At 35.0% G+C, this 57671-nt stretch carries 54 protein-coding genes and 2 pseudogenes (1 of these 56 running past the window's edge); 19 read left to right on the top strand and 37 right to left on the bottom strand.

Translation table 11 applies throughout. The features are described 5' to 3' along the window. The 4 genes from C564_RS0124930 to C564_RS35385 form a co-directional block, all read left to right on the top strand. A protein-coding gene (locus C564_RS0124930) for a TIGR01777 family oxidoreductase (RefSeq protein ID WP_196811505.1) crosses the window boundary here: on the top strand, window positions 1–207 show its 3' end. The gene continues 732 nt to the left of window position 1, outside the view; only the last 207 of its 939 coding nucleotides appear in the window; its start codon lies off the left edge, out of view; the stop codon is at window positions 205–207. Between the two features lie 76 nt (window positions 208–283). Continuing rightward, window positions 284–1414 (top strand): amidohydrolase, encoded by a 1131-nt coding sequence (locus tag C564_RS0124925; RefSeq protein WP_003194894.1) that lies wholly within the window; start codon window positions 284–286, stop codon window positions 1412–1414. Window positions 1415–1655: 241 nt separating this feature from the next. Next, complete coding sequence (locus C564_RS0124920; RefSeq protein ID WP_018767244.1) at window positions 1656–2213, top strand: GNAT family N-acetyltransferase; 558 nt, start codon at window positions 1656–1658, stop codon at window positions 2211–2213. A 178-nt stretch (window positions 2214–2391) separates the two neighbouring features. After that, window positions 2392–2511 carry a YfhE family protein gene (locus C564_RS35385; RefSeq protein WP_003194890.1) on the top strand — a complete coding sequence of 40 codons (120 nt, stop codon included), beginning with the start codon at window positions 2392–2394 and terminating at the stop codon, window positions 2509–2511. Window positions 2512–3099: 588 nt separating this feature from the next. Here C564_RS35385 and C564_RS0124910 read toward each other — a convergent pair. The 8 genes and pseudogenes from C564_RS0124910 to nagE form a co-directional block, all read right to left on the bottom strand. Further along, the gene (locus tag C564_RS0124910) at window positions 3100–4266 is read right to left on the bottom strand and encodes a diglucosyl diacylglycerol synthase (RefSeq protein WP_018767243.1); all 1167 of its coding nucleotides are present in this window, start codon (window positions 4264–4266) and stop codon (window positions 3100–3102) included. 411 nt (window positions 4267–4677) lie between these two features. Next, window positions 4678–5409, bottom strand: coding sequence for a pyruvate formate-lyase-activating protein (gene pflA / locus C564_RS0124905; protein WP_003194887.1), 732 nt, complete (start codon window positions 5407–5409; stop codon window positions 4678–4680). Between the two features lie 66 nt (window positions 5410–5475). Further along, entirely contained in the window at window positions 5476–7725 is a 2250-nt protein-coding gene (pflB, locus tag C564_RS0124900; RefSeq protein WP_018767242.1) for a formate C-acetyltransferase, read from the bottom strand. 416 nt (window positions 7726–8141) lie between these two features. Next, on the bottom strand, window positions 8142–8288 hold the full coding sequence (locus tag C564_RS36975) for a hypothetical protein (RefSeq protein ID WP_003194884.1): 147 nt from the start codon (window positions 8286–8288) through the stop codon (window positions 8142–8144). Between the two features lie 134 nt (window positions 8289–8422). Beyond that, window positions 8423–9073 carry a DsbA family oxidoreductase gene (locus tag C564_RS0124890; RefSeq protein WP_003194883.1) on the bottom strand — a complete coding sequence of 217 codons (651 nt, stop codon included), beginning with the start codon at window positions 9071–9073 and terminating at the stop codon, window positions 8423–8425. 107 nt (window positions 9074–9180) lie between these two features. Next, a pseudogene (locus C564_RS36390) lies at window positions 9181–9333 on the bottom strand (sugar ABC transporter ATP-binding protein); the annotation flags it as partial. 43 nt (window positions 9334–9376) lie between these two features. Continuing rightward, complete coding sequence (locus C564_RS0124880; protein WP_018767241.1) at window positions 9377–10588, bottom strand: serine hydrolase domain-containing protein; 1212 nt, start codon at window positions 10586–10588, stop codon at window positions 9377–9379. Between the two features lie 261 nt (window positions 10589–10849). Beyond that, complete coding sequence (nagE, locus tag C564_RS0124875; protein WP_003205798.1) at window positions 10850–12343, bottom strand: N-acetylglucosamine-specific PTS transporter subunit IIBC; 1494 nt, start codon at window positions 12341–12343, stop codon at window positions 10850–10852. Window positions 12344–12842: 499 nt separating this feature from the next. On the opposite strand from nagE, the gene glsA reads away from it, so the two are divergent. Next, the gene (gene glsA, locus C564_RS0124870) at window positions 12843–13772 is read left to right on the top strand and encodes a glutaminase A (RefSeq protein WP_006093333.1); all 930 of its coding nucleotides are present in this window, start codon (window positions 12843–12845) and stop codon (window positions 13770–13772) included. Between the two features lie 177 nt (window positions 13773–13949). After that, complete coding sequence (locus tag C564_RS0124865; protein WP_003194872.1) at window positions 13950–14291, top strand: DUF3969 family protein; 342 nt, start codon at window positions 13950–13952, stop codon at window positions 14289–14291. 21 nt (window positions 14292–14312) lie between these two features. On the opposite strand, the gene C564_RS36970 is transcribed toward C564_RS0124865, so the two are convergent. Together C564_RS36970 and ytaF are read right to left on the bottom strand one after the other, a co-directional pair. Beyond that, window positions 14313–14471 carry a hypothetical protein gene (locus C564_RS36970; protein WP_000532411.1) on the bottom strand — a complete coding sequence of 53 codons (159 nt, stop codon included), beginning with the start codon at window positions 14469–14471 and terminating at the stop codon, window positions 14313–14315. A gap of 117 nt (window positions 14472–14588) precedes the next feature. Next, window positions 14589–15197 carry a sporulation membrane protein YtaF gene (gene ytaF, locus C564_RS0124855; protein ID WP_018767240.1) on the bottom strand — a complete coding sequence of 203 codons (609 nt, stop codon included), beginning with the start codon at window positions 15195–15197 and terminating at the stop codon, window positions 14589–14591. Between the two features lie 137 nt (window positions 15198–15334). On the opposite strand from ytaF, the gene C564_RS0124850 reads away from it, so the two are divergent. Beyond that, the gene (locus C564_RS0124850; protein ID WP_003194865.1) at window positions 15335–15988 is read left to right on the top strand and encodes a DUF1232 domain-containing protein; all 654 of its coding nucleotides are present in this window, start codon (window positions 15335–15337) and stop codon (window positions 15986–15988) included. Between the two features lie 377 nt (window positions 15989–16365). After that, on the top strand, window positions 16366–16569 hold the full coding sequence (locus C564_RS0124845; RefSeq protein ID WP_018767239.1) for a hypothetical protein: 204 nt from the start codon (window positions 16366–16368) through the stop codon (window positions 16567–16569). A gap of 182 nt (window positions 16570–16751) precedes the next feature. Here C564_RS0124845 and C564_RS0124840 read toward each other — a convergent pair whose 3' ends face one another. Both C564_RS0124840 and C564_RS0124835 read right to left on the bottom strand, forming a co-directional pair. Beyond that, window positions 16752–18173, bottom strand: a complete 1422-nt coding sequence (locus C564_RS0124840; protein ID WP_018767238.1) for an amino acid permease — start codon at window positions 18171–18173, stop codon at window positions 16752–16754. 231 nt (window positions 18174–18404) lie between these two features. Then, entirely contained in the window at window positions 18405–18659 is a 255-nt protein-coding gene (locus tag C564_RS0124835) for a hypothetical protein (RefSeq protein ID WP_003194859.1), read from the bottom strand. A 280-nt stretch (window positions 18660–18939) separates the two neighbouring features. Between C564_RS0124835 and C564_RS0124830 the strand changes: the two genes are divergently transcribed. Beyond that, a complete protein-coding gene (locus C564_RS0124830) occupies window positions 18940–20355 on the top strand; it encodes a sigma-54 interaction domain-containing protein (RefSeq protein WP_018767237.1) in 1416 nt (471 codons plus the stop codon). Between the two features lie 64 nt (window positions 20356–20419). On the opposite strand, the gene truA is transcribed toward C564_RS0124830, so the two are convergent. After that, a complete protein-coding gene (gene truA, locus C564_RS0124825; RefSeq protein ID WP_018767236.1) occupies window positions 20420–21157 on the bottom strand; it encodes a tRNA pseudouridine(38-40) synthase TruA in 738 nt (245 codons plus the stop codon). 233 nt (window positions 21158–21390) lie between these two features. Next, entirely contained in the window at window positions 21391–22242 is an 852-nt protein-coding gene (locus C564_RS0124820) for a DnaD domain-containing protein (protein ID WP_018767235.1), read from the bottom strand. 410 nt (window positions 22243–22652) lie between these two features. Between C564_RS0124820 and C564_RS0124810 the strand changes: the two genes are divergently transcribed. Continuing rightward, window positions 22653–24101, top strand: a complete 1449-nt coding sequence (locus C564_RS0124810; protein ID WP_018767233.1) for a L,D-transpeptidase family protein — start codon at window positions 22653–22655, stop codon at window positions 24099–24101. A gap of 235 nt (window positions 24102–24336) precedes the next feature. Here the strand turns inward: C564_RS0124810 and C564_RS0124805 are convergent, their stop codons facing one another. The 6 genes from C564_RS0124805 to C564_RS0124780 form a co-directional block, all read right to left on the bottom strand. After that, a complete protein-coding gene (locus C564_RS0124805) occupies window positions 24337–25815 on the bottom strand; it encodes a WD40/YVTN/BNR-like repeat-containing protein (protein WP_033794877.1) in 1479 nt (492 codons plus the stop codon). 215 nt (window positions 25816–26030) lie between these two features. Beyond that, window positions 26031–27416 (bottom strand): 23S rRNA (uracil(1939)-C(5))-methyltransferase RlmD, encoded by a 1386-nt coding sequence (gene rlmD / locus C564_RS0124800; RefSeq protein ID WP_003194847.1) that lies wholly within the window; start codon window positions 27414–27416, stop codon window positions 26031–26033. Window positions 27417–27426: 10 nt separating this feature from the next. Next, entirely contained in the window at window positions 27427–28290 is an 864-nt protein-coding gene (locus C564_RS0124795) for a DNA-3-methyladenine glycosylase family protein (protein ID WP_018767231.1), read from the bottom strand. Window positions 28291–28349: 59 nt separating this feature from the next. After that, the gene (gene pdaA, locus C564_RS0124790) at window positions 28350–29132 is read right to left on the bottom strand and encodes a delta-lactam-biosynthetic de-N-acetylase (RefSeq protein ID WP_018767230.1); all 783 of its coding nucleotides are present in this window, start codon (window positions 29130–29132) and stop codon (window positions 28350–28352) included. Between the two features lie 127 nt (window positions 29133–29259). Further along, window positions 29260–30783 carry a class I fumarate hydratase gene (gene fumA, locus C564_RS0124785; RefSeq protein ID WP_018767229.1) on the bottom strand — a complete coding sequence of 508 codons (1524 nt, stop codon included), beginning with the start codon at window positions 30781–30783 and terminating at the stop codon, window positions 29260–29262. A gap of 245 nt (window positions 30784–31028) precedes the next feature. Beyond that, window positions 31029–31211: an SE1561 family protein gene (locus C564_RS0124780; protein WP_002174720.1), complete on the bottom strand. Its 183-nt coding sequence runs from the start codon at window positions 31209–31211 to the stop codon at window positions 31029–31031. A gap of 257 nt (window positions 31212–31468) precedes the next feature. Here C564_RS0124780 and yfkAB point away from each other — a divergent pair, with 257 nt between their 5' ends. Beyond that, window positions 31469–32596: a radical SAM/CxCxxxxC motif protein YfkAB gene (gene yfkAB, locus C564_RS0124775; RefSeq protein ID WP_018767228.1), complete on the top strand. Its 1128-nt coding sequence runs from the start codon at window positions 31469–31471 to the stop codon at window positions 32594–32596. A gap of 38 nt (window positions 32597–32634) precedes the next feature. Here the strand turns inward: yfkAB and C564_RS0124770 are convergent, their stop codons facing one another. Both C564_RS0124770 and cax read right to left on the bottom strand, forming a co-directional pair. Continuing rightward, the gene (locus C564_RS0124770; protein ID WP_026008703.1) at window positions 32635–33432 is read right to left on the bottom strand and encodes a YfkD famly protein; all 798 of its coding nucleotides are present in this window, start codon (window positions 33430–33432) and stop codon (window positions 32635–32637) included. 294 nt (window positions 33433–33726) lie between these two features. Further along, window positions 33727–34782 (bottom strand): calcium/proton exchanger, encoded by a 1056-nt coding sequence (cax, locus tag C564_RS0124765; protein ID WP_026008702.1) that lies wholly within the window; start codon window positions 34780–34782, stop codon window positions 33727–33729. A 187-nt stretch (window positions 34783–34969) separates the two neighbouring features. Between cax and C564_RS0124760 the strand changes: the two genes are divergently transcribed. The 3 genes from C564_RS0124760 to C564_RS0124750 all read left to right on the top strand — a co-directional run bounded on the left by C564_RS0124760 (window position 34970) and on the right by C564_RS0124750 (window position 36255). Then, complete coding sequence (locus C564_RS0124760) at window positions 34970–35386, top strand: pyridoxamine 5'-phosphate oxidase family protein (protein WP_003194829.1); 417 nt, start codon at window positions 34970–34972, stop codon at window positions 35384–35386. Window positions 35387–35538: 152 nt separating this feature from the next. Further along, window positions 35539–35685 (top strand): BH0509 family protein, encoded by a 147-nt coding sequence (locus C564_RS0124755; protein WP_026008701.1) that lies wholly within the window; start codon window positions 35539–35541, stop codon window positions 35683–35685. 141 nt (window positions 35686–35826) lie between these two features. Continuing rightward, on the top strand, window positions 35827–36255 hold the full coding sequence (locus C564_RS0124750) for an EamA family transporter (RefSeq protein WP_003194827.1): 429 nt from the start codon (window positions 35827–35829) through the stop codon (window positions 36253–36255). A 7-nt stretch (window positions 36256–36262) separates the two neighbouring features. On the opposite strand, the gene C564_RS0124745 is transcribed toward C564_RS0124750, so the two are convergent. Continuing rightward, complete coding sequence (locus C564_RS0124745; RefSeq protein WP_003194825.1) at window positions 36263–36859, bottom strand: DedA family protein; 597 nt, start codon at window positions 36857–36859, stop codon at window positions 36263–36265. A 433-nt stretch (window positions 36860–37292) separates the two neighbouring features. Between C564_RS0124745 and C564_RS0124740 the strand changes: the two genes are divergently transcribed. Continuing rightward, window positions 37293–40085: a GTP-binding protein gene (locus C564_RS0124740; RefSeq protein WP_018767226.1), complete on the top strand. Its 2793-nt coding sequence runs from the start codon at window positions 37293–37295 to the stop codon at window positions 40083–40085. Window positions 40086–40145: 60 nt separating this feature from the next. Here C564_RS0124740 and C564_RS0124735 read toward each other — a convergent pair whose 3' ends face one another. After that, a complete protein-coding gene (locus tag C564_RS0124735; RefSeq protein WP_003205781.1) occupies window positions 40146–40568 on the bottom strand; it encodes a hypothetical protein in 423 nt (140 codons plus the stop codon). A 14-nt stretch (window positions 40569–40582) separates the two neighbouring features. After that, on the bottom strand, window positions 40583–41116 hold the full coding sequence (lepB, locus tag C564_RS0124730; RefSeq protein ID WP_003194819.1) for a signal peptidase I: 534 nt from the start codon (window positions 41114–41116) through the stop codon (window positions 40583–40585). 195 nt (window positions 41117–41311) lie between these two features. Here lepB and C564_RS0124725 point away from each other — a divergent pair, with 195 nt between their 5' ends. After that, on the top strand, window positions 41312–41596 hold the full coding sequence (locus C564_RS0124725; protein WP_003205778.1) for a hypothetical protein: 285 nt from the start codon (window positions 41312–41314) through the stop codon (window positions 41594–41596). A 64-nt stretch (window positions 41597–41660) separates the two neighbouring features. Here the strand turns inward: C564_RS0124725 and C564_RS0124720 are convergent, their stop codons facing one another. Together C564_RS0124720 and C564_RS0124715 are read right to left on the bottom strand one after the other, a co-directional pair. Beyond that, window positions 41661–42341: a lysoplasmalogenase gene (locus C564_RS0124720; protein ID WP_018767225.1), complete on the bottom strand. Its 681-nt coding sequence runs from the start codon at window positions 42339–42341 to the stop codon at window positions 41661–41663. Window positions 42342–42484: 143 nt separating this feature from the next. Next, window positions 42485–43435: a DMT family transporter gene (locus C564_RS0124715; protein ID WP_018767224.1), complete on the bottom strand. Its 951-nt coding sequence runs from the start codon at window positions 43433–43435 to the stop codon at window positions 42485–42487. A gap of 269 nt (window positions 43436–43704) precedes the next feature. Between C564_RS0124715 and C564_RS0124710 the strand changes: the two genes are divergently transcribed. Continuing rightward, window positions 43705–45630: a heavy metal translocating P-type ATPase gene (locus tag C564_RS0124710; protein WP_018767223.1), complete on the top strand. Its 1926-nt coding sequence runs from the start codon at window positions 43705–43707 to the stop codon at window positions 45628–45630. Window positions 45631–45811: 181 nt separating this feature from the next. Here the strand turns inward: C564_RS0124710 and C564_RS0124700 are convergent, their stop codons facing one another. The 3 genes from C564_RS0124700 to C564_RS0124690 are packed head-to-tail and all read right to left on the bottom strand — an operon-like array spanning window position 45812 to window position 47721. Further along, window positions 45812–46681 (bottom strand): YihY/virulence factor BrkB family protein, encoded by an 870-nt coding sequence (locus tag C564_RS0124700; RefSeq protein WP_006093367.1) that lies wholly within the window; start codon window positions 46679–46681, stop codon window positions 45812–45814. Between the two features lie 6 nt (window positions 46682–46687). After that, window positions 46688–47203, bottom strand: coding sequence for a DUF4075 domain-containing protein (locus tag C564_RS0124695; protein ID WP_018767221.1), 516 nt, complete (start codon window positions 47201–47203; stop codon window positions 46688–46690). A 53-nt stretch (window positions 47204–47256) separates the two neighbouring features. Further along, window positions 47257–47721 carry a low molecular weight protein-tyrosine-phosphatase gene (locus C564_RS0124690; protein WP_018767220.1) on the bottom strand — a complete coding sequence of 155 codons (465 nt, stop codon included), beginning with the start codon at window positions 47719–47721 and terminating at the stop codon, window positions 47257–47259. 171 nt (window positions 47722–47892) lie between these two features. Here C564_RS0124690 and C564_RS0124685 point away from each other — a divergent pair, with 171 nt between their 5' ends. Next, window positions 47893–48117, top strand: coding sequence for a DUF1128 domain-containing protein (locus tag C564_RS0124685; RefSeq protein WP_003194805.1), 225 nt, complete (start codon window positions 47893–47895; stop codon window positions 48115–48117). 194 nt (window positions 48118–48311) lie between these two features. Further along, window positions 48312–50978 carry a cation-translocating P-type ATPase gene (locus C564_RS0124680; protein ID WP_003194803.1) on the top strand — a complete coding sequence of 889 codons (2667 nt, stop codon included), beginning with the start codon at window positions 48312–48314 and terminating at the stop codon, window positions 50976–50978. 35 nt (window positions 50979–51013) lie between these two features. Here the strand turns inward: C564_RS0124680 and C564_RS0124675 are convergent, their stop codons facing one another. From C564_RS0124675 to C564_RS37755, 7 genes and pseudogenes are all read right to left on the bottom strand, one after another. Continuing rightward, entirely contained in the window at window positions 51014–52096 is a 1083-nt protein-coding gene (locus tag C564_RS0124675) for a toxic anion resistance protein (protein ID WP_003194801.1), read from the bottom strand. Window positions 52097–52114: 18 nt separating this feature from the next. Then, complete coding sequence (locus tag C564_RS0124670; protein ID WP_018767219.1) at window positions 52115–53746, bottom strand: YceG family protein; 1632 nt, start codon at window positions 53744–53746, stop codon at window positions 52115–52117. Window positions 53747–53863: 117 nt separating this feature from the next. Continuing rightward, a complete protein-coding gene (locus C564_RS0124665; RefSeq protein WP_016112938.1) occupies window positions 53864–54652 on the bottom strand; it encodes a TerC family protein in 789 nt (262 codons plus the stop codon). A gap of 72 nt (window positions 54653–54724) precedes the next feature. Next, window positions 54725–55303 carry a TerD family protein gene (locus tag C564_RS0124660; RefSeq protein ID WP_003194796.1) on the bottom strand — a complete coding sequence of 193 codons (579 nt, stop codon included), beginning with the start codon at window positions 55301–55303 and terminating at the stop codon, window positions 54725–54727. Window positions 55304–55560: 257 nt separating this feature from the next. Continuing rightward, window positions 55561–56145 carry a TerD family protein gene (locus tag C564_RS0124655; RefSeq protein ID WP_003194793.1) on the bottom strand — a complete coding sequence of 195 codons (585 nt, stop codon included), beginning with the start codon at window positions 56143–56145 and terminating at the stop codon, window positions 55561–55563. A 23-nt stretch (window positions 56146–56168) separates the two neighbouring features. Then, window positions 56169–56765, bottom strand: coding sequence for a TerD family protein (locus tag C564_RS0124650; protein WP_003194791.1), 597 nt, complete (start codon window positions 56763–56765; stop codon window positions 56169–56171). A 128-nt stretch (window positions 56766–56893) separates the two neighbouring features. Beyond that, window positions 56894–57085, bottom strand: a pseudogene (locus tag C564_RS37755) (ROK family protein); the annotation flags it as partial. Window positions 57086–57671 lie beyond the last annotated feature (586 nt).

The following is a 57671-nucleotide window of genomic DNA, read 5'->3' as shown; positions in this document are numbered from 1 at the left end:
TTTGGAGAGACACTTTCATTTATCATGCATCGCCCACATTGGCTTCCCGTTCCAGCATTTGCACTACATGCTTTACTTGGAGAAATGAGTATGCTTGTGCTACAAGGACAACATGTATTGCCTAACAAAGCAATACAGCACGGATACCAATATTCTTTTCCTACATTAAACCCTGCATTACAAAATATTATATTGCATACACTGTAGTACTTCTGAAATAAACCCATTAAAATTGTTCTATTTACTAATTTAAAGGTTATTAGCCAATGGAAATGAGGTATCTATGAAAACGCTATTTAAGCAGGCCATTGTATATCCCATTACTTCTTCCAAATTTCAAGGAGATGTATTGGTTAAACACAATCAAATCGCTGCGATAAAACCACATATTGAGCCCACTCAAGATATGACTGTTATTGATGCAAGAGCCCTTCACCTTTTACCAGGATTTATCGATGTGCATACTCATCTCGGCTTATACGATGAAGGGACTGGATGGGCTGGAAATGATGCCAATGAAACATCTGAAGTATTAACACCACATATTCGTTCTTTAGATGGTATCCATCCTTTTGATATTGCTTTTCAAGATGCGGTTCAAAATGGGGTTACAACTGCCCACGTTATGCCTGGAAGTCAAAATATTATTGGCGGGACAACATGTGTGATTAAAACTGCCGGAACTTGTATCGATCATATGATTATTCAAGAACCTGCTGGATTAAAAATTGCATTTGGAGAAAATCCAAAACGAGTTCATAGTAATGGCACAAAAGAATCGATTACTCGTATGGGGATTATGGGATTGCTTCGTGAATCTTTTTACGAAGCACAACATTATGGAAACGAAGCAGATTTTCGAATGCTCCCTATTCTAAAAGCTTTGCACCGAGAAATTCCAGTACGTATTCATGCTCATCGGGCAGATGACATTCTTTCCTCTCTTCGCTTTGCAAAAGAATTCAATCTTGATTTACGTATTGAACACTGCACAGAAGGACATTTTATTGTAAAAGAACTTGCCAATCAAAATTTAAAAATATCTGTTGGTCCGACATTAACACGCCGATCAAAAATTGAACTAAAAAATAAATCATGGGATACTTACCATACTTTATCAAAGCATGGGATAGAAGTTTCGATTACAACAGATCATCCCTATACTCCCATTCAATATTTAAATGTTTGTGCAGCCATCGCTGTCAGGGAAGGATTAGATGAAAAAATTGCATTAGAAGGAGTTACAATCATTCCCGCTCGAAACTTACGTTTAGAGAAAAGAATTGGAAGTATTGAAGTTGGAAAAGATGCCGATCTTGTATTATGGACACATCACCCATTTCATTACTTAGCCAAGCCCGTACTAACTATGATTGATGGAAAAATAATTTACAAAAAAAATAAAAAAAACTAGTTTATTTTTTTGACTAGATAAAGTATTATACGATTATAAACTGAATGAAACCATAATCAATTTGTGTCGTGATTTTTCATTTCAAATTGATGAATGGGGAAGGCAAATGGTGCGCCACCAGCGTTATAGACTGGTTCTAGTGGGTTCGATTCCCACCCCGAAATTTTTTAAAGGTTGATATAAAAATTTCGAGGGTGGGGTGTTTTTTCGTCATGCTACCCTCATATGAGGAGGAGTTAGTATGTTAAAAAAACGCGACTTACACGACAGCCACGTTCTATATGATTTAATGGTGGATCCTGCTGTCTTCCCTTTTGTGCGTCAAAAAGCTTATTCATACGAAGAGTTTTTATTTTTAACAAAGCAAACAATAGAAGCAGAAGAGCGTGGTGAATTAATTTCACGCACAATTTTAGATGAATGGGGAAACCCTATCGGCACGATTACTTTATTTGATGTGCAAGAAAAAGCTGGTTTTCTTGGTACATGGCTTGGAAAACCGTATCATGGCCAGGGGTATAATAAATTAGCAAAAGATGCTTTTTTCAGCGAGCTTTTCTATGAGTTAGATATTGAAATAATCTTTATGCGTATTCGCAAAGTAAATATTCGTTCGATGAAAGCAGCTGAAAAACTACCATATGTAAACCTAGCAAACGAAACTAGAAAAGCTGTTTATGATGAAATTAACGCAATCGAAGAAGTATATAACTTATATGAAATTCCAAAAGATCAATATACTCTTTCTACAATGCGTGATACTACATTCCAAGATACTCATCATTTAAAAGAAGCGTAGTATGTCACTAATTATAAAGTGAAACTTTAATCAGTGGGAAACTTATCCCCCACCTATTTTGTGGGGGCCTTACTGCCCGCGAATAGCGGGATAAAATGAATATACTTGTTTATTGTGTATACCTCTTTATGTCATTGGAAATGATAGATAATAACTTTATGACACGAGGTGATCTGTAATGGATAGAAAGAAACGTGAAAAAGCAAGAAATACATTAAATAGTACACAAGAGGTTCTTTATCAACGAGAGTTTCGAAGAGCAGATCGTGCAGCGGGATATCGCCCTAAAGGTGTATAATTATAAAGTGAAATTTTAATCAATGGGTGCTTTATCCTTCACTGATTATCAGCCCTCACCAATCGGGCTTTTACGGGCAGTTGATCACTTAACTTCTTTGCTTTCGTCAAAGTTTGAGATGGAATTTTACTGCCCACAAATAGTGGGATAAAGTGAAACTTGAGGTAATTTTTTTACCCTCTCCTACCCTTTACTTTTTGGATGACAAAGTAAAGATTTACCCCTTATATTATAAGGGGTATTTTTTGTGGAAAACTTTATCCACAAAATTAATAGAATTGTGTATAAATTTATCAATTCTTTTGGATTATTATAAACTTAATCACAAATATCATGTTTATTTTGTGGATATTTTTTCTGAAAATTGTGGACAATGTGGATATCGTTGTTAATATTCCGACTTTACCGTCTATTGAAACCGCATTCTCTTGTGGATAACATATAACGAATATATAAAAACATACAACTTTATCGAGGGGAACTGTTTTGGCTAGGGCAGTTATACCTTGTGACTAACTTTAACTTTTATACTGAATTCCTACAAAACAACAAAGAAACCCTCTTTCCAAATACAAAGAGGGTTTCATATTACGTAAAAGATTGAGCAAGAGCTGGCGACTTAATCGGCATATGATTAGATTGCACATGGTTCTCTTCTAAAATTGCATCTACAATGTGGCAAGCTGGCTCTGGACGATAGATACTTCCCATCGCTTCTTTCATTTGTAAGAGCTTCCTATCATCTTCTAATAGTGCCTTTGTTTTCGCAAAAATGTCCTCATCTTCACGAATTACAAGTGCAGCTCCTTTTTTTTCAAAATATATTGCATTTTCATTTTCTTGTCCCGGTACTGGTTTATATAAAATGACAGGTACTTGTAAAGCTGCCGCTTCGCTTAATGTAATGCCTCCTGGCTTTGTAATCATACAAGAGGTAATACGGAATAACTCATCGATATTCTCTACATAACCAAATACTGTTAATGCCTCAGGCTTTTGTTCCTTAAGCCCTAATAACTCTTGTTTTAAGGCTTCATTTTTCCCACAGACAACAGCTATTTGAAGATTAGGAACTGTCATAAATGATTGACATAATTCTTTTACATTTCCTAATACACCATGGGCACCTGCTACAATAAGTAAAATCTTTTTCTCACGAGATAAGTGATATTTACTATATAGGATTTCCGGGTTAATAGTTAATTCAAAGTTTTTACGAATTGGAATCCCAGTTTCTACAATTTGCTCTGAAGGTACACCAATTTCAACCATTACTTTTTTCACATGATCTGTCGCTACAAAATAACGATCTACTTCACGATGAATCCATATTTTGTGTAAACAAAAATCTGTTAACACATTATAAACAGGAATTGAGAAACCTGTTTGTTTTTTCAATTCCGGTACTGCAATAATTGGAAATGTATTAATAACAATGTCTGGTTTTTCTGCATGTAATAATGCTTTTAAGCGTTTTCTCCCAAAATTCGCATACCACGATGCAATTTTCTTATCGTAAATCTTTTCTACACCATAATAAAATAAGCGATATAGCTCTTTACCTATTGTATAACTTTTCAAGTATAAATATTTTGTAATATCCGTTATGACTGGATGTGACTCTCCAAATAGGTCACACACAATCACATCCTCAATTCCTTTTTGACGAAATGTTTGTGCTAATGTTTTTGCTACTTGCACATGACCGTTACCGTAATGTGCAGTTAATATTAAAACCTTGGGGTTTTTTATCAAACAAATCCACTCCTAGCTTTTTCGCTTTCCCATATTGCATATACGACAATAGGAAAAACATTTTCCTAAAAAAAATTACATGTTTGGATTCCAACACTTTCATGTTAGCTATGTACCTGTCGTGGATATGCAAAGCATATAAGATTGACCCCTTAATCCTATCTGTGCTCATATCTTTACATTATACTTTCCTATCAGAGCTTTCGCAATAACTTACAAATGATCATATTCCATGATACTCACCCTGCTACTTCTTAATTCTTGTTACTATTTGGTTTTCCCTTTACAATTATGTAAATTTATCCTCTTATTTCTTTACAAAAATATGGATATTCCACTTTCAGTATACTCTTTTCTATAGATATACTCTAGATTTTATTAAAAGAAAGCAAAAAGTCTAATCCAAATGGATTAGACTGCTTGTAAAATATTTTTTGCCTTTTGAACATTTTTTTCTGTTGGAGGTTCTACCCCTTCAAGAGGATACTTATGTCCTAGTGCTTCCCATTTATATACACCAAGCTTGTGATATGGTAAGACTTCAACTTTCTTTACATTAGAAAGGCTTTGAATGAAGCTAGATAATCTCTGCAAATCTTCTTCACTATCAGTAACACCTGGAACTAATACGTGTCTTACCCAAATTGGTTTTTGTTTATCAGATAAATAACGAGCAAATTGTAGAATGTGTTCATTCGTTTTACCAGTTAATTTACGGTGCTTTTTAGGATCGATATGTTTTAAATCTAATAATACTAAATCTGTATAGTCCATTAAAATATTTAATTTTCTTTGGAACTCTGGCTCTTCAGAATAGCAGCCTCCAGAAGAATCGATTGTTGTATGAATTCCAATTTCTTTGCATTTCTTAAATAGCTCAATTAAAAAGTCTAACTGCAGTAATGGTTCCCCACCGCTCACAGTAATGCCACCACCGGAAGCTTCAATAAAAGGAAGGTAACATGTAACATCCTGCATTACTTCTTCAACTGTTATTTCTTTTCCTTTACCGATTTCCCACGTATCAGCATTATGACAATATTGGCAGCGTAATAGACACCCCTGTGTAAATATGACATAACGAATTCCTGGGCCATCAACAGTACCACAAGACTCTACAGAATGAATTCTTCCTTTTACCATGTTAACTTCCTCCTTTATTGAAACAGCCTCCCTCTGCTTTTATTACAACAGAGGGAAACTTTTTACTTACATACTTTCATGCATTGTACGGTTAATTACATCGATTTGTTGTTCACGAGTTAATTTAATGAAGTTAACTGCGTAACCAGATACACGAATTGTTAATTGTGGATATTTTTCAGGATGTTCCATTGCATCCATTAATGTTTCACGGTTAAATACGTTAATATTTAAGTGATGTCCTTCTTTCACTGCATATCCATCAAGCATAGATACTAAGTTTTTAACTTGTACATCATCTTCTTTACCAAGTGCTTTTGGAATAATTGAGAATGTATTAGAAATACCATCTTGCGCATCTTCATAAGGTAATTTTGCAACAGATAATAGTGATGCTAGTGCACCTTTTGTATCACGTCCATGCATAGGGTTTGCACCTGGTGCAAATGGCTCACCAGTACGACGACCGTCTGGAGTGTTACCAGTTTTCTTACCATATACAACGTTAGATGTAATAGTTAAGATTGACATTGTATGAACAGAGTTACGGTATGTTTTATGTTTACGAAGCTTGTTCATAAATGTTTTCACAAGGTTTACTGCAATTTCATCTACACGGTCATCGTTGTTACCGTATTTAGGGAAATCACCTTCAATTTCAAAGTCAACTGCAATGCCATTTTCATCACGAATTGGTTTTACTTTCGCATATTTAATTGCACTTAAAGAATCAGCTACTACAGATAAGCCAGCGATACCCGTTGCCATTGTACGAAGAACATTTGTATCATGAAGTGCCATTTCAATACGTTCATAGCTATATTTATCGTGCATATAATGGATAACATTTAATGTGTTTAAATATAAACCAGCTAACCATTCCATTGTCATATCGAATTTGCGCATAACTTCTTCGTAATTTAATACTTCAGAAGTGATAGGTGCAAATTCAGGTCCAATTTGTTCTTTTGATTTTTCATCTTTACCGCCATTAATTGCATATAATAGTGTCTTAGCTAAGTTTGCACGAGCTCCGAAGAACTGCATTTGCTTACCTATTCTCATTGCAGACACACAACAAGCAATACCGTAATCATCGCCATACTCTGGGCGCATAATGTCATCATTTTCATATTGAATTGCAGATGTTTTAATAGACATTTGCGCACAGTAGTTTTTAAAGTTCTGTGGTAATTGTTTAGACCAAAGAACTGTTAAGTTTGGCTCTGGAGCTGGTCCTAAGTTATCTAATGTGTGCAAGAAACGGAATGAGTTTTTCGTTACTAATGGACGACCATCAAGTGCAATACCACCAATAGATTCTGTTACCCAAGTTGGGTCACCAGAGAATAATTCATTATAATCAGGTGTTCTCGCAAATTTCACAAGACGTAATTTCATAATGAAATGATCGACAATTTCTTGTGCCGCTTCTTCAGTTAATGTACCATTTTCAATATCTCTTTCGATGAAGATATCTAAGAATGTAGAAGTACGTCCAAGGCTCATTGCTGCCCCGTTTTGTTCTTTAATCGCTGCAAGGTAAGCGAAGTATAACCATTGGAATGCTTCTTGTGCATTTGTTGCTGGTTTAGAAATATCAAAACCATGAGAAGCAGCCATTTGTTTTAACTCTTGAAGTGCACGCATTTGCTCAGATAACTCTTCACGTAAACGCATTGTATCTTCGCTCATTACACCGCCGGTTAAATTTAAGTCTTCTTTTTTCGCTTCGATTAAACGATCAACACCGTACAATGCCACGCGGCGATAGTCACCAATAATACGTCCTCGACCATATGCATCTGGAAGACCTGTAATAACACCTGATTTACGAGCTAATCTCATTTCTGGAGTATAAGCATCAAATACACCTTGGTTATGCGTTTTGCGCCAATCTCTGAAAATACGACTAAGTTCTTTATCCATTTCGTATCCATAAGCTTCACAAGCTTGTTCTGCCATACGAATACCACCATAAGGTTGTAATGAACGCTTAAATGGCTTGTCAGTTTGGAAACCAACTACTTTTTCAATATCTTTATTTAAATATCCAGGACCGTGAGATGTAATAGAAGAAACAATGCTTGTATCCATATCAAGAACGCCACCATTTTCACGTTCTTGTGTTGTTAACTCCATTACTTGATCCCAAAGTTGTTTCGTTACTTCTGTTGCTCCCGCTAAGAAGGCTTCGTCACCTTCATAAGTGTTTACATTATTTAAAATGAAGTCGCGGACATCAATCTCTGCTTTCCACTTTTCACCTTTAAAGTTTGTCCATGCATTTTTTACATTTTCTAATACTTGAGTCATCCTAATCTCCTCCATTTTTTGATTAGTACAGGACTAAGATTTTTTATATAACAGCTTACACATTTAGAATACTACTTTTTTTTAAAAAGCGAATGAGATAGTTGTGACACGTTTGTGAAATATTGAACAAACCACTATACACATAGTGTTAACTTCATTTAAAACTCTTTTAAATTAACTCTTTCCTTAATTGTATATTTTTGGTATTCTTATAAACGAATCCTATTCTGTAGTATAAAGGGTCATACCCATTTTAAACTGTAATACCCTTACCTCCTATTCTGTTATAGTTTTTTTAGAACAGAATAGAAAGAAGTGTACCTGTTTGGTACACTTCTTTTCATGATTAATTGGAAATATATTTTACATATTTCAAATTTGCACTAATCCATTCGTTCGTCCCCACACAATATAAATCATTTTCTTCTCCATATATTTTGAGCAGCTGTTGCATTTGGATTTCCGGTATCATGAGCAACAACAAATGTAACTTGATCCATTTGTAATCCAGAACGTCTTTTACTTGGGACGGGCAAATACTGCGGGGGAATTGCATACTTCATTTCTAATACCTCCTCTTTTGGTTTTTGTTATATATAAGCTTGAACATAGAGAAATGGCTGAACTTATTTAAAATAAAAACAGCTGTTGGGACACTCTCAACAGCCTAACAGATGCTATACGCATCCGTTTTTTATCACTCACAACCATCTATGTTACATGTCATTCCTTCTGACAAAGTTGTAGTTTCTTTTTTCAATTCTTGTTCAATCACTGCTTCTAACGTTTTTTTATCTCGGACACCTTGGACAACGCTATCACCAATAATAAATGTCGGCACAGCTTGTACGCCCTGTTCATAATATGCATGATGTACTGCTTTTTCATGAGCTGCTTTATATGTGTGATTTTCTAAAGCAGCTCGAAATGCTTCTTGATTCAATCCGACTTCTCCAGCAATTTCTACTAGCACTTCAATTTCGCCGATATTTCGTTCTTCTTGGAAAAACGCTGTGAATACACGGTGCTGATACTCATTTCCTTTTCCATGTTCTTTTGCAAATTGATATCCTTCAAAAGCTGTATGTGTATATGGATGCGGTGAAAGTCGGGGCAGTTTCATATCAACACCCATTTGCTCTGCCCATGGCATAATTGTGCTTTGGAACATCCCTAATTTATCTGGCTCATTCCATGGATCAATTCGCTCCGCTGGATATGGTCGTAATTCAAACGGCATCCATTCTACTTCTACATCTTTTCCTTGAATTGCTTCTTGCAGTGGCTTTTCACCTAAAAAACAAAATGGACAAACGTAATCCGAATAGACTTTTATTTTTAATGTCATGATTAATTTCCCCTTTATGATCAAGTTGAAACAATTATAGTTACAACAAAGTTTAATTGTCAACTCTATACTTTTCCAATAAAAGAGGCATCCTACTACGATGTCTTCTAATTTTTAAAGGTTATAATTGTTGTTACCGCATAGTATACCGCTTTTTCAAAATCCGCATGTTCAGATACCGATATCGAAACAAGTGACCCACCACTTGCTGAAAAATATTGAACTGCTTCTAGTGGAATGCCGTCTTCTTTTACATCAATTCTCAACTTACATGAAAAAAAGACTACCTCAAAAGATAGTCTCTTACACTTCAATATGCTGCAACATCGTATAAATATCATTATTAACCGTACCAAATGATTTAATGTTATTTTGAATATTAGATAATAAAATAACATACGCATTACCACTTCTACTAAATCCATTTAAACAATTCCATCCCGGCATTACACCGTGATTAGAGTAACTTCCCGGATTTACATACCATCCAAATCCATAATCTTTTTTAAATGCTGTAAACATTTGATTGTAGCTTTCTTTGGATATTAGCTTCCCAGAAAATAGCGCTTCGTTAAATAAGTATAAATCATTTGCACTCGTATATATGTCGCCATTTCCATATAATTGTGACATGCTCGGGATAGCAGGTACTGTCATATTATTATTTACAATCTTGTAACCAGTAGAAGGATACTTTGTTTTCTCTAATTCAGTACCAAAACCCGAATTTTTCATGCCTACAACATCAAAAATATGTTGTTTAATATATTCTTCTAATGGTTGTCCACTAACTTTCTCAACAATGTAACCAAGTATTGAATAATTGGAATCCGAATACTTCCATTTTTCACCTGGATTAAATAAACGTTTTTGTTGTCCAATTCGCTTCAACAATTCCTCATGAGAAATATCATCTGCTCCTGCCTCATATTCAGGAATTCCAGATGTATGTGTCAATAGATGAACTAATTTAACTTCGCTACCTCTTGGAAAACTAGGAATATATTTCGCTATTGTATCCTCTGTTTGAAGTTTATTTTGATCTTTTAACTGCATAATCGCTGTCGCTACGAATGCCTTTGAAATTGAGCCAATATAAAATGTTGTTTCTGAATTATTTAGTATTTTTTTCGCCTGATTTGCCAGCCCGTACCCTTTATTCAAAAGTACTTTTCCATTTTTCACAACAACTGCTGTTCCACTAAAATTTTTGCTCTTTAAATACTCATCTAATTGGGCATTCTCGTTAATTTCTTGTGGTGGTCCTTGGACAGGTTGTTCCACTTCCTTATTAGCTTGCTGTGGCACTTCCGGAGGTTGTTCTGCTTGTTTTTGTACCGTTTCTTTCTTTACTTCCTTAGTTGCTTTTAACGCATTCTCTTTCTTATTATGTGAAGTAATTTTTGTAAACGCAAAATATACAAGCGAAAACAATACAATGAGAATGACCGTTCTTTTTATGTATGTAACCGGTCGACGAGCTTTCACACTGACACTATCCTTTTCTTCATTCATGGTTCTTTTTTCCCCTTATTTACCAATAATTTAATCCATTCATAAAAAAGATACCCTCTAATTTCTCCTAACTAATGGAAGTTTTGTTTTATACCATCCCTACTTTATCATGTGACGAACGTATTACCAACAAATATGCACAAAAAAAGAAAAAGAAAATTCCAAAAAGTAAGATTCCCGATAATATTTCTATAAAAAAAGAGGATGCCCTCAAAAAGATCAACTTTATCGACCTTTTTGAACATCCTCTTTTACAATTATTTATACATGTTTTTTCATATCATCAGCTACAGATTCAACGTTTGTACCTACGATAACCTGCACGCTTGTATTACTTAATTTCATAACACCTTTTGCACCTGCACGTTTTAATGCTGGCTCATTTACTAAGTTTGCATCTTTGACTTGTAGGCGTAAACGAGTCGCACAGTTATCAATAACGGTTAAGTTGTCTTTTCCGCCTAATGCTGCTACGTAAGTTTCACCGATAGATCCTGCAACTGGTACTTCATCTTCTTCTACTAACTCCTCATCATCTTCACGACCTGGAGTTTTTAAGTTAAATTTCTTAATTAAGAAATAGAATACCGCAAAGTAAATTGCTGCATAAATCAAACCAATTCCCGCTAATAATAACGGTTTTGTTGCAATACCTAAGTTTAAGAAATAATCAATCGCACCGGCACTAAATGAGAAACCATCGTGAATACCAAGTTTTGTTGTTACAAATAACGAAATACCTGTTAATACAGCATGAATACCATATAATACTGGAGATAAGAACATGAATGAGAATTCAATTGGTTCTGTAATACCAGTTAAGAATGATGTTAAAGCAAGACCAGCTAACATTCCTGTAACCATTTTACGTTTTTCTGGTTTAGCAGCTGCAATCATTGCGAAACATGCTGCTGGTAAACCGAACATCATAATTGGGAAGAACCCAGTCATAAACATACCTGCTGATGGATCTTGCGCAAAGAAGCGTGCGATATCACCATGAACAATATCGCCTGCTGCATTTGTAAAATCACCAAGTACAAACCAGAAATATGTGTTCATTACATGGTGTAAACCAATTGGAATTAATAGACGATTTAATAAACCGAATAGACCAGCTCCGATTGCATCTAAGTTTACAATACCGTGTGCTACTGCATCAATACCGCTTTGAATTGTTGGCCAAATTTGACCGAATACTAATCCTAAAAGAAGCATGACAACAGAAGTAATAATTGGCACGAATCGTTTTCCTGCAAAGAAGCCTAACCATTCTGGTAACTTAATCTTATGGAATTTGTTATATAATAAGCCAGCGACAACCCCGGCAATAATACCACCAAGTATAGCCATATTTATCTTCGGTGTTAAAGCCGATGCTTTTGAAACTTTTGTCATTGTATCTGCTAACTTACTCGGATCAACTGAACCGAGTAAGTCTTGAACACTTTTTAATTTATCATTTAATTCTGCTGTTGAATAACTAACACTTAAAGTATTAGTTGTATTCTTCATAACTAGATAACCAATCGCACCTGCAAGACCTGCGGCACCACTACCATCAACAGATAAACCGATTGCAACACCAATTGCAAAAATAAGTGCTAAGTTATCAAAAATTGCTGCACCGGCCTGTGCCATAACAGGAATATCAAATACGTCTGGTTGACCTAAACGAAGCAATAATCCTGCTGCTGGTAACACTGCGATTGGAAGCATTAACGCTTTACCAATACGTTGTAGAAACTGCAACATTGTAATTCCCCCTATTCAATTTATGAAATCGTTATCATTATAATTGTACCTTAGAAAACGCTTTCTATTACATAATCATAATAACATATAGTTGTATAGATGTGTAGCTTTTATTTATGAACTTTTTATGGATATATTACCCATTTTCAAACTGTTATATAAAAGGGGGATTTTCCTTTTATTACCGACTAAAATGAAAGATAAGGCAACTATACAGCCATTTTGATTTTCCAACATATAAGCCACGGCTATGAAGAACAAAAGGTGACCTGCCCTCGTTTTCTCTCTTTGTTTTACTTGGCATGGGGCAGGAAGAAGATCTGACCGCTTCTATGCATGGCCAGATCCTCTCTCCCAACTAAAAAAGGGTTTATATTGTTTTCAATTTTTATTCAAATAGAAGTTTCATTTTATCATTCCACTTTTTCATGTTATTATTTATTTCCAAGTTTATAGGGAACAGTAAACTTAGTGAAACAGGAACAGGAGCGTTGGTATTATGCAGTGCATCGAGATAAATAACTTGCAACAGCTGTTAGAACAAGTAAAGCCATATACAAAAAAAGGTAAACTTGCTACTTATATCCCCGAACTAGGAAATGCAAATCCAGACGATTTAGGGATCGCTATCTACCATAAAGAGACAGAATATATCCATGCTGGTAACTCACAAACACTCTTCACCCTTCAAAGCATTTCAAAAGTAATTACACTTGCTCTTGCTCTTCTAGATCGCGGTGAAGAATATGTATTCTCTAAAGTTGGAATGGAGCCCACTGGTGACCCATTCAATTCTATTATTAAGCTAGAAACAACTAGCCCTTCTAAACCTCTTAATCCAATGATTAACGCTGGTGCGTTAGCTATTACAAGTATGCTTACAGGAGATAGTAACGAAGAGAAGATGGAACGAATTCTCCGCTTCGTACGTGATATTACAGACAATCCTACAATTAACTACTCTTCAAAAGTAGCCATCTCTGAACTAGAAACTGCTTACTTAAATCGTTCTCTTTGCTACTATATGAAGCAAAATGGCATCATTGATGGCAATATCGAGGAATTAATGGATTTATACACACGTCAATGTGCTATTGAAGTAAACTGTATTGATTTAGCACGTATTGGTTTAATCTTCGCAATGGATGGCTACGATCCATATAAGAAAAAACAAATTATTCCAAGACATATCACAAAAATTTGCAAAACATTTATGGTAACATGTGGCATGTACAACGAATCTGGTGAATTTGCAATCCGCGTTGGTATTCCCGCAAAAAGTGGGGTAGCCGGTGGTATTTTTGGCTGCGTAAAAGGCGAAATGGGAATCGGTATTTTTGGACCAGCTCTAGATGCAAATGGAAATAGTATCGCTGGATTTAAAATATTAGAGTTACTCTCCGCTCAGGAAGGTTGGAGTATTTTTTAAAAAGGTTTCTTAATGACAGTTTTCCTCATTACCTATAATTCAATTTCAAATTCCAACAAATAAAAAAGTTATCCTGCCCCCACTTAAATAGGATAACTTTTTTTATTATGCATATTTGTTCCCCCCTCCCGAATAATATAGTACAACCTAACGCTATACGGTGGAGGTGTAAAAGAAATGAAACTTATTTTTCAAATGGAGGAACAGCCTGTCCTAGAAAAAACCATCCTTCTTTTTATACTCAGTATTGTAGAAAGCCTAAAATTAAAAGTTGTTTCCCCCGATGAGGCTTATCGATACATATTCAATTTAGAAGTATTGGAATTATTAATGGATCGAAATATTGATGATCAAGTACTAGAGCTTATTCATTTTGGAATGGGACTTGAAGACATTCATCATGTCCTTCCCGAAGAACTTGAACCAAGTATTGAGGAATTAAAATGGCGTTGCATTCAAGTTCTAGGTGAATATGGCATGTATGAAGAATCACAGCAATTAATTGAGGACATCCGCTAAAAAAGCACCTATATAGGTGCTTTAATGTTTTTTTAAACTATTTTTGTACGTTTCAATATTAACTGGTAATTCTTCCTCTTCTAACGTATGCTCATTTACATCCTTATGAATGAATGCTCCTTTAGGTGGCTGATGATCATGACCTTTTTTCTTATGATCAAATGCTTTACCACGTCCCATACTCATCCCCCTTTCTTTAAAAGAAATCAATGTTAGTATGAAGAAAAACACGTCGATATATGCAGTACTTTGTTGTATTTCCAAGGAAATATTCGAATATTGTTTTCCAATCTGCTCTCACATCAATTGATCGATTCCGATAAGAATTAGTAAAATGCCCGCAATAATTGTTGCCCATTTTCCTAAGTATTCCGCTAAAAATCTCTTCCCTATATAGGAAAAACCGCTAATACAAATGAAACTAAATGTACCTGAGATAATTGCAGTCCACCAAAGATTCAAGTTGGTTACTCCCGCATCAAATCCCCCTGCAAGATTATTAATTGATAATGCAACACCTAATACCAATGCTTCAGAAAAACTGATTGTTTTAGATCTATCAAAGTCAGCATTCTCAGGATTACGTAATATTCCCATCACGCTTCCATCTTTCTCTGATACCTCCCCTTGCTTACTAAGTAAGGGTTGACATAAAACAAATACCCCAATTATCCCGAGTACAAGTGCACCAATTAAATTTGCGATAAAATCTGAAATAAACAATGAAATCCAACTTCCAAAAAAGCCAGCCAATAGAGCAAACAAGAAACCCAAAAAGGCGATGATAAAATTATTAAACCAAGAAATTCGAATCTTGCGAATCCCATACGCAATACCTACACCTGCATTATCTAAATTAGAAGCAATTCCAATCAAAAAAATTGAAAATAAACTGGCTGTACTCATCAACATTCACTCCTTCTGTTCACTTTTCATTGCATATTATGCAAATGTTGAGCAACTGTGCCTGTCAGCTTCATATACTTGTAATAAAAAGCTCCACATTTTTTCAACACCTTAGAAAAAAAAGGAGTGCCAAAACTATGTCTACTCAAAATCCAAATGATAAACTTGGTACCTTATTAAAAAAATTGTTAAAAGAACGTGCCTTATCTATGCGCCAATTAGGAACACTTACAAACATTGATCCTTCCACAATTTCAAGAATTATAAATGGTAAACAACAAGCAAAACAAAAACACCTGCAAAAATTTGCAGAATGTCTGCAAATTCCACCGCAAGTGTTATATGATGCAATCTATACAGATTCCCCTCATACAAAAAAAGAAAAAACAGATATGTACACATCACTTGATGCAATTCAACAAACATTACAATCCTCCAACTTATTTGATTATGAGTACACAACAACTCGTGTGAAACAGGAACTTGAAAATTATGAAAGATATGCACAAACAACAGAAGGTCAGAGACGCATTCATGAGAGTTTCTCAACAAAACTAGAGCAAATTGATAGTACAGGTCCTTTCATTGAGCAATTAACAGATATGTATCATCAATTTTGCAAAGAGTCCACTCCTCTCAATGAGCGTGCTATCATTGGAAGTGCCCTACTGTATTTTGTTTTATCAACAGACATTATTCCAGATTATATATTTCCAATTGGCTATTTGGATGATGCAATTGCAGTTGAGTTAGCAAAAGAGAAATTGGCTGATATAAAGAAGAAAACTTAGAGGCTGCTCAAGAAAAATGGAACTATTTCAAAATTCTAATTTGACTAGCTTCTGAAATAGTTCCATCCTAAAAAAATCGTACAAACATCAAAGTTTGTACGATTCCACGACAGGTACTTTTCATATTACATGATGTATCTTATCCTTTTATTAGGAAAACCTTAATTTTTTCTTATTTTTGTGTATGACACCATTCATAGATAAAAGCGGTAATCACTTTCGTAAACTCAATCAACTGCTGAACTTCAACTTCTTCATTTTATCCATAACTTAAGATGAAACTTTTCTTACTCTTTCACAAATCAGAATTCTACCACACAAATTGGAAAATTTTATGTTATAATTTAATTATAAATTTATAAAAAGGGGCTAAGTTGATGATAAAAGATAAACGACTGAAACGCTTATATTACCTATACCTTTTCCCTGCAATCCTATGCATGATGTTTTTTCTCAACAGCGACATGAATAGCCTTCCTTATGCACAGCTACTCGGGACAGTTAGCGGTTGTATCGCAGCGATTATGCTTGCTGCTTTTTGGACTGTTAAACTACAAATCAAAAAAGATCAATCCTCTTAGTCTACATGTATTTTATAAAAAACGAGCTATCTGGTAGATTAGCTCGTTTTTTGATTTTCATTTCAATACTAATGATATCCTGTCATTCTCTACATATAACATAAAGCTATGATTATGTACCTACGGTTGATTTTTTTATAACACTATTACTCATCTACATAAAAATCAAACCTAAAATTCCATCATAAACTTTTTACTTCTATTGTATCCTTCTTTTCAATGTGTTCCATTGATTTTTTCTTATTTTTTGTAACACGGTAAAACAGTAAACAAACAATCATAAATGGAACACCACAATACAATGCCATACGTTGATCTGGAATAAAAGCCATGCTCACAATTACAGTCATATTTAATCCGAAACAAAGAAGTGGCACAAACGGATACAACGGCGTTTTAAATTTCAAATCCTTAATATCCCCGCCTTGCTTTACGTACATTCTTCTACCAAGAAGATTTGATAAACCAATCGATGCCCAGACTAGTATTCCACCGAATCCTGCAATAGAAAGAAGCCATAAATAAACTGTATCTTCTGCATATATACCAGATAATAAAGAAAGACAACCAAAAATTGTACTTGTAATTAATGCATAAATAGGAACACCGTTTTTAGATAACTTCCCAAAAATTGGACTAATCATCCCTTGCTTCGACATAGACCAAAGCATACGAGAAGTTGCATATAAGCCCGAATTTGCTACTGATAACACCGCTGTAATAATAACAAAGTTCATAATATCTGCGGCATACGGAATCCCAATTTTATCAAATACAACTACGAATGGACTTTCTACTAATCCCGCTTTTTCCCATGGGAATAACCCAGCGAGTATGAACATAGAAAGTATAAAGAAAATGAATATACGCCAAGCTGTATTTCTAATTGCTTTCGGAATGGTTTTCTCCGGGTTTTCACTCTCACCGGCCGTAATCCCAACAATTTCGGTCCCCTGAAAGGAGAAATTAACGGCAATCATGGTAATTAGAATCGCTTTCAGTCCATTCGGGAACAGTCCCCCGTGATCAGTAAAGTTTGAAAGCATCGGTGCTGCGTCATTTCCTTTCATATGTAAAAATCCAAACATCGCTGCCCCGCCTAAAATAATAAATGCAATAATTGTAATTATTTTAATGCCAGCAATCCAAAACTCAACCTCTGCAAAACTCCGTGAGGATAATACATTAATCGAAAAAAGAAGGACTGCAAACACGACGCACCATATCCAAGATGGTACATGTGGAAACCAGCGCTTCATTAAAATACTTACTGCAATCAACTCAATCCCTATCGTAGCAGCCCAGTTTAACCATGACATCCAACCAACTACATAACCTACCGCAGGCGAAATATACTTTGTAGCATACATTTGATAAGATCCTGCATTCGGCATAGCAACAGCTAACTCTCCAAGACAAAGCATCGTTAAATACATAACAAAGCTCCCAACAAGATACGCTACAATCGCACCGCCTGGCCCTGCTTCATGAATTGTATAACCTGATCCTAAGAAAAGACCTGTGCCAATAACCCCTCCAAGTGCAATCATAAATATGTGTCGACTTTTTAGCTCTCGCTTTAACTCCTGATTTTGCTTTTCCATATGAGCCCCCCTAGCAGAAATGTAAACGCTTTAAAAAATAATATAAAAAAATAAAGTGCATACTCATGATTACGACAGAATTGTAACAAGAGGGAGATTTTTCAAAAGAAAATCTCCCAATCCAAGGAAATACCTATCACACGATAAATAGTTGCTACTAAAATTTTTTATAATTTTCCACAATTGTTTAAAAGATCCTTAGAAAACGGTACATCATCCAGAAGGACTATATTAATCACTTCCTGTAATCAATAAATCATCCCTGACTGTTATTAATAATGTTTGCTCCGTGATAACTTGTCCTTCTTCTACTTCTAGCAATTCCACATAACCGCTGATTCCCACTTTAACTTCTACTTTCCGTTCATCCATCGTTTCAATTAAAGCTAATTTCTCCCACTCATATACGTAGGAACTTTCATTAATAAATAATTTTGTAACTCTGCCATAGCAAGGACTGTACACGTTTTCTATTACTGTTTTCATCTTTTAACCCCTCTTTCTTATTAAGTGCGCATGTAACTCTTTTCTCCCACCTCCAAATTTATAAGATTCAACTACTATTCATGCAAGATATATACCAACCTAATTTCTTACTTAGGATTAAGAGATAGTACTGAAAAAATCTGAATTCCACGCAATATCTTTCTTCTCTTTTAAAGATTTTTCACCTTAAACATGCAAATTTTTTTTGCATACTCGCAAAAATTTTATTAAAATTAAGAAAAATCAGTCTTCATAGGGTATAACAAGGAGAAGATGAAACATGTATACAGAAGAAATCAATTTCAAAAAATTAGTTGAAATGAATATGCTATATGAAACTTTACTGAATGAAATTGATATTGGCATTCACATGATTAACGAAGAAGGTAAGACGATCATTTATAACCGCAAAATGATGGAAATTGAATCGATGGATCATAAAGATGTACTATATAAAAATCTTTTAGAAGTATTTGCTTTTGAAGAAAACCAGAATAGTACTCTTATAGAGGCATTAACACTTGGAAAAGCAAAGAAAAATATAAAACAGACTTATTTTAATAATAAGGGGCAAGAGATTACAACAATTAATGATACCTTCCCTATAGTGAAGAATGGAAAAATCAAGGGCGCTGTTGAAATCGTAAAAGAATTTCCTCCATTAAGGCAAACGAGTAAAGTGGGCGCGATTCGAGGGCATCATACAAAATTTACCTTCAATCATATAATAGGTAATTCAGGCGCGATTCAATCGGTTATTACAGAAGCAAAAAAAGTAACGCGTACCTCTTCCTCTATACTGATTGTGGGAGAAACAGGAACTGGAAAAGAACTATTTGCACAAAGTATTCATAATAAAAGTCAACGTGCTGGAAAACCTTTTATCTCACAAAATTGTGCTGCCATTCCTGAAACTTTAATGGAAAGCTTATTATTCGGTACGAATAAAGGAGCGTTTACAGGCGCAATCGATAAACCAGGCTTATTTGAAGAAGCACATGGTGGGACTTTATTGTTAGATGAAATTAACTCGCTAAGCCCTGCACTTCAGGCCAAATTATTGCGGGCAATACAAGATAAAACAATACGAAGAATCGGCGGATCACAAGAAAAAGAAGTCGACGTTCGAATCATAGCTACCATTAATGAAGATCCGATTGAAGCTATCACGCATAATCGCCTGCGAAAAGATTTATATTACAGACTAAGCGTCGTTACTTTATTTCTCCCACCTTTAAGACAGCGGAAAGAAGACATCTTACCGCTTCTTCATAGCTTTATTGAAAAATATAATATGCAGTTTGGTTTACGAGTACAAGGTGTGGATGACAGCGTAATAAATTTCTTCTATAAACACGATTGGCCCGGCAATATACGCGAATTAGAGCACATAATTGAAGGGGCTATGAACTTAATTGAAGATGAGGACGTTATTACAACATCCCATATCCCAGCTCGTTTTTATGAGCTAACAAAAAACGAATCCCCTATTCAACCTCCTCTAGCTAGATGGGAAACAGATAAATTAGATCATACATCGAAAACTTTAAAGAACACAATAAAAGAAATGGAAAGAGAATATATTATTCAAATTCTTAAAGAACATAATGGAAATATCTCGCAAGCCGCAAAATACTTAGGATTAAGTAGACAAAACTTGCAATATCGATTAAAAAAGTATGGGCTAAATACGTAATCATAGAATGTTCTATAAGCATAAAAAATAAAGGCCGTTCCGAAAGGACGGTCTTTATTTTTTCCTAAAAATCAACCTTCTCCAAATACAATCCACTCGCATCCGCAAGACAATTAATTTGATTTCGTTGTTTCGCTTCTAAAATTTGTGGGATCACTTCAGCATCTAACTGACCTAATCCAACTTCTACTAACGCTCCAACGACTTTTCTCACCATATTGTGAAGAAATCCATTTCCGTTCACTCTAATTTGGATGAAACCTTCACTTTCCACGACATCGAGCATATATATTTCACGAACCATAGATTTCTTTTTAGATTTAGCATTAGAAAAAGCAGTAAAATCATGTGAACCAATTAAATATTGCGCTGCTTTTTGCATGTTTTCAATATTTAACTTTTTCCCAACATGCATGCTGTATTTACGCATAAATGGATTTGTATGTTCCTCATTCCAAATTTTATATAAATACGTTTTCGATTTTGAGTTGTAGCGAGCGTGGAAGCGTTCTGAGACTAACTCTACATCAGTAATACTAATATCGTTTGGTAAGTATTGATTTAAATACTTTTTAACTTTAAGTTCTGGTAAATTCTCATCAATCTTAAAATTAGCTACTTGGTGAAGAGCATGTACACCAGCATCTGTTCTGCTGCATCCAATAATTTCGATTTCTCTTCCAGTCATTTCTGATAATACACTTTCGATTTTCCCTTGAATCGTATTATCATTATTTCCAAGACGTTGCCAGCCTTTATAACGGCCTCCGTCATATTGAATTGTTAATTTGTAGTTGTTCATTGTTTTCTGCTATTAAAAACATAGACATTTTCCTATTCATGTTTTTATTAACAGACTCACCGCCTTTCTTTTTCCGTTACATAAAACAAAAATTTTAAGCATTCTATGATGTTTTTCGTAATCTTCTTTTCATAGTAACACAAGACAGCTGATTAGGCGTCTACTTCTGCCAATGTATTATGCGCATAGACCACACATATTAAATCAATAATGTATAATCTCCCTTTTCTAGTTCACGGACGCCACCCATGTTCCTGCAAGAACTTCTGTAGCTCTTCTTCAGACGGTACGTTTTTCTCCCATTCTTCACAATCATTTAGAAATTTCTCAGTATCATGGGCAACAGACGATTCCTTCTTCCGAAACCTCACTGCTGCTTCCTCTACTTCACTAAGCCTCGTATATCCTTTTTCATGCCAGTCCCATAAAATCCCCTTCACATAAGCAAGCGTCCGCTTATTATTTTCATAGGCAATCTGGAGTGCTTTCAATACAAGTTCATCTGACAGATCATCCATCCACGCATTCAGTTCCTCCATCGTATGCGGTGACAAGCTGTCAAAGTTTTGTTCATAAAACGTGAATACATTACCTCCTGAATCAATTTCCCCATCTGTTTCACAGCTTTCGGCATCATCTTGAGGAACAGCTTGAGACTCTTCAACCGGCATGCCAAAATGCTCCAATAACAGCGGAATACTCAGCCCTTCCTCCAAACATTTTTGAAGAAACATATGTAAAAACTTTTTGCTTTTCACAGTCTTTAGCTCACGCAACACACATTTCTCTATGTTCGTGTTCGTAACTAGGTTATAGCGCACCCAGTTCTGGATGTATAGCTCCTTCGTTTCTGCATCATATAATATTTTTCCATAGTCAATGAATCGCTGCAGTAGCTTCTCAACAGTTTCCCGGTTATAGCCTGTTTCCATCTCCGCCAAACGCTTCGGCAACGGATAAATGCCGCATTGCGTCGTTTTAGAGCATGTCAGCAAGTATATGTAAAAGTATCGTTCCTCCGGCGTTAAGTCCAATACAAAATCATCCTGCCAAAAATTCACCTGTACATTCCGGTATACTGCCATATTGATTCCTCCCATCTTTTACAGCACATAGGAAATTACCCTTTCCTTAATAGATATAAGGACGAATGAGGAAATTTGGCAATTTGATTTTTAAAAAATGACTAATACGGTTTTATTTCTTTTAGGATGATTCTTGTAGTAGTAGTTTTTTTGTTTTGTTTTTGTAATGATTTATTACTTGTAAGGGGCTTGGGATGGGCTTGCAAGGGCATTGTAAGGGACTATTCATTGTGAATCAAAAGAATTTAGCTATCCTTTTGATATCTCATTCTATTAAAAAATACAAATTCAACCAATTTAATACGATAAAATCTAGTCAAAAATAATGAAATTTTAAGAATAATAAGGTACACTAGTCAATGGTTTTAGTTTAAAATCGGTTGACGTTGATGTATACGGAGGAATAGTTTATGGACAACAACACAATAAATGAATCAGTTGAAGAAGTTGATAGAAAACGAGTAAACTCAAGCAAGCGTTTTAAAAATTGGAAGTTTATCACAGCAGGTGGCGTCGTTACAATTGCACTTCTAATTGGGGGAATGAGTTATTATCAGGCAACTCGTTTCAATTCACAGGTTACGATTAATGACACAAAAGTCGGTGGTCTGACTGCTGATCAGGCACTAAAGAAATTAAAAACATCTGGATTAGAAAACAAAGTCTATGTCGGCCAACAACAAATTTTAGATGAAAAAGATACGCAAACGGAACTTACGGAAGAAGATTTGCCTAAAGTTAAGAAACTATTAAAAGGCCAGTGGACATTTTTCCCTTCCTCAAAGGAAAAGAATTATTCGTTGCTACCAGAAAAGGCGGATCAGTATCGAAGCGAAACGATGAAAAAACTTGTAGAAGAAAAGCTCATATCTATGAATAAAAGTTTAAAAGCGCCTCAAGATGCTATGGCGAAGCTCGAACAGGGCAAAGTTGTTATCTCAAAAAGCATTGACGGAAAACAGTATGATATTGCTAGTCTATTGAAGGATTACGACAAGCAGAAATATAAAAGTGAAATCCATCTGAATCCTGTATACATACAGCCTATTAAGGAAAACGATTCGATTGTCAAAAAAGAAGAACAAGCGCTACAGGATCTTCTTCAACAAACCATTGATTATAAGGTACAAAATGAAGTTTACTCTTTAAAAGCTAAAGATTTAATTCAAAATGCCTCTATGTCAAAGGATATGAAAGTTACAATCGACGCGAGCGACATTAAGAACAAGATTGCTGAAATTAATAATTCTAAATCAACATTAAATAAAGACTTCGCATTTAAAACCCATTCTGGTTCGGTCATATCAGTAAAAGGACAAGGCTATGGCTGGGCAATACATATTGAAAAAGAAGCAAAACGAATCCAAGAAGCCTTCGAAAAAGGGGGAAAATCGCTTTCCGCTTCTAATATTTACGGAAATGGCTGGAATAATGAAGGCATCGGTTATGAAACAACAGCGAATAATGGCATTGGAGACACGTATGCGGAAGTGTCTATTGCAGAACAGCAAATTTGGATTTACAAAAATGGAAAATTGGAAGTCACAACGAATGTAGTAACTGGTAAACATAGCACGAGTGAAGATACATCACCAGGTGTGTGGTATGTACTCTATAAACGATCACCGTACACACTCAAAGGTAGCGCAGTAGGTAAACCCGATTATTCCGTTAATGTAGATTACTGGGCTCCGTTCACAAATGGCGGACAAGGATTCCACGATGCCGGCTGGCGGACAAACTGGGCCAATAATGCCTATTTAACGGGAGGATCGGGAGGATGTGTTAACCTTCCTCCTAGTGTTGCGAAAACTGTGTATGATAATCTCAGCACTTATGAACCGGTTGTCGTGTACTAGCAAATAGCAGTATCTCAAGTATTTTCTTTATAAAAACAAAGAAGCAGGAAATCCTAAGTGATTTTCTGCTTCTTTATTTTTATTATTTATGCTCCGTATTTCTCCTGTGCAGGGTGGAAAACAGTTGTATACTTATATTCAACTGCCATAAAAACCCCATTTGCTTATGGTATTGTTCACTGTTGCACTTGCAACGGAGGCCATTTTATTTATTCACCTTTAGTACTAACTCTAACTATTTTTCAACTTCCTTTATATATTCCCATGTTTCTCCTTTATCTTTTGATTGATAAAGTGCGCTACTATCACCATTATAATCTCCATCTGCTCCTTGTCCAACTAACATATTAAAAACTCCATCTTTCTCATAAGGCATACCAGGAGAATCAAAAGGACTTATTATAGACTGTGTATGATCTAATTTCACTTCATGAGGTGTATAATTTATCTTTTTAAAAGATACGCCCCCATCATCTGTACGATATAGCTCTCCGTTAGTACCAGAAGGACGGATTGCTCCTAAAAATCCAAGTTTATCATTTATGAAAGTTATTCCTGATACACTACCAATTCCTCCGATGAATGGGTCTGTATTTATAACCTCCCATGTTTTACCTCCATCAATAGTCTTGCTTAGTGAATAAAAAGCACTACCTAATGCTTTTTCTGTCATATTTAGTTTATAACCAACTTCTTTTGATAGGAAAAACTGTTCCTTGCTATTAGTTAAATCTTGTTGCTTCTCTTTAGAACTCTTTTGATTTGGTTTAGTATTTAGTTTACTCCAATTCGGGTCACCTATTAAGTTATATCTAGCAGGTACTAACTCTTTCTCTTTTCCAGGGACAAATATAGATACAGTATATCCAATGATTTCAGAAGTTGCTTCTTCAAGTTTATGCTCCTTACCGTCCTCATTAATATTAATAATTCCCTCCGTATTGTACCCCCAATTCCTTTTCCCGTAATAAATCAATCCATACTTACCTTCATTCCACTTACTAACTGTTCGCTTAACTGGAATAGCCTTAACCGTTTTAATTAAAGGTTCTACTAGCTTATCATCATCATAATCAGGATTTGCATATCCATTTCGTATTATAGTAATGTCTTGTGACTTTTTTTTATTATAAGTTATTAAGTAAGTTTCCTCTTTCCCATCAGCATTTTTCCCATAAACAAATGTATCAAACGCTGTGATTGTTCCATCTGAATGAAATGTAAGATCAAAATCAGTTGCCATATATAATTTCTTTGGCAAAGTATATTTTTTATTTATATCTTCAAAAATACCTTCTACCCCATATTCATATATATTATTATGTTTAAATTTAACTGACCTTTCATGTTTTAACCTTTCTATAAACCATGCAAGCTTGCCTCCATAATTTGTTGCACTTTTATAAATCTGTACTCCATAAAATGATGTGATTACCACAATAATGATAATAGAAATGTATTTCGATGCAGTTAAATTAGTTAATTTTTTAGATTCATATTCTCTATCTTTTATCATTTTCATTGTAGTAAATGTAATTATAGATATAAAAAATACTATACATAATAATAAAATATAAATATTATAATTCATTCTTCCATACGTACAGAATGAAGCTAACTCATAACAAAAAATCCAGTATCCAATTAGTAATATTGGGTTTGTTAATAACGATATAAATATCCTTTTTGCATTTCCTCTAAATATGTAAATCACCCCTAATCAAATTTGGTAATTATATTTATCTATATTGAGTATACTTTGTTTTACCAAATATTTGTATAATCCTTTGATCATCATATTATTTAATTACATACGAATTAATTCAAATCACTATCCGTTACTTATGATACGATTCAGCGTAATTCACCCTGAATAAAAATTAGGCCTTATCGATTTTTCGATAAGACCTATCTCTCACTGCTACACCTTTAATTTTCTTTTCTAACAAGCCTTACCACATTTTCCACATGCGCCGTATGCGGGAACATATCAACCGGTTGTACATATTCCACTTCATAACTCTTCATTAATGCTTTCACATCACGCGCTAATGATGAAGGGTTGCAAGAAACATAAACAACTTGCTTTGGTTGTACTTTTAAAATTGTTTCAAGTAACTTATCGTCACAACCTGTACGCGGTGGATCAACCACGATTACATCTGGACGCCAGCCTTCTTTCACCCATTTTGGTAGCCATTGTTCTGCCTTTCCAGCTTCGTACTTTGTATTTGTAAATCCGTGACGTTTCGCATTTTTCTTTGCATCTTCAATCGCTTCTGGAATGACATCCATACCGCGCACTTCTGCTGCATCATTTGCTAGCCAAAGTCCAATTGTACCAACGCCACAATATGCATCAACGATTTTTTCTTTTCCTGTTAACGCAGCGGCTTTTTTCGCTTCGTTGTAAAGGACAACAGTTTGTTCTGGATTCAACTGGAAGAATGCACGTGCTGATAATTCAAATGATAAATCACCAAGTGTTTCTTGAATGACTTCTTTTCCAGCTAAGTTGAATGTTTTGTCACCAAAAATAACAGATGTTTTACGCCAGTTCACATTTTGCATAATCGATTTGACTGTTGGCATTTGTTTTTGTACTTCTGCGATAAATTGCTCTTTATTTGGTAATTCTTCTTTTGTTGTAATTAATGTGACTTGTACTTCCCCTGTTTGAACTGCAGCACGTGTCACAATTGTACGCACTAGACCTTTTTGTTTTTTCTCGTTGTAAATAGAAATGTTCAATTTTTCTAATATACGTCGTACAACTTTTGTCGCTTCGTTTGTTGCTTTATGCTGAATCATGCAGTGAGAAATATCAATTAATTGATGTGAGTTCTGTTTATATAATCCTGTAATCACTTTTTCATCTTTACGTCCTACTTGTAATTGACTTTTATTACGATAATGCCATGGGTTTCCCATACCAAGTGTTGGACGAATGTCAGCTTCCATGCTTCCGTTCATATACTTTTCAAAGGCTTGTACCACAATATCTCGCTTTTGATTCAACTGTTCTTTATAATCTAAATGCTGCAATTGACAACCACCGCATTCATCATATACTGGGCATGGCGGTTTTACGCGATGCGGTGATGCTTTACGAATTTTTTTCACTTTCGCTTCAGCAAAGCCACGCTGAATTTTCGTTGTTTCCGCAACAACTTCTTCTCCTGGTAATGCCCCTGGAATGAAAACAACTTGTCTCTTAAAATAACCAACGCCTTCTCCGTTAATCCCTAGACGCTTAATTGTCACAGGAAACGTTTGACCAACTTCCAACTTACTCTCATGTTGCTTTTGTACCATTATTACACCTCTACTCTATACTTTTCCATAAATACAACGCTGCATAACTGCAGTATGGTTCACACTCTTGTTTCATTTTTTCTAAAAATGCATCATCTGGTTTATTCTCTAATTGAAATATACCTTGAAGTGCACGCTGAATCCCAATATCTGCTTTTGGGAACATATTTTTCCGTCCGAGCCCAAACAGTAAAAAGTTTTGCACCGTCCATGCACCAATACCTCGTACTGGTAACAATTGTGCTGCTACTACTTCTTCTGTTTGTTTTTCTAGCTCCACTAAATTTAGCTTACCTTCCACAATATGTTTTGCTAGTCCTACCATATATTCAGCTTTTCGTTGACTAAATTTCTGATTTCTGAGCTCTTCTATTGAAATATTCGCTACCCTTTCTGGTGTTGGGAAAAAGAAAACGCCATTCTTCTCTGTTCCATATCGCTTTACAAATTGTTCTGTAAGAGAAGTAGCAAATTTCAAATGAACTTGTTGATGAATAATACAACGAAGAAGACAAGCAAAATAATCAAACTCTAAAACAAGTGGTGTATAGGCATATGTTTCAAAAAGTGGACGTAATGATGTGTTTCTAAAATGGGTTTGTATATCTTGAAAAGATTCATTCCATTGAAAAATGGAATAGATGCGTTTCATAACCTTCTCTTGTTCACCTGTCTGACTTGAAACCCAAAATTGTGGGTTTTGAAGCGTACCAATTCCTTGTACGCGGACAACAATTTGTTCTTCATCCATAACAAGTGGGACATAAACTATTTTCTCTTCTAATTGAACAACATTGAGTGGATCAAAAGACAAACGCCTGAGTACCTCTTCAAAATGGTACGAATCCTTTAACGTAACATGTTCGCTCCACATACGTTTCCCCATCCTTTTTACACATCATTATAGCATGAGAAAACCGTAAGCATACATGCTTACGGCTGATTGCTTTTTACTAAATCATCCAGGCTTTTAAAATGATACCCTTTCTCGCGCAAATCATCAATGATTTTCGCAAGCGCTTCTGCATTATCTTTTGATATAGCATGAAGTAATATAATGGATCCTGGATGAATCATATTCATTACATTATTATGAGCATATTGCCATCCTCTTTGCTGATCTACTTTCCAATCTAAAAATGCAAGCGACCAAAATACGTTATAATATCCCATTTCTTTCGCAAGAGCTAGCGTACGCTCACTAAAAATCCCACGCGGAGGACGTACATATTTCACTTCTTTTTGTCCGGTTACTTTTTTAATTTCATCCGTTACACTTTGTAATTCTTCACGAAGTTTCTCATCATTTACAGTTGTAAAATCAGGATGGCTTCGAGAGTGGTTTCCAATAATGTGACCTTCATTTTTCATTCTTAATAATAACTCTTTTTGCGTCTTTATATAATGACCCGTTACAAAAAATGTTGCTGGCACTTTCTTTTCTTTTAGTACATCCAAAATTTTTCCAGTATATCCATTTTCATATCCATTATCAAATGTTAAATATATATCTTTTTTCTTCGTGTCTCCTAAATAAAAACCACCATTACCCCGGAGTAGATCAGTAAATTTTTTCCCTGCATCTGGCGGGGTCTCATTTTTTGCTCGCGGAATCCCCCAGTGATTTGGTGCGTTCGTATACGCGAAAGCAGAAACTGGAACAAGTGTCATTATAATTGAAAAAATGAGACCTATATATAACCATCTATGCTTCATAAATAGTCTCCTTTCCATATATCATCGTACCTGTAGTTTCTGTTTTCAATATTCCTTTCATTCTAAACAAGTTTTTCTATATGTACCAAAAAATGCACCTCGAATGATTCGAGATGCATTTTTCCACTTACTTAAATACCGGTTCTTTAAAGCTTGCTAATTTTTCAAATGATGTTTTATCTACATCTGCATGTAGGCTATTACCATGAGAGTCCATTGTTACAACAGCTTTAAAGCCATCAATACGTAGGTGCCACATTGCTTCTGGAATACCAAATTGTAAGAAGTCGACATCTTTCACTTCTTTAATACATTCTGCATAATACTGCGCAGCACCACCGATTGCATTTAAATATACACCACCATGTTCTGCTAGTGCCGCTAATGTTTTTTCTCCCATGCCGCCTTTACCGATGACAGCACGAATACCAAACTTCTTCATAATGTCGCCTTGATATGGCTCTTCACGAATACTTGTCGTTGGACCTGCCGCTTTAATTTTCCAATTGTCATTTTCATCTTTCACTACAACTGGACCACAGTGATAAATGATTTGTCCATTTAAATCTACCGGGCAATCGTTATCCATTAAGTGCTTATGAATTGCATCACGACCTGTGTACATCATCCCGTTAATGGTAACGACATCTCCAACGCGAAGTTCACGAATTTGCTCCTCTGTAATTGGTGCCTGCAGTACAATTTCACGCTGCTCACTTTTTGCGTGCTCCACTTCTTGTTGAAGTGTATTTTCACCTTCTTGATATAACCAATCGATAATCTCACCTGTTTCAGGATGAATTGTTACACCAAGGCGACGATACGCCCAACAATTATATGCAACAGACACATAGAAACTAGCTGGCAGACGATTGTATACTCCAATTTTACAACCAAGTAAGGTTGTTTCTCCACCAAATCCCATCGTACCAATGCCAAGCTTGTTCGCATTCTCTAATACGTATTCTTCAAGCTTCTGTAATTCAGGAATTGGATTCACATCATCTAATGTGCGAAATAGTTGGTTTTTTGCCAACTCATAACCTGACGTACGGTCTCCCCCGATACCAACACCGATTACTCCTGCACTACACCCTTGTCCTTGTGCTTGATATACCGCATGAAGAAGGCATTTGCGAATCCCTTCTAAATCACGACCTGCTCGTCCAAGTCCTTCTAATTCACAAGGTAAGCTATACTGAATATTTTTATTTTCACAGCCACCCCCTTTTAAAATTAAACGGGCATCAATATAATCTTTCTCCCACTGCTCAAACTTAATCACAGGTGTACCTGGTCCTAAGTTATTACCGCTATTATCTCCGAAAAGAGAATCAACAGAATTCGGACGAAGTTTCCCGTCCTGTGTCGCCCGCTCAAGCGCACTGTAAATTGCTTCTTTCATTTGTAATTGATTTACGCCAACTGGTGTATAAATTTTGAAGGTTGGCATCCCTGTATCTTGGCAAATTGGAGAGATGTTTTCATCTGCCATTTTAATATTATTTGTAATGGTGCCAAGCGCCATTGCAGAACGAGTCCCTGCATTTTCTCGTTCTTTTGCTCGTTGAATTGCACGACGAACATCTTTCGGTAAATTCGTTGATGTTTCAACAATCAGTTGATACATACTTTCTTGAAGCTTTTCCATTGTTACTTCCCCCTCAATTGTGAACGCTACCAAAACGCTACGAGATGAAATTTTCACCCTTAAATCTCTAGAGTCTTTGTTTTTATTTTATGACTCTTAAGATCAAACGAAATTTTTCACAACTTGATTATACCCTTTTTTCCATATTCCTTCTATTTAATCGGGCAGGAAATCTATATATTTTCTAATAAAACAGCGCATTTACAGAAAACGGCTACCAATATATAATTGGTAGCCGTTTTATATTATTCGTCTTTTTTAAATTGCTCACATTTCAGTTCTAATTCATCTAACATCGCAAGAAGACGATCTACATCTTCTAATTCTACCTCTTCTGGTTCAATTGTATCAATTACTTCGATGAACATATTTAAACGTTCTTTTAAATATACTAATTGTGAATCTTTATCTTGAATTGCTTTTCCCACAAAGGCACTCTCCTTTTTATTCGAGTTACTCTTATTATACCGCAAAAATGATTATCCCGAACATGAATTTTCATCATTTTTGCCACAATACTTGATTACATACAAGCAGACATTTAAATTACTTCCCCCATCACTTGAAGTGAAATCAACAGATGAAGAATTTTTGTTACAAAAAGTTTCACTTTATAAAACGTCCATATTCTTCTATTATAGAGGATGGACAAATTGTTATTTCAACAGTCAAAGGAGTATTTCAGATGAGTATATCACAAACAATGAAGCCGATTACTCCTTCTTACGATCCATGGGAAGCGTATATGGACCTTGAAGAGTACGGCAAACTACTATTAACAAACGTTGAATTTACAACGACAACGTTATGCAATATGCGCTGTGAGCATTGTGCTGTTGGTTATACATTACAGCCAAAAGATCCAAATCCGCTTCCAATGGAACTTTTATTAAAACGATTAGATGAGATTCCTCATTTACGTTCTTTAAGTATTACGGGCGGAGAACCAATGCTCTCAAAAAAATCCGTCGACAACTATGTAACACCACTCTTAAAATATGCCCATGAACGAGGCGTTCGCACTCAAATCAACTCAAACTTAACTATAGATTTAGCCCGTTATGAACAAATTATTCCTTATTTAGATGTGTTGCATATTTCACATAACTGGGGAACAATTGATGATTTCGTTGAAGGTGGATTTGCAATGATGGAGCGCAAACCTACTTATGAACAACGTGCTAAACTATTTGAACGAATGATTACAAATAGTAAAGCTTTATCAGATGCAGGTGTTCTCGTGTCAGCAGAAACAATGTTAAATAAACGTACCCTACCACATATTGAACACATTCATCGTCAAATCGTCGAAGAAATGGGCTGTAAGCGCCATGAAGTACACCCTATGTACCCAAGTGATTTTGCTAGCAACCTTGAAATTTTAACAAAAGATGAAATTCGAAGTGCTATCGAGCATTTATTAGATATTCGTGATGAAAATATATGGATGTTATTTGGCACACTACCTTTCTACGCATGTAGTAATGATGAACGTGACTTAGCTACATTAAGAAAATTACATTTAAGCAAAAACGTGACGGTTCGTAACGATCCAGATGGGCGTTCTCGCTTAAATGTAAATATTTTTGATGGCAACATTATCGTAACAGACTTTGGTGATATTCCACTGCTTGGTAACATTCAAACAAGCACATTACAAGAAGCCTACGACAGATGGTGTAGTTCGAAAACAGCGAAATCATTAAGTTGTCACTGCCCTGCTGTAAAATGCCTTGGGCCAAATATTCTTGTGAAAAACAGCTATTATCCAACCGAGGATTTCTTAACAAAAGAAACAAATATTATACTGTAGCAAAAAAAACGTCAGCATATTTAGCTGACGTTTTTTTGCTATTGTGGATAAGGCGAAGAAATAAATTTAAAGGATACATAATCTTGTATAGGAATAGATGCCCCAATTCCTTGTGAAGTAATATTTTTAATGACAAGCCTCTTCTGATTTCCTTTTAAAACAAGATATACTTCTCCAAATGTAACTTTTCCTTTTTCATTTACCGCTGGTGTATATGCATATAAATACCCAAGTTGTTTTGGGCTGATATTATATACGCGCTCATTTCCAGTACCATAACCAATTGTTGTTTTAAAAGAAAGGGGAAGCTGCACCTTCTCCATCGCCTTTAAAAGAATCATCTTTTTCACATCATCTGTATCTTTAATATAGGCTGTTAAACCACCTTCTACCGTTTTTTGCGATTCTTGTTTGTACCGAAGCGGATATAACCGCTCCACACCACGGTTATCATATACATTACGATTCACTTGCTTATATTCCCAATTTATCGCTGTATCTGTTGATTCATAATTTAACGGCCATTGACCTAAATAAATTTTCGCCCTATATCCAACTGCAAGAGGTGCATTTGAAATCGAAGTTTCATTAAACAACCGAATTAAATCTGGGTTTTCGATTCGAATGGTCGATGTTTTCAGTAATTCTTTCGCTAGTTCACTTGGCTGCAAACGCGGTAAATCTTGCGCTTCATTTGGATACGTATTGTCCTTTGAAATATTCAAAACAGATGAAGGCATCTTTACGTTTATTGTTGTCTTTGCAGAGCTACTATAAGGAAATAATAAAATAAACGAGACCATAGTTGAAAGACATATGCTGTACACTCGTTTCACCTACTTTACCCCTTCCTAATTTAAGAGTGTATAAATCATTTAAATAGCTATTAAATACAAATTGAAAAACCGACATAAAACCTTTCTTTTTAGGTGGGAGAGAGCATCTGGTCATGCATAAAAGCGGTCAGATCCTCTTCCTGCCCCCCATGCCAAGTGAAAACAAAGAGAGAAAACAAGTGCATGTCACCTTTTGTTCTTCGTAGCAGCGACTTATATGCCTGCAAATCAAAATGGATTTATATATTAACTATCTCTATTATTTTCTCTCCGTAATATTGTTATCCCAATTTTTTATAACAAGTAAAAGCCAATTCCCATAATGAAATAAGCGGCTAATAATGTTCCTCCTTCAAACCAGTTCGTATCTCCATCATTTGAAATTGCAATTGTTAAAAAGACCGCTGTAATCATGGACACAAGTTCCGGCATTGTAAATACAAGGGGCATTTTTACCGTAAAAAACATCGAAAGTATGATGAGAACAGGGGCAACGAACATGGCAACCTGCAAGGTTGAACCGACTGCAATTTCAACTGCAATATTCACTTTATTTTTATAAGCCATAATAATTGCAGAGGCATGCTCCGCGGCGTTACCAACAATCGCAACAATGATAACCCCGATAAATAATTCCGACCATCCAAATGATTTTGCTACCGTTTCAAATGTATGAACAAGCGCCTCGGATACATAAGCAACAGCCGCTGTTGCAATCGCTAAAATAAATAATGCTTTCCCTTTTGACCATTCAGGCTCTTCCTCATGTTCTACTTCATCGCTTTTATGCTGATACACACCACGATGCGTAACCAGTTTAAAGAATAGTGCGGCTAAATACATGACAATCATGATGATTGAAACCCCAATACTTAATTGATATGTTTTGTCTATACTCATCTTCATTGAAAAAACTTCTGGAATAACAAATGCTACAACAACTGCAAATATTAGTAAGGCCGAATTATGCCTTGCATCATAAACATTAAAACTTTGTCTTTTATACTTGAGCCCTCCTACAAAAAAAGAAAGACCTCCAACTAACAATAAGTTGCCAAGAACGGAACCAGTTAGTGAAGCAAGTACGACTTCAGTTAGCCCTGCTTGTAATGCAAAAACTGAAATGATAAGTTCAACCGCATTCCCGAAGGTTGCATTTAATAGCCCACCAATTCTTGGTCCAGAGACAATAGCTAAACTTTCTGTCGCTCTTCCCATAAAAGCAGCGAGAGCAATAATTGTAATGCAATACACAGCAAACATAATTGTTTGTGGCCAATGCAACGTATTTCCAAGAATAGAAAGCGGTACACCAGCAAGTGCAAGTATTAAGAAAATTTTATTAAACATATTTTCCATCCTTCCATCGTATGTATTTCCCCCACTATTATCATTATTCTTCTCCTAACTTGTCCCATTTCATCACAAATACGTTTAAAAAATACGATTGAAGAAAAAAGTATGAAAGAGTGTAAAAAATTTTAAGCAACAAGTTTTCGCAGAATGAAATTACGGATAACAGAAAGGGGCTCAAAAAATGAATTTGAAAGAAAAAATTGCAACTATTATTGAAGGACAAAGAACAGGTGTATTAGCTACCGTGCGTGAAAATAAGCCACATAGCTGTTTTATGATGTTTTTTCATGAAGACTTTGTATTATATGTCGCAACAGATCGTAATTCCAAAAAGGTAGTAGATATCGAACAAAATTCAAATGTACACGTGCTACTCGGAAGAGAAGGGAAGAAATGGGATGAAGATTATATCGAAGTAGAAGGCACCGCTTCAATTGAAGAAGAGCAAACATTAAAAAATAAATTTTGGAACAACAACTTAAAACGCTGGTTACTCGGCCCTGAAGATCCTAACTATGTACTTATAAAGATCAATCCAAATACAATTTACTACATCGATAGTGCTGGTACGACTCAACCAGAGTTTTTACGACTGTAATTCAAAAACAAGCCCTTTAAAAGGGCTTGTTTTGTCGAAAAGTTCTTATCAAAAAAAAGATAAAAAAGATGGAACTTTCTAAAGATTCTGTTATATAATAGTATCAACTTAAATAAACTGTATTAAAACAGATTGGGAGGAGAAACAAAATGATGAAAAGAGAAGAACGAAAAAATATGATTGAGTTTATTGAAAAGAAAAAGGGAATTGAGCGTGAAGAGCTTTTATTTATGACAGATGATGAAGTAGAACACATTTATAATGTAACGTACTTTTTATATGAAGAAATTGCAGAATAATAGATCTAAGGCCCATCTAACATCTTTATGTTAGATGGGCCTTTACTATTTTCATAGTTATATTCAAAACATCCTCTTGCTATCCGTTATACTTGAGAATGATTTTCACGTATAATAATACAAGACTGGAGGAATTTTACTATGAGTTCATGGCTATTATTCGCATTATTATCAGCAATTGCTGCAGCACTTGTATCCATTTTTGGAAAATTTGGTTTAGAAGGAATCGATGCCAATGTGGCAACAACTATCCGTTCAATCATCATGGCACTATTTATGATAGGTGTAATTATGATACAAGGTAAATTTCAAAATATTGGTGACGTTCTAATGAATAAAAAAGCACTGCTATTTATCACGTTAAGTGGTATAGCTGGTGCCTCATCATGGCTGTTTTATTTTCTCGCCTTAAAAACAGGAAAAGTTTCACAAGTTGCTCCTGTAGATAAATTAAGTGTTGTATTTTCAATTATTCTTGCAATAATTATATTAGGCGAAAAATTAAACTTCATGACTGGAATGGGTGTTGTATGTATTACAGCAGGTGTTCTCTTCATTGCTTTCAGCTAAAAACCGCTTAACTAGCGGTTTTTTTTCTTCTTATGTAGAGCCATACAATAAGTACAACTACTACTGAGATAATTAAAATCCACATTCCATAATGATGCAAACTATATTCAACAAAGCGCCACTTCTCTCCAAGTTTCCATCCAAGTCCAATAAAAACGCTAATCCAGATGAAAGCACCACCGTATGCGTATAGACAAAATCTCCAAAACGTTAAATTTGACATACCAGCAAAATATGCAGTTAAATGACGAACTCCTGGTATAAAATATCCAATCATTATTAAAAAAGGACCATATTTTTCAAACAAAACATGCGTTTTTTCAATTTGCTTTTCTTTAATTCCTATCTTTGGACCATATTTTTTTAATACAGGCAGTCCAAGTTTTAAGCCAAGTATGTAACTTAAAGTAATTCCAAGTACCGCACCAGCCATTCCACTTAAAAAAGCAGCTGTCCCTGACATAGTTCCTTTCGAAATATTATAACCAACAAACGTCAGCAAAAACTCATCTGGTATTGGCAGACCCACTATTCCACCCGCAAGAGCTATAATAATTCCCAAATACCCATAATGTGAGATTAACTCACCAATATGTTGTTCCATTTGGATGACACATCCTATGCACAATCGTTATTCCATATTGTACCCTCTCTATCTTTTAAGCAAACATGGTATACATATTCACTATACATCGTTTTTATAATGAACTCTACTCCTATTCATCTTACCTGTAATGAAACTTTTTACTACTTTTAATCTTCATTTTTCAGGACCTTAAGGTGTGAATGCATATTGTCCACGAATAGCGTGATAAATCCATACTTCACTTCATAATTATAAGAAAATCCGACTTCACAAGCGTGATTTTTGTTACAATAAAGAAAAGTTACATTTAGCATCGGTTTGACTCTCAAGAAAAATGATATAGGCAGTAAACATATATTTAAAAAGATTACATGCATCTTCCATCCGTGTAGAGTATTATGCATCCTTTTACATAAAAATCATTTTTCTAAATTATACAGGGGGAAAAAACATGACCATAGAAAAACAATTGATTCAAAAGGTATACTATGAAACATTCTTAACTGAACAGGATTCTGTTCAGGCTCCTCAAGTACTTGGGGAAGCATATGTAAATGAAGCTGAAAATGAATTTTCCAATATCGCTAACATTCGTTTCGCACAAGGAGAAGTTAATTATCATCATAAAGATTTCGAAACAGCCATCTTCAAGTGGGAGAAAGTAAACAATGCTCTCTCTCTATGGGCAAAAAAAAATATAGCAGACGCTTATTTTGAATTAGGATTGCTTTCAATGGCAGAAGAAATCTATACATCGATTCAAACAGAAGACACAACACTGACAATGGAAGTTTCATTGCAACTTCTTTCTCTGTACATCGAACAAAATCGCTTAGGACTTGCTTTTAAGGTCATTAGTGAAGCAGTTTCATTCCAACCAGACTATCCAAATATCACTGCCATTGCTCGTTCCTTTTATGAGAAACAGCAGGATTGGAACAATGCTATTGACCTTGCTGTTCAAGAAGGAATTCGAACGAAATCATTACATTGGTTTGAGATTTTAACAAGTTATGTGAATCAAGGATTCACAAAACAAATGAAACCAAAATATTTTTATGAAGCATTAAAAGTTTTATATACCGTCGATTCCATTCAATTTAAGCAACTTGTCTCATCACTTTGGAAAATCTATCAAGATGAGTCAACCTACTTATTATGGATTCAAACAATCAATCACCTTTTTTTACACGTCGAGGTAGATTCTTACGACTCATGGGATGAAATTGTTACTCTTTATCAAGACACCTACTGTGAATTAATTACAGGACAATACTTGATGCATGAACTACAGGAACTTATTCCAGACTTGTTAACAAATTGGTTTAGCTTAACAAAAGCAGAACATTCTCTATTTGTTTCCGCTGCAACGTTAGCATGGAATGAGATTTCACCTAAAAGCCTTGATACATTACTTGTAAAAAGCGCTGAAACACTCCTTTCTAGTTCAAAAACAGTTAACACAGTTGATCTAGACAAAGTTTCAAGCTTATTTGAAACTATTGTCGTATGGGCAGAAAAGAATGATGTAGACTTAGGTCATTCTTTCACATGGCTTGTTCGAGAACTTTCCGACCTAAACGTACAACAAGTTCTCGTTACAGGTACGAATGTTGCTAGTAAATCATCCTTTATCAATTCTATATTAGGGGAAAGTATACTAAAAAATTCTCCTGGAGCCTCTATCATATTTAAAGATAATGCGCAGACAGAAATTACAGAACTCACAGATTTAACAATAAGAACTACTTCCAATTTGGATGAATTTTACGAAATGATGGCTGTTCCTCCAAAATCAGAATCTGAGCAGAAATGTATTGAGTTTAAATTACCATGTAGGTTTTTACGAAAAAATAAATTCTCATTTATCGTTACACCAGGTTTTGATGGAAATGGCAATAAAGAGAATACAAATCTTGAATACTTACATGCAACCGATAATCTATTATATGTTCTTAATACCTCTTCGCCTTTACTTGATGAAGAAATCGATACACTACTATACATACGAGAACAAATACCGACTTTACAAGTTCATTTTGTTTTAAATACAATCAATACAATCTTTAGTGATGAAACAGCAAATAAAATGCTAAATGAAACCGAGTCTAAAATACGTGTACATTTTCCAAATGCACGAGTATTCCCTTACTCATCTTTAGAAGAGAACAGCGGGCAACTAAGTGATTTAACAGAATCCATTACTTCAAACTTTAATAATAGAAATATAGAAACCGAACGCACGGAAAAACTATTATGGTTTATTCAAAAGACCATCACGTATCTCTTAAATGAACGCGTACAATTAGAAAATACGTTAGTAAAGTCAATCCGTTGGAATAAACACCTTTTAGTGAAATTAAATGGCTTCATTAATAACCTGACTGCTATTGAAAAAGATAAGACTCGCTCTATTACAGACTCATATCGTTTAACGAAAGATGAAATTATACATGATCTTCATGATCAAATTCCTGAATTATTGCAGAGCTGTTCCGATTTAGTTCATGAAGATAGTGACTTTAAACAAGTTCCTGAAGAATTAAATGCAGCAATGAATGAAAGAATTCAAAAACATTTACAACAAATGATATTACCTAAGTTTACTCAATCTATTCAAGAATGGATTGAAAAAGTCCATAATGAATTTATTCAAAGTCAATCTTATTTAGATGAAATGAGTGAAACATTTAATAAATTATACGAAGAAGAACGTATGAAACTACCATGCGATTTCCAACTACTTGATGATTGGCGCCGCGATGTTGCAAGGATGACAAACCGGATCAAAGTTGATGATGTGAATATTTTACTACGCTTTACACCAACACAATTTCTATTAAAAAGTGCTGGAAAGCTATTCGGTAACATGCAGAAAAATCAATCCATGCTTTACAACAAATATAAAAATTATATCGAGACCGAAGACTATACAGATGTAACAACAACTATTTCTGAACAGTTCTTCCTTCAATTTGAATTATTCGAGAGTGCATTAGAACGTGATATTATGATGTTCTTTAAAGAACCTCTTAGCATATTAAAGCAAACTGTGGAAGCTGCACATCTCGAAATAAATGAAGATGAAAATGCATTAACGAAACTAAGAACAAATCCAGAAACATATCATGATCCTTTAACACTGTTTAAATTACAGTTATTGCAGTACAAATTCATGCTAAATGAAAAAAACGATGAAGCCCCTTCTTTGAAAATAGCAACGAACGAGGCACCTACAATTTAGGTAAATACAAAAAACCAAGCAAATTGTAACAATTGCTTGGTTTTTTACTTATATTCTATTTCACATATCCCAATTAACATCATTAACCTTTGCATCAATTTTCACACGCTTAATGAATTTCTTTCTTTCATCTTCTTTATGAATTAACTTATGTACATAACGACGTTTGCTTAATACATCCCTGCATGCTTTATTATAATTTAAAATTTCCTGGCAGCGCTTATCCTCATATAAAACCTTGAACCATGTATACCGCTTCAGTTTTTCTATGTGTCGCTGCACTCTTTTCTTTTTCCGTTCTTCTCGTTCCGCTAATCTTTCTAATGCATGCTCTACCACTTCATCTAACATAAAGTCTCCAGCGACTCTTATAATACTAACAGTCCCTCTTACAATCCCTTTACCTGCATCAACACATATTTCACTTAATGCAATTGCTGCGCGACCAACTCCTACTAGAATGTGTCCAATCATATCCTCCATATTGTCCCTTCTTTCTAGTTCACAATTTTCATATGATCAAACGGATAATAGATTGCAGTTAATGTGCCAAGCACTTCTGTTTTATGAATCAGTCCTAAGCCGTTACGGCTATCTCTACTCACTAAACGATTATCTCCCATGACAAAGATTTTATTTTTCGGAATCGTAATAGGACCAAAGTCTTCAGTTAAATTAATAAGAAGTTGTTTCGCTTGTTTTTTATTTTTATCTAAATAAGGTTCACTTTGCACTTGATGATTTACGTATAATTGGTCATTTTTCATCTCAATTACATCTCCTGGCAACCCAATAATTCTCTTCACATAAAAATTATCAGTCTTTACTACAATAATATCTTCACGCTCATAGGTTTCAAATCTCTTTGCTAACTTATTAATAATTACTTTATCCCCATCTTGCAATGTTGGCCTCATAGATGCTCCCTGCACAGTTGTTGGAAAAAACACAAAAATTTTCACTAAAAAAAACAACAAACACGCAATAGCTAGTATTTCAAAAAGCTCACGAAAGCGACTTTTCTTTTTCATTTTCCATCTCTCATTCCTCTCCCTTTGTTACATTTATTATAGATAGTTTTTATTATTAATTTCCACAAAATTCCGAAAGAATAAGATAAAACCTATAAAATTTTATAAATCTGAATAATATTCTTAAATGTAATTGATATACTAGATTGGTCTTTTATAAATTAATGCATATACTCCAAGGAGGACTCATTTTTTATGAAAGTTATGTTAAGAAACGAAAATACTGGACAAATTAAACAGGCAAAACTAGGTTTTAGCTGGACTGTCTTTTTCTTCGGATTTTTCCCTGCTATATTCCGTGAGGATTGGAAATGGTTTTTAATTATCTTAATTGCAAGTGCTTTTACATTCGGATTTTCTAATTTAGTTTTCTGCTTTATTTATAACAAAATATACATTAATGAGCTATTATCTCAAGGTTATAAAGCGGCTGACGAATATAGTCTTTCCGCTTTACAGCAAAAGAACATCGTAGCATAATATATAATCAAAAAAGAGGATATCCCAAAAGTAGCTCAATAGCTACTTTTAGAGATATCCTCTTTTATATTCCAACATATACAATACACATCTGTGCAGCAACATATGTTACCCAGATCCAAAGTGGATCATACTTTACTTTGCGACCACCAATATCCGTTACACCAATAATAAAATCAGAAATTACAAATAACAATCCGCCAAGCGCTGGAATCCACCACATTCCGTTGTTTGTATAGTATAATGCAAATGCAAAACACGCCATTCCCCCAACCCATAAACCATATACGAGCGCACCAATTGTAAACAGCCTATCTTGTTTTTGATTGCGAATAAAAAAGAACCAACCAATTATTAAAAATAAACCGTATGCTACTACTCCAATCCAGAACCCATTCCATGAGATACCCGTTTGCAAAAATGCTGTTACATAAAAACAATGCGCAATTGCAAAGGTAACCATACCGCCGATTAACCGATGTCCAAATGGAATGATCCCTGCCATAAATAAATCACCAAGCGTAGATAAAGTCATACCAATTACAGCCCACTGACGATACTCTACAGATGGATCTTGTAACCAAATCCAGATCGCACCACCAGTTAAAGAAAAACTAAGAATAAGACGAATCAATAATGGTAAAGGCTCATTTTCTCCCGTTTGCTTTGTCTGTGCTATTGCATAAACCGCACCTACAACAAATACAATGACCTGTCCAATTAATAATATATAAATTTCATTCATAACATGTTCTCCTCAATAAATGGATATTAATATTTCTTCGTGATATAACCTATCTTCTCCTGTTTTTATCATATAAAATTTCAAAAAAAGAGGAACACTCCTATCCTTTTTTCTAAAACTAAAAGAAATTAATCCTACTCTTTTTATGCCGCTTGTTTCTCTTGCTCCGTTTTTTGCATATTTGGTGTCCGATTTACTACGATAATACCCGCTGCTACACATGCTAATCCAAATAAAACAAATGAATGAATTGCTTCCCCTAAAATCATGCTGGATAATAAGACTCCAAATACTGGTATAAAGAACATATACATCGATACTTTTCCGACCTTGTTATACTTCATAACTGTATTCCATATACAGAACCCCGCCGCTGATAAGAAGGATAAATAAAGTAACATAGATAGTGCTTTCATATTGAATACAAAAGGCATAAATCCAACTTGAAAAATACCAATACATAATAATCCGATAGATCCAAAAATCATCTGATAGGCTGTCATGTACCCAACATCTAATGTTTTGCTTCCTTCTTTTGCCAATATATTTCCATATGAATACATCACCGCGGCCCCAAGAAGCAATAATTCACCAATTCCAAAATGAAACGCCATACTTCCATCACTTGGAACATTCACAAGAATCACACCACAAAAACCGATAGACACGCCAATTACTTTTCGAATATTTAATGCATCATCTTTATACAAAAAATGCGCAATTAAAATTTGAAAAAAAGATGATGTACCAGAAATAATAGCACCTTCAATTCCAGAACTGTAACTCATACCAATATAAAAGCATACATATTGTAGAAATGTTTGAAATAAACCAATTTGCACTAATTGCTTCCCTGTTTCTTTTTTGAAATGCATATCTTTTCCTATTGCTTTAAAAAAGAATAAGAGCATCACACCAGATAAGAAAAAGCGATAACCAGCAAATAATATTTGCTCGCCAACTTCATGTGGCTGAATTCCGAGTTCAGCATAACTTAATTTAATAAAAGGAAATGCGCTTCCCCATAGAAATGTCGCTGCTAGCGCTGCAGCAAACACACCAATTGGATGGGTAAAAAATTTCTCTGTCTTCACTTATCGTCTTCCTTTCCGACCTTTTTACGAACAATATTCATATATACCAAAGGAAACGCAAAAAAACAAGTTTTTCAATTTGATATATAAACAAAAACATATTCTCAAGTAAAAACATATGATATAATATAGAATAATTACAAGATAATAACTGATAAAATTTTTCAATAGAAATGCTGCTATCCGTATGGATGGCAGCTTTCGTCGTTTTATGGGGATTTCGATTTTGATTCTTTTTCTCAATAAGAATTTGGAAGGAGCGAGTAATAATGAACTCAGAAGTAAAAGCATTACCATCAAAAAAGAATATGTCTAACCCATCCTGGATTCAATCATTCCAAAAGCATTATGAACTTATCTTTGCAATCCTATCTGGTGTTTTCATTTTATCCGGTTGGTTATTCACAAAAAACGAAGCAACAACTGCTGGGATAGTTTTTTATATCCTCGCTTATATAATTGGAGGATATGCGAAAGCGAAAGAAGGCATCGAAGATACAATAGAAGAAAAAGAATTGAATGTAGAAATGTTAATGCTCTTCGCTGCCATTGGTGCCGCTATTATCGGATACTGGGCAGAAGGTGCCATCTTAATATTTATCTTTGCACTAAGCGGTGCAATGGAAGCTTATACATTAAGTAAAAGCCAAAAAGAAATTTCAGCACTGCTAGATTTACAACCTGAAGAAGCCTTGCTCATTTCACATGGAACAGAAGAACGTATTCCAGTAGATCAGTTAGAAATTGATGACATCATTTTAATTAAGCCAGGTGAACGCGTACCTGCAGATGGTACAATTCATAGCGGTGAAACAAATATCGATGAAGCTGCTATCACTGGGGAGCCTATCCCAAATGAGAAAAAATTTGGTGATGAAGTATTCGCTGGAACCGTGAACCTACGCGGGGCTATTGAAGTTAAAATTACAAAAAGAAGCGACCAAACATTGTTTCAAAAAATTATCCGTCTCGTTCAAAACGCGCAAAGTGAAAAATCACCATCGCAACTTTTTATCGAAAAATTTGAAGGAACATATGTAAAAGGTGTACTTATCATCGTTGCTCTAATGATGTTTGTTCCTCATTTCCTACTAGATTGGAGCTGGAACGAAACATTTTATCGTGCCATGATTTTACTCGTTGTTGCTTCTCCATGTGCGCTTGTCGCATCGATTACACCAGCGACATTATCTGCTATTTCTAACGGCGCACGAAGCGGTATTTTATTTAAAGGTGGTATTCATTTAGAACGCCTTGCCTCAGTGAAGGCAATTGCCTTTGATAAAACAGGAACATTAACTCAAGGAAAACCGACTGTAACAGATGTTTACGTACGTGATGAAATAACAGAAAAAGATGTGTTGTATATTACAGCTTCTATCGAAAGTCATTCCACACACCCACTCGCAGAAGCTATCATCAAGTACGCAAAACATGCATATGACATTACATTAACGAAACCCGAAAGTGTAGAAGATGTCACTGGATTTGGCTTAAAAGGAATTTTAGAAAATACAGCTTATAAGATTGGAAAGGCCGATTTTATTGGCGAAGAAACAAAAACTTTTCATAATGGTATCGCTACGACACTCGAACAAGAAGGAAAAACTGTTGTCTATATTAGTAATGAAAAAGGAATTCTTGGGCTTATTGCTTTAAAAGATACACTTCGCCAGGAAACAATTGCTGCTATTCGTGATTTACAAAGCATTGGTGTTGAAGCTATCATGATCACTGGTGATAACGAACAGACGGCTAAAGCAATTGCGACTGAAAGCAACATAAAAGAATACTACGCATCATGCTTACCAGAAACAAAAGTAGAAACGGTGAAGCAACTAAAAGAAAAATACGGTACAGTGGCAATGGTTGGCGACGGTATTAACGATGCTCCTGCACTCGCTACAGCAAGTATTGGCGTTGCTATGGGCGAAGGGACAGATGTTGCCTTAGAAACAGCAGATGTCGTTCTAATGAAAAATGAACTCTCTCGCCTTGCACAGGCCATTCGTTTATCAAAACGAATGAACCGCATTGTAAAACAAAATGTTATTTTTTCATTAGCAGTAATCGCAATGCTCATTTGCTCTAATTTCCTACAATTTTTAGCTCTTCCATTTGGCGTTATTGGTCACGAAGGAAGTACAATCCTTGTAATTTTAAACGGCTTACGTTTATTAAAAGGAAATAACTAAACGGGTCCCCAGAGGGAACCCGTTTTTTTAATGATAGCTATTATGTCCATTAGCACTGCTACTCGTTTTATGTTTTGGATGTGAGCTACTATTTTTTTTACCTTGGTTTTTGTTATTATGATTTTTTTTATTATTACTCATTTTGAATCCCCCCTGTTCCTCTTTATTATGGAACAGAAAATTATTTTTCATCACGGGAATTATTGTCACTTGTTCGATAAAAATGTAGTAATCCATTAATTTCTCCGCCAAGTAAAATGACCCAAGCCGTTAAATAGAACCATAACATTAAAATGATAATACCACCAAGACCTCCGTATGTATTTGCATAATTTGCAAATTTATCCACGTAATAGGCAAATGAGTACGATACCACAATCCACCCAACCGTTGCAAATAATGCCCCTGATATAACTTCTCTTCTCTTTAACTTTCGATCAGGTGCAAATGTGTATAAAAAGCTAAATAAGGCAAATAACACTAAGAAACTGGCTACTAGCCGTATAATACTCCATACGAAAGAAAAGCTTTCTGATAAACCAAGCGCTTTAAAAACAGCTGCACCAATTACTTGTCCAAATACAGGAACAATTAACGCGAAGACAATCATAAAAATCATTGCTAGTGTAAGCACAATAGACAAAGCTCTCGTCGCGATAAAAGAGCGCGTTTCCTTTACATCATAGGCTCGGTTAAATGCATTCATAACTGCATTTACACCATTTGATGCAAACCATAACGTTGATAATAAACCAAACGATAATAAACCACCATTTTGTTCATTTACAACTTTATCTACGTTCACTTCAATTAAGTTCATTGCATCTTCTGGCACATAAGCCTCTAATAAACTGAGCACATCCTCTGTTTGAATTGGAATAAATCCAAGAAGCGTAATTAAAAAAACAAGTCCAGGAAAAATAGCAAGCAAGAAGAAATAAGCGAGCTGTGCTGCTAGGCCCGCTACGTCATCTCGCATCGTTCGGTCATATAGATCTTTCCCAAACGAATAGACACGATTTCCCCTTGCTTTCTCTAGAATTTTTTTCATATTTCTCTAAACGCTTTTCTTCTCTTCTTTATCTTGCTTTAACTCAATGTATGCTTCTGTTTTTTTTTCTTCTGCATTAGAGTCCTTCATAAATAATTCACGCGCTTCTTTCATTCCACCATCTTCAGCTACTACCGGTTCTTCTGCTACTTTTAATTCTTCTACTTTTGGAGACACAGCTTGAATTTCAATTGTTTCTGGCTTTTCCTCTCGTTCAATCTTTTTCTTACTAAAGATTTCTTTTGTTTCCTTTAACGTGCCAACAACAGCTGGCGTTAGCTTCTTTATTTCCGCTACCTTCGCCTTTACTACATTAAAATCTGCAAGTTCGCGTCCTTTATCTGTAACAGTTTGCACTTTTTCTTTTATCTTTGCATTCTCGCCAATTTCAATCATTTTTGATTTTGCTTTTTCTGCTGTATTTTTCACTTTTTCACGATTTTCTTTCTTAAGCATAGAAACAGCTACACCTGCTGCTACCCCAATTGCAATGTTTCGAGCTATATTATTCTTCTTTGCCATATTCCTTCACCCTTTCATTTCTTATGTTAGAAAGTATTTCTTTCTAAGCTTTCTCATATTCCTTGCTCATTTCGAATGAATGCTAACAATTTTGCACACCCTTCTGTTACAAGGTCATATACTTCTTGAAAGTTCCCTGTAAAATAAGGGTCAGGAACATCCGTCCAGCCACCGTCTGGAACAAAATCAGACAGTCTACCAATATAGCCTCCAGCTTTACCTAAACTTTCTAAATCCGCTATATTCTTGTTGTCCATGGCAATAATATAATCAAACTTTGTTAAGTCTTCTTTTTCTACTTGACGTGCTTTAATTCCTTCAAAAGAGACTTCATTTTCTTTTAAAACTTTTTGTGTTCCTTCATGAGGTGGATGACCAATATGCCAATCGCCTGTTCCAGCAGAATCAATTTGAATTTTATCTTCTAATCCTTCTTGCACGACAATATCACGAAAAATCGCTTCTGCCATCGGTGAACGACAAATGTTCCCAAGACAAACAAACAATACTTGAATCATATTTGTTTCTTCCCTTCTTGGTGCATTTCTTATATATACATATAGTATAAACAACCAATTATTAATTATAAAGGAAATCCCTACTAATTTAATAGGGTTGAAAAGTTTCATTAACGAAAATGATAAAAAATGTTAAGATATCTTTATGTTATTTCAAAGGGGGACACTTCGGTGGATTTATCCGTAAAATCGCAAGAAAATGTTGAATATATGGTAGAAGCTATTAAAGAAAAGTTACGCATGGTAAACGCAGGAGCAATGAGAGCTGAAAGCTTTAACCAAGAAATGTACGAAGATTTACGAGATATTTACGACCATGTAATGAAACGTGAAACATTCAGCATTAGTGAAATGCAGGCTATTACTGAAGAATTAGGTACGCTAATTAAAAAATAATGAAAAGTCCCTTATACAAAGGGACTTTTTTATTTCCGACAAATTAATGACACCCTTCCACTTTTCTACATCTATTTTCCAAATACTGTACAATAAAAGGAGAACTTCACCATAGACCTTCCCTTTCACCAAACTCTTTTTTTAATATTTATCTTATTACCATTGCTAACTGCTTTTACCGGAGGTGTTTATCTATGAGCAATTGGTACAGTAAAACGAAAGGTCAAGCAATACTTGCACTTGAAACAAATGAACAACATGGTCTAACAGACGAAATGGTGCAAATTCGATTAAAAAAATATGGACGAAACGAACTCACTACAAAACAAAAACGGACTTTATGGCAACGTATTTTTTCTCAAATTAATGATGTTCTCGTCTATGTTCTTTTAATTGCCGCTCTTATTTCTGCCTTTGTTGGTGAGTGGGCCGATGCGAGCATTATTGCTCTCGTTGTTGTCTTAAATGCTGTAATTGGTGTCATTCAAGAATCGAAAGCAGAACAAGCTTTAGAAGCATTAAAAAAGATGGCAACGCCAAAAGCAATTGTAAAACGGGATGGTGAACTAAAAGAAATTCCGTCCGAAGATGTTGTTCCAGGAGATATCGTTATGCTTGATGCTGGACGTTATATTCCGTGTGACTTACGGCTTATTGAAACCGCCAATTTAAAAATTGAGGAATCTGCTTTAACAGGCGAATCTGTTCCTGTGGATAAAGATTCACTTTACCATCCTTCTCTTCAAAATGAAGAACAAATACCACTCGGTGATCAAAAAAATATGGCCTTTATGTCGACCCTTGTTACATACGGCCGAGGTGTTGGTGTTGCTGTTGAAACAGGAATGAAGTCTCAAATTGGAAAAATCGCTACTCTCTTGCATGAAGCGGATGATGATGCAACACCACTTCAAAAAAGCTTAGCTCAAGTCGGGAAATATTTAGGTTTTGTAGCAGTTGCAATCTGTATCACCATGTTCTTCATCGGATATTTCCAAGGCCGAGACACATTAGAAATGTTTATGACTGCCATTAGCTTAGCGGTTGCAGCAATTCCAGAGGGATTACCAGCTATTGTTTCCATTGTTCTTGCAATTGGTGTGCAACGTATGATTAAACAAAACGTGATTATTCGCAAGCTTCCAGCCGTAGAAGCACTCGGTTCTGTTACAATTATTTGTTCAGATAAAACAGGAACATTAACACAAAATAAAATGACAGTTACTCATTTCTATAGTGACCGTACATACGATAAACTAAAAAATTTAAATATAAACAATGATGCTCAGCGCTTATTATTAGAAAATATGATTTTATGCAACGATGCATCTTATAAGGCTGAATCACAAACTGGCGATCCAACAGAAATTGCTCTTCTTGTTGCTGGTAGCATCTTTCATCTTCAAAAAGACACTTTAGAAGATCAACATAGACGCGTGAACGAATTACCATTTGACTCCGAACGTAAAATGATGACAACATTGCATGAGTACAATGAAAACTATTACAGCATGACAAAAGGAGCAATTGATAAACTCTTACCTCGTTGTAAACATATCTTTATAAATGGTAAGACAGAGGCCTTAACCGAAGCAATTGAAGAACAAATATTAGAAGCTGCTCAAATGATGTCTCAAAAAGCTTTACGAGTACTATCATTTGCTTTCAAACAGTATGATACAAAAAACGTTAACACCAATCACATGGAAGAAAATCTTATATTCATCGGACTTGTCGGCATGATTGATCCACCGCGAACAGAAGTAAAAGCATCTATTGCAGAATGTAAAAACGCGGGAATTCGTACTGTTATGATTACAGGAGATCATAAAGATACCGCTTTTGCTATTGCAAAAGAACTTGGTATTGCTGAAAAAGAATCCGAAGTCATGATTGGAACGGAATTAGATCGTATTTCAGACGAAAAACTAACAAATGAAATTAATCATTTAAACGTCTTTGCACGCGTTTCTCCTGAACATAAAGTTAAAATTGTGAAAGCACTACGCGCAAAAGGAAATATTGTTTCTATGACTGGAGATGGTGTCAATGATGCACCATCTTTAAAACAAGCTGATATCGGAGTCGCAATGGGGATTACAGGAACAGATGTTGCTAAAGGTGCGGCTGACATGGTTTTAACAGATGATAACTTCTCATCTATTGTAAAAGCTGTTGAGGAAGGAAGAAATATTTATCGCAACATTAAAAAATCGATTCTTTTCTTACTCTCTTGCAACTTTGGAGAGATTATTGCACTCTTCTTAGCTATTTTACTCGGCTGGGCTACCCCACTTCGTCCGATTCACATTTTGTGGGTGAATTTAATTACAGATACACTCCCAGCTCTATCACTAGGTGTTGACCCAGAAGATCCGGATGTGATGAAAGAAAAGCCGCGTGATGCAAAAGAAAGCTTGTTTCATGGTAGCGTTCCTTTTCTTATTTTAAACGGGATTATAATTGGGTTCATCACGTTAATCGCCTTTATTGTTGGGGCAAAATTATATACAGGAGATACAAATATCTTCCCTCTTTTCCCATCTCAAATTGATGATGATGCTTTATTACATGCCCAAACGATGGCGTTTGTCGTACTCAGTTTTTCACAGCTTGTTCATTCATTCAATTTACGATCAAGTACAAAATCAATCTTTTCAATCGGAGTATTCACAAATAAATACTTAGTTTTCTCCCTACTTATTGGTGTACTTATGCAAGTATGCATTATCTCCATTCCACCGATTGCTAATATATTTGGCGTACATGCTTTAACTTTAAAAGATTGGGGATTTGTTATATTACTAAGTATTATTCCACTTGTTATAAACGAAATGATAAAAGTGTTTAAGAAAAATTAAAAGGCAATGAGGGAGCTCCTCATTGCCTTTTTACATTACCCTTGTAATTCTTTTTTTATATTCTCTGTAAGTTCCGCCATACGCTTGCGGCTTTCTTCACGTTCACGTTTGTTTTGTTCTTCAATTTGCTGTGTTTCTTGCATACCTCTTGAAATAATATTCCATGTTTCTTCAAGTGTTTCCATTTTAATACTAGAAGAACCAGAAATTCTTGCTACCTCTACACTTTGCGTTGCAATGTTTTGTGCATTTTTCTTAAGTAGTTCATTGGTACGACGGTCAAGCTCAGCCATAGAATCCGCAACAAGCTTTTGACGTTTTGCATTCACAGCCTGAATAATTCCATTTTTAAAAATAGGAATTGTTGTAATAAACGCTGTATTAATTTTACCGATTAATTTGTTATTACCACGCTGAATCATGCGAATTTGTGGTGCTGTTAATAACGCAACCATACGAGCCTTCTCTAAATCATCAATGCGTTGCTCTAAAATTTCGACAGAGTTTCTTAAAGATTCTAATTCAATACCTGCCAATTGATCATTGTTACGAACGCGTTCTTCATACATTGGAACTAGTTCTGTATTTAGACGCTCTAATAACATTTCTCCTGCTACTACATATTTCTCTAAGTCTAAATAATATTTTAAGTTTTGTTCATATAAGCCATCTAACGTACCAATTGATTTTTTCATTTCATCTTGGTATTTCGTAATTTCCACGTACACTTTGTCCATTTCACGGCCCATCGTTTGATACTTACTAAAGATTTGTTCAATCATTTTATCCGCTTTTTTAAACATACGAGAGAAAAAGCCACTTTTCTCTTCCGCGAAATCTTTACTATCAAATCTGTCCATAATTTTACCAAGCTGTTTTAAAAGTTCACCGGAATCCTCTATCTTGGATAAAGACATGGTATGTAAAATTTGATCTGCAAAACGTGAAATCTCCATAGAAGGTTCTTTACCAAGTTCAATTAATTCCAGTTGATCTTTAATATCAACAGCATTATAAATACGTTGAACTTCAGCATCTTGTCTAAGCTGTAAACGAACATCTTGTGCAATTTGCTCATTCAATTCTGTTTTTGAATCTAGTACGACTGGATTATTCATGTATGATTCTCCCTTTCCTTATAAAAATGGACGAAATAGTCCTTTAATTGTTTGAGATAAGTTCTTGTAGGCTGATGAACCATGAAATTCAAGATCGAAATTCACTTCTTCGAGCCAATGCGAATCAAACGCTCCCGCTTCAATATACTGCTCAATATCATTTCGACCGCTTGGATTAAAATGTAGTACATCAATTCCAATTTGATTTAAAAACAACAACAAGACAGCATCAGAACGAGTTAATTCCCCACTCTTTTCATTATTAAATATAACAATTTTCGGTACTTCTTGCGAATAATCAAATTTCTCAAGTAACTCTAAAATATGAGGTGGAATTTGGGAAAGCTGTGCAAAAACATACAGTGCTACTTCTTGTTTTGTCTCTTTTTCAACTGGTTTACAAAGTTCACTTTCACACGTATGAATAATAGCTTCTGCAATCCCATGTTGCAGCCCTTCAGGTAAACGCTTATGCGGCCACCAATGACTATTCATAATTTGATCGGGATGCAGATTTCCAGCACGGTCTAACGCATCACGATAATGAAATTGAAAATTCGCTTTTTGTTCTTTTGTAAATGGGAATGTATTAATTAATAAGCTGTTATCAAACGATGTGACAGCTTTCAATCGCTGAAAATATTCTTTATCATTTTTTGAAACACCTGACACTTTCGCAAATAAAGACGGAATATAAATATGTTTATTTTCCACAAAGAATGTCGGGCGTATAAATGCTTTTTCTTTCGTAATTATAAAGAGTTCATCGTATGTTGTCTTCAGCGTACGTGCTACAGGCGTGTACGTACGAAATTGCCACGGTTTGTATAATAATGAATTATCATGATGAAGCACTTGTTCAATTTCTTTCGATGCTTGATAAGCTACCGTTGCAACACGCTCACGACGCCGATCAGGGAATGACTCTAATGAAACGCGACCTGGATAAGAAACGACAAAAGTCCTAGCTTCATCATCAATGCTTTCAAAACCATCTTTTCCTTCTGGATGATAATAGAGAACATCACATCCGAGCATAATAAGAAAATATAAGAAATAGATCTGACTCTCTTTCGCATCACCGTACCAAACGATACGCGGCATTTGTTTCTTATAATTAATTGCAGAAAACCATTTTGCTACGTAATTTTCGCTTAATTTAATTATATCAATTAAGAAACGGCGAAATCCTTCTGTTTTTAAAGATTGATTATGCTGTTTCTCATACAATTTCAATACAGCGATAAATGCTGTATGTATATAGTGTTGTAAATCTGGATTATCCACTTTTGGTAACAATTTCTTTCCTGATAAATGTGCAACAAGGCGGTTTACAGTAAGTCCGTTTGGCGCTTCTTGATGTAATGTAAATACTTCTTGAATTTGGCGGAGCTTCTCAGAATCGATTACTTTATTTAAATTCTGTTCGTGCAGTACAGTAATTCCTTTTGCTTCGCTATAATCAAATAGTTCATTAAAATATTCATCTACATCGTTTGGGACACCAAGAATACGACAAGCTATATAGCTAAATTTCATCTCATTCTCTGTTAATTCATATTGTGGGCGTTTTTCTAAAATCATTTCGAATTGTTTTAAGTCAGCTTCTTCTTTTAATGCATATGGATGAAGTGTAAAACGCGAAAACACGACAGTTCACCTCCAGAAACATTTACTTTTTTAAAGAAATAATATCTTATCTTTTTATTATAAACTATTTTAAGTTATAAAAAATGGGCGCTCGCATAACGAGCAAACCCATTTCAATTATTTATCTTCTTTCTTAGTAGCTGCAATCTCTTCTCGGGCTTGTCCAGAATTTCGCATATAATGCAAAATAAATGTTGCACCAAATGCGATAACTAAAATCATAAAGAATAGCCAGTGTGGCACTTCAATATGAATAACAGATAGTAACATCTTCGCTGCAATAATTAAAATTAAAATATACGCCGTTGATTCAAGCTCTGGAATACGTTCTAGTAATCTTAAGAATACACCTGCAATACCACGCATCATTAAAATACCAAGCATTCCGCCCAGAAGCAGAATCCATACTTCATTGGATACACCAAACGCTGCAAGAACGCTATCTACTGAAAATGCAATATCCATTAATTCAACCATGACAACTGTTCCCCAGAATACACCAAATATTCTAAAAAGAATACTGTTTTGGTTCAGACCATGTTCTTCTTCTTCACTATTTTCTTTTCGTTTATCAATGAAATATTTAATAGAAAGCCATGCAAGGTACAGTGCTCCTAATACTTTTACCCACCATAATTTAATTAAGAACATACCGATTCCAATTGCAATAAAACGGAATGCATATGCACCAATTAACCCATAAAATAATGCCTTTTTGCGTTTTTCTTCTGGTAAATGTTTTACCATTACCGCTAACACAAGGGCGTTATCGGCAGATAGTAAGCCTTCAAGTACAACAAGTGTACCAATTAATCCCCAAGATACAGGATCTTGTAACACTTTAATCCACATGTCCAAGTCAAAAAATTGGGCATACGTATCAAGGATTCCTTGTAAAATGCTCATCTTACTGTTTTCCCCTATTCTTTGCTAGATTTATAGAAAGGTCAAAAAAAGGAAACGAAGTTCGTTTCCTTCTTATGCATCCAAGCCATACGCTCTTACAAGCGCACCTAATCCGCCTTGGAATCCACTTCCTACTGCATTAAACTTCCACTGTCCATTATGACGGTATAATTCACAAAAGACAACTGCTGTTTCAATGGAGAAATCTTCTCCTAAATCAAAACGAAGAACTTCTTCATTTGTCTCTTCATTTGCTAAACGAACAAATGCATTTGCAACTTGCCCAAAGTTTTGATTACGACCTTCTGCATCATAAATCGTAACTGTAATTGCAATTTTATGAACATCTGCTGGAACTTTAGTTAAATCCACAACAAGTTGCTCATCATCGCCTTCGCCTTCACCTGTACGGTTGTCACCTGTATGTAAAACTGATTCACAAGGAGATTGTAAGTTGTTATAGAAAATAAAATCTGTTTCTTTCGTACATTTTCCATTCGCATCTAATAAAAAAGCTGATGCGTCTAAATCATAATCAGATCCGCCATCATATGATTTAATATCCCAGCCAAGGCCGATAACTGCTTTTGTAAGACCTGGACTTGTCTTACCTAAATCAATCTTCTGTCCTTTTTGTAATTGAATAACCATTTATATTCACCTCTTATACTATGATTCTAAAAAGTATATACATGAGTAAAGTACATGTTCACTCATATATATCCATTTTGATGTTTCAACATTTAAGTTGCTACTGTGAAAAAACAAAAGTGACCTGCACTTTCTTTTCATTTGGCATGAGGCAGGAAGAGAATCTGATCGCTTCTATTCATGACCGGATGCCCTCTCCCACCTAAAAAGAAAGCTTTTATGCCGGTTTTTCAATTTGTATTTATATATTTTTCTTATTACTCTACATCTAAACCAAAGTTGCTACACAAAGCACCTAATCCGCCCTGGAATCCACTTCCGATTGCATTAAACTTCCAATCCCCAGCATGACGATATAACTCACCGACTACTACTGCTGTTTCAATAGAGAAGTCCTCACCAAGATCATAACGAATTAGCTCTGCACCTTTTTCTTCATCTACAATACGTACGAAAGAATTAGATACTTGTCCGAAGTTTTGGCTACGGCTTTCTCCATCATAAATTGTAATTGTAAAACAAATACGCTCAATATGAGCAGGAACATTCTTTAAATCTACTTTAATTGTTTCATCATCGCCTTCGCCTTCGCCAGTACGATTATCTCCTAGATGCTCTACCGAACCATTTGCACCCTTTGGATTATTATAAAACACAAAGTCTTCTGAACCCGATACTTTTCCATTTGCACCTACTAGAAAAATACTAACGTCTAAATCAAAATCATTTTGTCCATCATAGCGATTTGTATCCCAACCAAGACCTACAAGAACGTTAGAAAGACCTGGATTTGTTTTTGTTAAATCTACCTTCTGTCCTTTTTTTAACGAAATCGATGCCATATATTATTCCTCCTTAAATTGTATTACTGATAACGTGATACAATCTCACTTAAATTCTTATCTTGTGTACCTTCTCCAACTGCAGAAAACTTCCATTCACTTCCATCACGATACATTTCACCTGCAACTAGCGTTGTTTTCCCGCCGTAATTTTCCGATAAATTATAACGCGCTAATTCTTCACGTGTTTGCGGATTTTGAATACGAATATATGCGTTCTGAATCATGCCAAAATCTTGGCGACGATTCACGCAATCATAAATATTTACAACAAATACTAAACGATTAATACGACTCGGAACTTTATGTAATTCCACGAAAATTGTTTCATCATCGCCAGAACCTTCACCTGTTAAATTATCACCTGAATGAATAATACTTCCACAAGCAGAGAGTTTATTTCCAAAATAAACAAGATCATTTTTATTTAAAAAACGATCATTTTCTAGCATAATCACAGATGCATCACAATCGATGTTTGGTTTACTTCCAAATAACGAAGATAGAAATCCACCTGATTGTCCAATTGGATCCCATCCTAAGCCAACCTGTAATTTTGCTACTCCTGGTTGTCCCTTCGTTAAATCAATCTTCTGTCCTTTTTCTAAAATAATAGGCATGAAGTTTCTTCCTTTCTACAAGGTATTTTCCAAATGGGAAAATATTGTATTCTCCTCTTATATTGTAGCATCATTTGTCAATTGAAAAAAAGAATAAATTTTCAATTATATGAAAATATCTGTATCATTTATTCATAGGGATGTAATAAGTGGTAAATTGAACCAATCATTCCCGCATGATTGCGATTTTGCGCTAAACTAATCTCACATGTATTATAAATTTCTTGATGCAAATATTTCTGTACTTCTTCTTTCACTTCATCTAATAACTTAGTACCTCTTGCCGTAATACCACCACCAATAATAATCGTTTGTGGATCTTTAGCATTTAACGCTTCATTTGTACACGCAGATTCTTTACCAAAAGTTGAAGAAATAGGACAAGGTGCGAAAATGTGATATTTCGTTACCTCCCTATATGCAATATTGCATATAAGAATGTATTGATAAAAATGTAAGCGCTTACTATAATAAAAGCATAAAGATAAATCACATCTTAGCATCAACAACAGAGGAGGAAATAATATGACAATCGCAATGACAGTTTTAACATTCTTAGGTGGAGTACTTCCATTAGTAACAGAACTTTTAAAAGCAGTAATGTAAATTCATTATTCCGCAATTATTTATAAAAATTATCATACCTTAATACGAAAAAAGAGGAGGAAATAATATGGAAATCGCAATGGCAGTTTTAAAATTTGTAGGTGGAGCACTTCCATTAGTTCAAGAACTTTTAAAAGCATTTATGTAAGTTCATTATTTAACAATTATTTATAAAAATCATCATATCTTAATACGAAAAAAGAGGAGGAAATAATATGACAATCGCAATGGCAGTTTTATCATTCTTAGGTGGAATCATCCCATTAGTAGGAGAGCTTTTAAAAGCAGTAATGTAAGTTC

The sequence above is a fragment of the Bacillus sp. 105MF genome, from assembly GCF_000374885.1.
Lineage (GTDB): Bacteria > Bacillota > Bacilli > Bacillales > Bacillaceae_G > Bacillus_A > Bacillus_A pseudomycoides.
Note: the sequence above shows the minus strand (reverse complement) of the source record. Positions and strands in the feature narration are given on the sequence as shown.

Excerpts from the sequence above, each read along its gene's own strand:
- C564_RS0124925 (WP_003194894.1), top strand. The coding sequence starts at position 284 with ATGAAAACGCTATTTAAGCAGGCCATTGTATATCCCATTACTTCTTCC.
- C564_RS0124920 (WP_018767244.1), top strand. The coding sequence starts at position 1,656 with ATGTTAAAAAAACGCGACTTACACGACAGCCACGTTCTATATGATTTA.
- C564_RS35385 (WP_003194890.1), top strand. The coding sequence starts at position 2,392 with ATGGATAGAAAGAAACGTGAAAAAGCAAGAAATACATTAAATAGTACA.
- pflA (WP_003194887.1), bottom strand. The coding sequence starts at position 5,409 with ATGGTAAAAGGAAGAATTCATTCTGTAGAGTCTTGTGGTACTGTTGAT.
- pflB (WP_018767242.1), bottom strand. The coding sequence starts at position 7,725 with ATGACTCAAGTATTAGAAAATGTAAAAAATGCATGGACAAACTTTAAA.
- C564_RS36975 (WP_003194884.1), bottom strand. The coding sequence starts at position 8,288 with ATGAAGTATGCAATTCCCCCGCAGTATTTGCCCGTCCCAAGTAAAAGA.
- C564_RS0124890 (WP_003194883.1), bottom strand. The coding sequence starts at position 9,073 with ATGACATTAAAAATAAAAGTCTATTCGGATTACGTTTGTCCATTTTGT.
- C564_RS0124880 (WP_018767241.1), bottom strand. The coding sequence starts at position 10,588 with ATGAATGAAGAAAAGGATAGTGTCAGTGTGAAAGCTCGTCGACCGGTT.
- nagE (WP_003205798.1), bottom strand. The coding sequence starts at position 12,343 with ATGTTGCAGTTTCTACAACGTATTGGTAAAGCGTTAATGCTTCCAATC.
- glsA (WP_006093333.1), top strand. The coding sequence starts at position 12,843 with ATGCAGTGCATCGAGATAAATAACTTGCAACAGCTGTTAGAACAAGTA.
- C564_RS0124865 (WP_003194872.1), top strand. The coding sequence starts at position 13,950 with ATGAAACTTATTTTTCAAATGGAGGAACAGCCTGTCCTAGAAAAAACC.
- C564_RS36970 (WP_000532411.1), bottom strand. The coding sequence starts at position 14,471 with ATGGGACGTGGTAAAGCATTTGATCATAAGAAAAAAGGTCATGATCAT.
- ytaF (WP_018767240.1), bottom strand. The coding sequence starts at position 15,197 with ATGAGTACAGCCAGTTTATTTTCAATTTTTTTGATTGGAATTGCTTCT.
- C564_RS0124850 (WP_003194865.1), top strand. The coding sequence starts at position 15,335 with ATGTCTACTCAAAATCCAAATGATAAACTTGGTACCTTATTAAAAAAA.
- C564_RS0124845 (WP_018767239.1), top strand. The coding sequence starts at position 16,366 with ATGATAAAAGATAAACGACTGAAACGCTTATATTACCTATACCTTTTC.
- C564_RS0124840 (WP_018767238.1), bottom strand. The coding sequence starts at position 18,173 with ATGGAAAAGCAAAATCAGGAGTTAAAGCGAGAGCTAAAAAGTCGACAC.
- C564_RS0124835 (WP_003194859.1), bottom strand. The coding sequence starts at position 18,659 with ATGAAAACAGTAATAGAAAACGTGTACAGTCCTTGCTATGGCAGAGTT.
- C564_RS0124830 (WP_018767237.1), top strand. The coding sequence starts at position 18,940 with ATGTATACAGAAGAAATCAATTTCAAAAAATTAGTTGAAATGAATATG.
- truA (WP_018767236.1), bottom strand. The coding sequence starts at position 21,157 with ATGAACAACTACAAATTAACAATTCAATATGACGGAGGCCGTTATAAA.
- C564_RS0124820 (WP_018767235.1), bottom strand. The coding sequence starts at position 22,242 with ATGGCAGTATACCGGAATGTACAGGTGAATTTTTGGCAGGATGATTTT.
- C564_RS0124810 (WP_018767233.1), top strand. The coding sequence starts at position 22,653 with ATGGACAACAACACAATAAATGAATCAGTTGAAGAAGTTGATAGAAAA.
- rlmD (WP_003194847.1), bottom strand. The coding sequence starts at position 27,416 with ATGGTACAAAAGCAACATGAGAGTAAGTTGGAAGTTGGTCAAACGTTT.
- C564_RS0124795 (WP_018767231.1), bottom strand. The coding sequence starts at position 28,290 with ATGTGGAGCGAACATGTTACGTTAAAGGATTCGTACCATTTTGAAGAG.
- pdaA (WP_018767230.1), bottom strand. The coding sequence starts at position 29,132 with ATGAAGCATAGATGGTTATATATAGGTCTCATTTTTTCAATTATAATG.
- fumA (WP_018767229.1), bottom strand. The coding sequence starts at position 30,783 with ATGGAAAAGCTTCAAGAAAGTATGTATCAACTGATTGTTGAAACATCA.
- yfkAB (WP_018767228.1), top strand. The coding sequence starts at position 31,469 with ATGAGTATATCACAAACAATGAAGCCGATTACTCCTTCTTACGATCCA.
- cax (WP_026008702.1), bottom strand. The coding sequence starts at position 34,782 with ATGTTTAATAAAATTTTCTTAATACTTGCACTTGCTGGTGTACCGCTT.
- C564_RS0124760 (WP_003194829.1), top strand. The coding sequence starts at position 34,970 with ATGAATTTGAAAGAAAAAATTGCAACTATTATTGAAGGACAAAGAACA.
- C564_RS0124755 (WP_026008701.1), top strand. The coding sequence starts at position 35,539 with ATGAAAAGAGAAGAACGAAAAAATATGATTGAGTTTATTGAAAAGAAA.
- C564_RS0124750 (WP_003194827.1), top strand. The coding sequence starts at position 35,827 with ATGAGTTCATGGCTATTATTCGCATTATTATCAGCAATTGCTGCAGCA.
- C564_RS0124745 (WP_003194825.1), bottom strand. The coding sequence starts at position 36,859 with ATGGAACAACATATTGGTGAGTTAATCTCACATTATGGGTATTTGGGA.
- C564_RS0124740 (WP_018767226.1), top strand. The coding sequence starts at position 37,293 with ATGACCATAGAAAAACAATTGATTCAAAAGGTATACTATGAAACATTC.
- C564_RS0124735 (WP_003205781.1), bottom strand. The coding sequence starts at position 40,568 with ATGGAGGATATGATTGGACACATTCTAGTAGGAGTTGGTCGCGCAGCA.
- lepB (WP_003194819.1), bottom strand. The coding sequence starts at position 41,116 with ATGAAAAAGAAAAGTCGCTTTCGTGAGCTTTTTGAAATACTAGCTATT.
- C564_RS0124725 (WP_003205778.1), top strand. The coding sequence starts at position 41,312 with ATGAAAGTTATGTTAAGAAACGAAAATACTGGACAAATTAAACAGGCA.
- C564_RS0124720 (WP_018767225.1), bottom strand. The coding sequence starts at position 42,341 with ATGAATGAAATTTATATATTATTAATTGGACAGGTCATTGTATTTGTT.
- C564_RS0124710 (WP_018767223.1), top strand. The coding sequence starts at position 43,705 with ATGAACTCAGAAGTAAAAGCATTACCATCAAAAAAGAATATGTCTAAC.
- C564_RS0124700 (WP_006093367.1), bottom strand. The coding sequence starts at position 46,681 with ATGAAAAAAATTCTAGAGAAAGCAAGGGGAAATCGTGTCTATTCGTTT.
- C564_RS0124695 (WP_018767221.1), bottom strand. The coding sequence starts at position 47,203 with ATGGCAAAGAAGAATAATATAGCTCGAAACATTGCAATTGGGGTAGCA.
- C564_RS0124690 (WP_018767220.1), bottom strand. The coding sequence starts at position 47,721 with ATGATTCAAGTATTGTTTGTTTGTCTTGGGAACATTTGTCGTTCACCG.
- C564_RS0124680 (WP_003194803.1), top strand. The coding sequence starts at position 48,312 with ATGAGCAATTGGTACAGTAAAACGAAAGGTCAAGCAATACTTGCACTT.
- C564_RS0124675 (WP_003194801.1), bottom strand. The coding sequence starts at position 52,096 with ATGAATAATCCAGTCGTACTAGATTCAAAAACAGAATTGAATGAGCAA.
- C564_RS0124665 (WP_016112938.1), bottom strand. The coding sequence starts at position 54,652 with ATGAGCATTTTACAAGGAATCCTTGATACGTATGCCCAATTTTTTGAC.
- C564_RS0124660 (WP_003194796.1), bottom strand. The coding sequence starts at position 55,303 with ATGGTTATTCAATTACAAAAAGGACAGAAGATTGATTTAGGTAAGACA.
- C564_RS0124655 (WP_003194793.1), bottom strand. The coding sequence starts at position 56,145 with ATGGCATCGATTTCGTTAAAAAAAGGACAGAAGGTAGATTTAACAAAA.
- C564_RS0124650 (WP_003194791.1), bottom strand. The coding sequence starts at position 56,765 with ATGCCTATTATTTTAGAAAAAGGACAGAAGATTGATTTAACGAAGGGA.